At 52.3% G+C, this 42,096-nt stretch carries 53 protein-coding genes and 1 pseudogene; 37 read left to right on the plus strand and 17 right to left on the minus strand.

What is annotated here, in order from left to right; all coding sequences use genetic code 11:
* Nucleotides 1-37 precede the first annotated feature (37 nt).
* The 10 genes from ACOTYN_RS20680 to ACOTYN_RS20725 all read right to left on the minus strand — a co-directional run bounded on the left by ACOTYN_RS20680 (nt 38) and on the right by ACOTYN_RS20725 (nt 6,486).
* Nucleotides 38-760 carry a hypothetical protein gene (locus ACOTYN_RS20680; RefSeq protein ID WP_421634772.1) on the minus strand — a complete coding sequence of 241 codons (723 nt, stop codon included), beginning with the start codon at nt 758-760 and terminating at the stop codon, nt 38-40.
* A gap of 41 nt (nt 761-801) precedes the next feature.
* Nucleotides 802-1,977, minus strand: a complete 1,176-nt coding sequence (locus tag ACOTYN_RS20685; RefSeq protein WP_068794933.1) for a site-specific integrase — start codon at nt 1,975-1,977, stop codon at nt 802-804.
* Nucleotides 1,938-2,144 (minus strand): excisionase, encoded by a 207-nt coding sequence (locus ACOTYN_RS20690; protein WP_071882644.1) that lies wholly within the window; start codon nt 2,142-2,144, stop codon nt 1,938-1,940. Before ACOTYN_RS20690 ends, ACOTYN_RS20685 begins: the two co-directional genes overlap by 40 nt.
* Nucleotides 2,145-2,178: 34 nt before the next feature.
* Entirely contained in the window at nt 2,179-2,751 is a 573-nt protein-coding gene (locus tag ACOTYN_RS20695) for a 3'-5' exonuclease (RefSeq protein WP_045892054.1), read from the minus strand.
* 34 nt (nt 2,752-2,785) lie between these two features.
* Nucleotides 2,786-3,037 (minus strand): hypothetical protein, encoded by a 252-nt coding sequence (locus ACOTYN_RS20700; protein WP_332958886.1) that lies wholly within the window; start codon nt 3,035-3,037, stop codon nt 2,786-2,788.
* Nucleotides 3,034-3,231: a hypothetical protein gene (locus ACOTYN_RS20705; protein ID WP_016247400.1), complete on the minus strand. Its 198-nt coding sequence runs from the start codon at nt 3,229-3,231 to the stop codon at nt 3,034-3,036. Before ACOTYN_RS20705 ends, ACOTYN_RS20700 begins: the two co-directional genes overlap by 4 nt.
* Nucleotides 3,219-3,758 carry an HD family hydrolase gene (locus ACOTYN_RS20710; RefSeq protein WP_332958883.1) on the minus strand — a complete coding sequence of 180 codons (540 nt, stop codon included), beginning with the start codon at nt 3,756-3,758 and terminating at the stop codon, nt 3,219-3,221. Before ACOTYN_RS20710 ends, ACOTYN_RS20705 begins: the two co-directional genes overlap by 13 nt.
* A 135-nt stretch (nt 3,759-3,893) precedes the next feature.
* Nucleotides 3,894-4,724 (minus strand): YfdQ family protein, encoded by an 831-nt coding sequence (locus ACOTYN_RS20715; RefSeq protein WP_332958881.1) that lies wholly within the window; start codon nt 4,722-4,724, stop codon nt 3,894-3,896.
* Nucleotides 4,725-4,777: 53 nt separating this feature from the next.
* Nucleotides 4,778-5,149: a hypothetical protein gene (locus ACOTYN_RS20720; RefSeq protein ID WP_016247397.1), complete on the minus strand. Its 372-nt coding sequence runs from the start codon at nt 5,147-5,149 to the stop codon at nt 4,778-4,780.
* A 677-nt stretch (nt 5,150-5,826) separates the two neighbouring features.
* The gene (locus ACOTYN_RS20725) at nt 5,827-6,486 is read right to left on the minus strand and encodes a LexA family protein (protein ID WP_180245432.1); all 660 of its coding nucleotides are present in this window, start codon (nt 6,484-6,486) and stop codon (nt 5,827-5,829) included.
* Between the two features lie 92 nt (nt 6,487-6,578).
* Between ACOTYN_RS20725 and ACOTYN_RS20730 the strand changes: the two genes are divergently transcribed.
* The 10 genes from ACOTYN_RS20730 (at nt 6,579) to ACOTYN_RS20775 (ending at nt 14,696) form a co-directional block, all read left to right on the plus strand.
* Nucleotides 6,579-6,767 carry a Cro/CI family transcriptional regulator gene (locus tag ACOTYN_RS20730; protein ID WP_058662304.1) on the plus strand — a complete coding sequence of 63 codons (189 nt, stop codon included), beginning with the start codon at nt 6,579-6,581 and terminating at the stop codon, nt 6,765-6,767.
* A gap of 37 nt (nt 6,768-6,804) precedes the next feature.
* The gene (locus ACOTYN_RS20735) at nt 6,805-7,353 is read left to right on the plus strand and encodes a YmfL family putative regulatory protein (RefSeq protein ID WP_320701211.1); all 549 of its coding nucleotides are present in this window, start codon (nt 6,805-6,807) and stop codon (nt 7,351-7,353) included.
* Between the two features lie 172 nt (nt 7,354-7,525).
* On the plus strand, nt 7,526-7,705 hold the full coding sequence (locus ACOTYN_RS20740) for a DUF4222 domain-containing protein (protein WP_020690687.1): 180 nt from the start codon (nt 7,526-7,528) through the stop codon (nt 7,703-7,705).
* Nucleotides 7,695-8,558, plus strand: coding sequence for a conserved phage C-terminal domain-containing protein (locus ACOTYN_RS20745; RefSeq protein ID WP_332958871.1), 864 nt, complete (start codon nt 7,695-7,697; stop codon nt 8,556-8,558). Before ACOTYN_RS20740 ends, ACOTYN_RS20745 begins: the two co-directional genes overlap by 11 nt.
* Nucleotides 8,555-9,454 (plus strand): phage N-6-adenine-methyltransferase, encoded by a 900-nt coding sequence (locus tag ACOTYN_RS20750; protein WP_369700816.1) that lies wholly within the window; start codon nt 8,555-8,557, stop codon nt 9,452-9,454. The genes ACOTYN_RS20745 and ACOTYN_RS20750 overlap by 4 nt, the downstream gene beginning before the upstream one ends.
* Nucleotides 9,447-11,384 carry a DNA cytosine methyltransferase gene (locus tag ACOTYN_RS20755; RefSeq protein ID WP_332958868.1) on the plus strand — a complete coding sequence of 646 codons (1,938 nt, stop codon included), beginning with the start codon at nt 9,447-9,449 and terminating at the stop codon, nt 11,382-11,384. The genes ACOTYN_RS20750 and ACOTYN_RS20755 overlap by 8 nt, the downstream gene beginning before the upstream one ends.
* Nucleotides 11,385-11,398: 14 nt before the next feature.
* A complete protein-coding gene (locus ACOTYN_RS20760; RefSeq protein ID WP_332958866.1) occupies nt 11,399-12,091 on the plus strand; it encodes a phage antirepressor KilAC domain-containing protein in 693 nt (230 codons plus the stop codon).
* Nucleotides 12,088-13,149, plus strand: coding sequence for a DUF968 domain-containing protein (locus tag ACOTYN_RS20765; RefSeq protein WP_320701214.1), 1,062 nt, complete (start codon nt 12,088-12,090; stop codon nt 13,147-13,149). The genes ACOTYN_RS20760 and ACOTYN_RS20765 overlap by 4 nt, the downstream gene beginning before the upstream one ends.
* A 17-nt stretch (nt 13,150-13,166) precedes the next feature.
* The gene (locus ACOTYN_RS20770; RefSeq protein ID WP_320701215.1) at nt 13,167-13,553 is read left to right on the plus strand and encodes an antiterminator Q family protein; all 387 of its coding nucleotides are present in this window, start codon (nt 13,167-13,169) and stop codon (nt 13,551-13,553) included.
* 147 nt (nt 13,554-13,700) lie between these two features.
* On the plus strand, nt 13,701-14,696 hold the full coding sequence (locus tag ACOTYN_RS20775) for a pesticin C-terminus-like muramidase (protein ID WP_320701216.1): 996 nt from the start codon (nt 13,701-13,703) through the stop codon (nt 14,694-14,696).
* Nucleotides 14,697-14,720: 24 nt separating this feature from the next.
* Here the strand turns inward: ACOTYN_RS20775 and ACOTYN_RS20780 are convergent, their stop codons facing one another.
* A complete protein-coding gene (locus tag ACOTYN_RS20780) occupies nt 14,721-15,131 on the minus strand; it encodes a hypothetical protein (RefSeq protein WP_320701217.1) in 411 nt (136 codons plus the stop codon).
* A 149-nt stretch (nt 15,132-15,280) separates the two neighbouring features.
* Here ACOTYN_RS20780 and ACOTYN_RS20785 point away from each other — a divergent pair, with 149 nt between their 5' ends.
* The 25 genes from ACOTYN_RS20785 to ACOTYN_RS20905 all read left to right on the plus strand — a co-directional run bounded on the left by ACOTYN_RS20785 (nt 15,281) and on the right by ACOTYN_RS20905 (nt 36,088).
* Nucleotides 15,281-15,496 (plus strand): class II holin family protein, encoded by a 216-nt coding sequence (locus ACOTYN_RS20785; protein ID WP_332958859.1) that lies wholly within the window; start codon nt 15,281-15,283, stop codon nt 15,494-15,496.
* Nucleotides 15,496-16,029 (plus strand): lysozyme, encoded by a 534-nt coding sequence (locus ACOTYN_RS20790; protein WP_320701242.1) that lies wholly within the window; start codon nt 15,496-15,498, stop codon nt 16,027-16,029. The genes ACOTYN_RS20785 and ACOTYN_RS20790 overlap by 1 nt, the downstream gene beginning before the upstream one ends.
* Nucleotides 16,029-16,544, plus strand: a complete 516-nt coding sequence (locus ACOTYN_RS20795; protein ID WP_332958855.1) for a hypothetical protein — start codon at nt 16,029-16,031, stop codon at nt 16,542-16,544. The genes ACOTYN_RS20790 and ACOTYN_RS20795 overlap by 1 nt, the downstream gene beginning before the upstream one ends.
* Before the next feature lie 209 nt (nt 16,545-16,753).
* Nucleotides 16,754-17,257, plus strand: a complete 504-nt coding sequence (locus ACOTYN_RS20800) for a DUF1441 family protein (RefSeq protein WP_332958853.1) — start codon at nt 16,754-16,756, stop codon at nt 17,255-17,257.
* Between the two features lie 3 nt (nt 17,258-17,260).
* Nucleotides 17,261-19,378, plus strand: a complete 2,118-nt coding sequence (locus tag ACOTYN_RS20805) for a phage terminase large subunit family protein (RefSeq protein ID WP_332958851.1) — start codon at nt 17,261-17,263, stop codon at nt 19,376-19,378.
* Complete coding sequence (locus ACOTYN_RS20810) at nt 19,375-19,590, plus strand: hypothetical protein (RefSeq protein ID WP_332958849.1); 216 nt, start codon at nt 19,375-19,377, stop codon at nt 19,588-19,590. The genes ACOTYN_RS20805 and ACOTYN_RS20810 overlap by 4 nt, the downstream gene beginning before the upstream one ends.
* An 8-nt stretch (nt 19,591-19,598) precedes the next feature.
* The gene (locus tag ACOTYN_RS20815; RefSeq protein ID WP_227160075.1) at nt 19,599-21,119 is read left to right on the plus strand and encodes a phage portal protein; all 1,521 of its coding nucleotides are present in this window, start codon (nt 19,599-19,601) and stop codon (nt 21,117-21,119) included.
* Complete coding sequence (locus ACOTYN_RS20820; RefSeq protein ID WP_371886235.1) at nt 21,067-23,187, plus strand: ClpP-like prohead protease/major capsid protein fusion protein; 2,121 nt, start codon at nt 21,067-21,069, stop codon at nt 23,185-23,187. Before ACOTYN_RS20815 ends, ACOTYN_RS20820 begins: the two co-directional genes overlap by 53 nt.
* A gap of 69 nt (nt 23,188-23,256) precedes the next feature.
* A complete protein-coding gene (locus tag ACOTYN_RS20825; RefSeq protein ID WP_332958846.1) occupies nt 23,257-23,592 on the plus strand; it encodes a DUF2190 family protein in 336 nt (111 codons plus the stop codon).
* Nucleotides 23,592-23,948, plus strand: coding sequence for a head-tail joining protein (locus ACOTYN_RS20830; RefSeq protein ID WP_227160073.1), 357 nt, complete (start codon nt 23,592-23,594; stop codon nt 23,946-23,948). Before ACOTYN_RS20825 ends, ACOTYN_RS20830 begins: the two co-directional genes overlap by 1 nt.
* A 1-nt stretch (nt 23,949) precedes the next feature.
* The gene (locus ACOTYN_RS20835) at nt 23,950-24,612 is read left to right on the plus strand and encodes a hypothetical protein (protein ID WP_332958843.1); all 663 of its coding nucleotides are present in this window, start codon (nt 23,950-23,952) and stop codon (nt 24,610-24,612) included.
* An 8-nt stretch (nt 24,613-24,620) separates the two neighbouring features.
* Nucleotides 24,621-25,175, plus strand: a complete 555-nt coding sequence (locus ACOTYN_RS20840; protein WP_332958841.1) for a hypothetical protein — start codon at nt 24,621-24,623, stop codon at nt 25,173-25,175.
* Entirely contained in the window at nt 25,168-25,791 is a 624-nt protein-coding gene (locus tag ACOTYN_RS20845; protein WP_151347492.1) for a phage baseplate assembly protein V, read from the plus strand. The genes ACOTYN_RS20840 and ACOTYN_RS20845 overlap by 8 nt, the downstream gene beginning before the upstream one ends.
* A gap of 38 nt (nt 25,792-25,829) precedes the next feature.
* Complete coding sequence (locus ACOTYN_RS20850) at nt 25,830-27,299, plus strand: phage tail sheath C-terminal domain-containing protein (RefSeq protein WP_332958838.1); 1,470 nt, start codon at nt 25,830-25,832, stop codon at nt 27,297-27,299.
* A complete protein-coding gene (locus ACOTYN_RS20855) occupies nt 27,296-27,802 on the plus strand; it encodes a phage major tail tube protein (RefSeq protein WP_218664754.1) in 507 nt (168 codons plus the stop codon). The genes ACOTYN_RS20850 and ACOTYN_RS20855 overlap by 4 nt, the downstream gene beginning before the upstream one ends.
* Nucleotides 27,803-27,857: 55 nt before the next feature.
* Complete coding sequence (locus ACOTYN_RS20860; RefSeq protein ID WP_227160069.1) at nt 27,858-28,145, plus strand: phage tail assembly protein; 288 nt, start codon at nt 27,858-27,860, stop codon at nt 28,143-28,145.
* A 114-nt stretch (nt 28,146-28,259) separates the two neighbouring features.
* Nucleotides 28,260-30,119 (plus strand): hypothetical protein, encoded by a 1,860-nt coding sequence (locus ACOTYN_RS20865; protein ID WP_332958833.1) that lies wholly within the window; start codon nt 28,260-28,262, stop codon nt 30,117-30,119.
* A gap of 5 nt (nt 30,120-30,124) precedes the next feature.
* Nucleotides 30,125-30,586, plus strand: a complete 462-nt coding sequence (locus ACOTYN_RS20870) for a phage tail protein (protein WP_369700818.1) — start codon at nt 30,125-30,127, stop codon at nt 30,584-30,586.
* Nucleotides 30,561-30,776, plus strand: a complete 216-nt coding sequence (locus ACOTYN_RS20875) for a tail protein X (protein WP_048701713.1) — start codon at nt 30,561-30,563, stop codon at nt 30,774-30,776. The genes ACOTYN_RS20870 and ACOTYN_RS20875 overlap by 26 nt, the downstream gene beginning before the upstream one ends.
* A 1-nt stretch (nt 30,777) precedes the next feature.
* On the plus strand, nt 30,778-31,896 hold the full coding sequence (locus tag ACOTYN_RS20880; protein WP_332958827.1) for a contractile injection system protein, VgrG/Pvc8 family: 1,119 nt from the start codon (nt 30,778-30,780) through the stop codon (nt 31,894-31,896).
* A 38-nt stretch (nt 31,897-31,934) separates the two neighbouring features.
* Nucleotides 31,935-32,282, plus strand: a complete 348-nt coding sequence (locus ACOTYN_RS20885; RefSeq protein ID WP_218664757.1) for a GPW/gp25 family protein — start codon at nt 31,935-31,937, stop codon at nt 32,280-32,282.
* On the plus strand, nt 32,272-33,186 hold the full coding sequence (locus tag ACOTYN_RS20890; RefSeq protein ID WP_332958823.1) for a baseplate assembly protein: 915 nt from the start codon (nt 32,272-32,274) through the stop codon (nt 33,184-33,186). Before ACOTYN_RS20885 ends, ACOTYN_RS20890 begins: the two co-directional genes overlap by 11 nt.
* Nucleotides 33,179-33,730: a phage tail protein I gene (locus ACOTYN_RS20895; RefSeq protein WP_151347498.1), complete on the plus strand. Its 552-nt coding sequence runs from the start codon at nt 33,179-33,181 to the stop codon at nt 33,728-33,730. Before ACOTYN_RS20890 ends, ACOTYN_RS20895 begins: the two co-directional genes overlap by 8 nt.
* A gap of 2 nt (nt 33,731-33,732) precedes the next feature.
* Complete coding sequence (locus ACOTYN_RS20900; RefSeq protein WP_332958817.1) at nt 33,733-35,493, plus strand: phage tail protein; 1,761 nt, start codon at nt 33,733-33,735, stop codon at nt 35,491-35,493.
* A complete protein-coding gene (locus tag ACOTYN_RS20905; protein ID WP_316370328.1) occupies nt 35,465-36,088 on the plus strand; it encodes a tail fiber assembly protein in 624 nt (207 codons plus the stop codon). Before ACOTYN_RS20900 ends, ACOTYN_RS20905 begins: the two co-directional genes overlap by 29 nt.
* Before the next feature lie 6 nt (nt 36,089-36,094).
* Here ACOTYN_RS20905 and ACOTYN_RS20910 read toward each other — a convergent pair whose 3' ends face one another.
* Nucleotides 36,095-37,198: a glycosyltransferase family 9 protein gene (locus ACOTYN_RS20910; protein ID WP_332958813.1), complete on the minus strand. Its 1,104-nt coding sequence runs from the start codon at nt 37,196-37,198 to the stop codon at nt 36,095-36,097.
* 498 nt (nt 37,199-37,696) lie between these two features.
* Here ACOTYN_RS20910 and ACOTYN_RS20915 point away from each other — a divergent pair, with 498 nt between their 5' ends.
* The gene (locus tag ACOTYN_RS20915; RefSeq protein ID WP_042719076.1) at nt 37,697-38,116 is read left to right on the plus strand and encodes a translesion error-prone DNA polymerase V autoproteolytic subunit; all 420 of its coding nucleotides are present in this window, start codon (nt 37,697-37,699) and stop codon (nt 38,114-38,116) included.
* A gap of 2 nt (nt 38,117-38,118) precedes the next feature.
* On the plus strand, nt 38,119-39,387 hold the full coding sequence (locus ACOTYN_RS20920; protein WP_332958811.1) for a Y-family DNA polymerase: 1,269 nt from the start codon (nt 38,119-38,121) through the stop codon (nt 39,385-39,387).
* A gap of 91 nt (nt 39,388-39,478) precedes the next feature.
* On the opposite strand, the gene ACOTYN_RS20925 is transcribed toward ACOTYN_RS20920, so the two are convergent.
* The 5 genes and pseudogenes from ACOTYN_RS20925 to ACOTYN_RS20945 form a co-directional block, all read right to left on the minus strand.
* Entirely contained in the window at nt 39,479-39,835 is a 357-nt protein-coding gene (locus tag ACOTYN_RS20925; protein ID WP_063434898.1) for a hypothetical protein, read from the minus strand.
* A gap of 9 nt (nt 39,836-39,844) precedes the next feature.
* The gene (locus tag ACOTYN_RS20930) at nt 39,845-40,135 is read right to left on the minus strand and encodes a hypothetical protein (RefSeq protein ID WP_063434900.1); all 291 of its coding nucleotides are present in this window, start codon (nt 40,133-40,135) and stop codon (nt 39,845-39,847) included.
* Nucleotides 40,136-40,455: 320 nt separating this feature from the next.
* Nucleotides 40,456-41,124, minus strand: a complete 669-nt coding sequence (locus ACOTYN_RS20935; RefSeq protein WP_332958807.1) for an SOS response-associated peptidase — start codon at nt 41,122-41,124, stop codon at nt 40,456-40,458.
* Nucleotides 41,125-41,349: 225 nt separating this feature from the next.
* The gene (locus ACOTYN_RS20940) at nt 41,350-41,589 is read right to left on the minus strand and encodes a DinI family protein (RefSeq protein WP_063157299.1); all 240 of its coding nucleotides are present in this window, start codon (nt 41,587-41,589) and stop codon (nt 41,350-41,352) included.
* Nucleotides 41,590-41,857: 268 nt separating this feature from the next.
* Nucleotides 41,858-42,096, minus strand: a pseudogene (locus ACOTYN_RS20945) (hypothetical protein); the annotation flags it as partial.

Consider the following 42,096-nt stretch of genomic DNA (forward strand, 5'->3'; position numbering starts at 1 on the left):
GAATGAAGATTCCGACGTTACTAACTGAGTGTTGTATCTAATCGTGGGGGCAGGTCACACCCCGTATTGTGTATCTATTAATCTGATACTTAGATGAAAAATACTCCTTTTTTGTTGTTCCGGAGATTTCTTCGTATTCAATTGTTAGCTCTGGGCCATCGATTGTAGTTAACATATCTTCATGGGAACGAGTTTTATCTAAAAGATAGTTTGAAAGCAACATAGGTATTAGCATTGGGATGCGTAGATTAACTTCTTCCTTATTAACACTCCAAGGGAGAATATAGACAATATCTGTATATTCTTCTTCTTGTGAATACCACTGAGATTCGCCAAAGCCTAAGATGGATATGTAGCTGTGTCCTTGAACTTCAAATTGATAGCAGTATTCATTTGCGCTTATGGCAGTTTTATAGTCATTGGTTAGATAGTTATGTTCATTATCTAGTTTTCGAATTCCATTTAATTTTAAGTGTTTTTCATAATCAAATATCCATTTGTATTTGAATTTTAATGCAGGTCCAAGGCCTACATTTAACACTGGAAGGAAAGGGGTATAATTCCTCGATAAAGCATTGAAAGCAATATTTCTTTCTATTTTTGTTTTATCGAGTTTTATTTTTACTTCTTTGGTAATTATCTGCGCTTTGTTTGATAATTTTCTTTGGATAACGGTTTGCCTTATAGCCAAATAAGCAGCCACTGCTGATAATGCACTTGCTGTCAAACCACCATATCCGAGCCAAGCGGGGTCTGCCATATCTTTGAATTCCTGCCTTGTATTTAGGCAGGAATTATTTCTCAAATCTTCACATTCTTCAAGGTTGTGATTGAGGTGTTGTTATCATAATCCTTAAGATACCTTCCGTAATGACGAAAGAGCATCTCTGGTCCTTTGTGACCCATCTGTGTTGCCAACCAAAACAAGTTTACTCCACTGCTGATCAGACGCGTAGCGAATGTATGTCGAGTCTGGTAAGGATTACGGTATCTGATACCCGCCTTTCGTAGTGTTGGCACCCAAGCTTTCTTCCTGATGGCATCTGCGCTGGCCCATGGCTTGCTTGTTTTAGGATCCTCAAAGACACAACTATCCTTCATAAAGGTAAAGGATTTTTGCTCCATTAACGCTAACATTGCCTGCTCGGTTAATTCAACCTTACGTTTTCCCGCCTTTGTTTTGGTTCCCTTAGTCACTCCTGAAACGCTCGCGGTTTGGACATGAGCAGTTTTCTCAACGAAGTCAATGTCCCTCCAGCGGAGTGCGCATAGTTCCGAACTGCGTAGACCTGTATGAAGTGCAAATCTAAATAAGTTTTCCCATTGCTTATTCCCCGCTGATGTTAACAGTGCGTTTACCTCTGCTGGAGATAGTGGGTCAACAACATAGGTACTTTCCGCGTCACTCTTGTTGCTTTGATATCTTGATGCTGTTACCTGTGAAACTGGATTAATTTGCAAAACACCATCAGTTACAGCTTCATCAAGGGAGGAGCGTAGAAACGATAACTGGTTACGTATCGTCTTTAAGGTTGTTTTCTGATTCTGAATCCATGTTTTTAATGCTGCCGGTGTTAACTCACTGGCCGGGAAAATGTGAAGTTCAGACAGTGCGCTACGGCATTTTTTATACCCGCCAATGGTGGAGGGGGAAAGATTCCTCGTTTCGCAGATCTTCAAGTATTCATCAAGATACATTTTCACTGTTTTCCCGGTCGCAGCATTTCCGAAAATTTTCAACCTCACCGAACGAGGGAAATACTCAGCATAGATAAATGTTCCACGCTCGATTTTGTTGTGGATTTCGCCGAGCGTACGCTCGGCATATTTAAGGTTTTTGTTGTTCACTTCTAGATTTGAAAGGGGTTCTCTGCATTTCACCCCCTTGTATGTGAACGTTATATTGATGGTTTCACCACTGCTATGCTTCCTGATGGTTACGCCGCGTGGGAGTTTAGGCGATTCTTTCGTGCCCATTTTGCAACCTCACTAAGATCTATCCATCTCTCCTTAACGCCTTCAACTTTAAGCACTTGCACCCCTTCTCGCCAAACACCGCGTTGTACACGCTTATTGATTGCATCAGGGGTCTCGCCAGTCTCTTTGCAATAAGTTGAGATGGGAACACAATCGAGGCTCAGCATATACTTCTCCATTAACCCGGCTGCACCCGAGTAATTAAAATTTGTCGCTGGTGGTAGGGTTCAGTTTCTGCCAAATTGCTGACACATATTTTGCCTGGTGTCGCGCATCAGCCAGGGCATTGTGCACATCGCCAATAAAAGGCATGTCACGCTTCGGATCGAAACCGACACTGCGACCGAGCGTAACAATAGTGCGCACATCGTGATCGTTCCAAAAGGCCCAGGGGCAAATGCGGCCGGCGCGTTCGTAAGCTCCACGCAGAATCACATTGTCAAAGGTGGCACCGTTACCCCAGACCTTCATGTATTTTGGATTATCTGCGTGCCGGTGAATGAAATGGCTCAGTTCCGACAGTGCATCAGTGATATGCAGCACATCATCAACACAAATAGCTGAGCGCGCTTCCGAGCTTTGTTTGAGCCACCAAAGAATAGTATCTCCGTCCGGTACCGCACCCTGATCCATTGCGCTTTCAAGCGAGACGGCCGTATAGAATTCTTGGCCAAGTTCACCTGTATGAGGGTTAAAAAAGACGGCACCAATTGAGACGATCGGCGCGTTTGGCTTTTTTCCCATTGATTCGAGGTCAATCATTAAGTCGTTCAATTTCTTTCTCCATTGTTACATCTTGGCTTTTGATTCACTGGTGGCTGTAGCGCGAGTCGGCGTTGTCGCTGATGTGGCAATAATGAGCCCCGTCAGGACGAGTACAAATTGTCCCGCACCTATCACATGGCAATATGGCTTCCAGCTCCGCGATCCGCTCCTCTGCTTTTGACAACTGCTCGAGAAGTTCTTCTGCTAACGTCACGCGCATCACGACTTTCTGACAGTCGTGGCGTTTGGCTCTGGCGATTGTGCCGTGCAGAGTCGCATATTTGTTGGTGGTCATTGGACGGACTCCTGACGAAGATGGTTAATTTCGGCGTCAAGGCTCATTCGCTGGTCCATCGATTCCGTCAAGGCTGCAAATGTAACGTCAAGGCGAGTGGCTACCTCACGCATCAGAGAGGCTTCTGCTGGTGGCAGTTTCCCCGCCGCAGCATGGGCTGCGGCAACAAGTTCTTTTATCTTCATGCGAGGCATGCGCGTGATTCCGTAAGCTCATTGAAACGGTTAATGAACAAGCCATATGCCTGGCCTGGGCGAAGAGGAACGATCTGGATAATGTCGCTGGCCGCAATACCTTCGAGGCAAGGCCAGAGTGAGCCGTCGTCGATATCCAGATCGCGGCGTTCCGTGGCAAGCATCACCAGATCGGCGTATTTCACTACCGCTGACATATCAGGGGTGATGCTGAATTTGGCCCGGATCAGCTGTTCTACCCGTTCTTCAATGCGACGGTAATCTGGAAGCAATGCTTTCAGGGGGGCAGGGATGTCCTGGCAATAGGCTTCAGCTGCGTCATGCATCAGGGCTTCAAAGGCAAACTCTGGCGGCACAATTTGGCTGCACAGTACTGAGTGCTGGGCCACGCTGTAAAATTCAGGCAGATGACCACTGAAGCGGAAGATGTGGGAAAGTGCGGTCGCAATATCCTCGATCTCTGCGTCGTCAGTGGTTGAATTGAGGTAATCGAATTTCTTACCTGAAAGTGTCTGGATATAACTCATCGTATTTTCTTCTCTATATTTGGCAGCTGCACCTGCGCCAGTTTTTGGTTGTACGAATCCCTCGCCATTGGCGATTCATAAAGGGAATTACGCTTCAATAAATCCCCGCGGCGCCGGGGATTTAATGCAGAGAAATTACGCTTTAAAGTTACCGATAAAGGTTTCAACCGGCTTGTCGGTGAACTTCTCGATCAGCAGGTCACGGAACTCGTTGGCGATAGCTTCTTCCTGGGCTTCCAGTTGAACGATGCGGAGTACAAACACCGGTTCCCCGCTTTTAAGCAGGCTGTTACGCAGGCTAAAGCGGCGTTCGCCCAGGCCTTCATATGGCACGCATTTGAACTCGAAGGCGACAGGCATCACGTCTTTACTGCTGGCTTCAACGCTCTGCATCAGGGACTTTCTGCCGCCAAAATCTTCGTCTTCATGAGCTGCTTCCGAGACTTGTTTGATATTGACGCGACGAACGGCACCAGCTGCCTGCGCGATGGACAACACATTCCCGTCGGCATCAAATGCGCTCAGGAAGTCGGCCCAGTCCTCCAGCCATTCAGCAATTTCTTTCTGGCCCAGACGATCCCCGTTTACCTGAAGCAAGGCTCGGAATGGTGCTGTCTTTTTGAGGGTGATAGAGGCGACGTTATCAGCATGGCCAGGATTAGCCAGCGTACCGATATTGAACACGGAGCGTGCGGTCATGTTGTCAGCATCGATAAAGCATCGCGCTGGTTCGGCTTCGTTGGCATAACCAGCTGCATAACGCACAAAGTCAGGAATGCTGGTTGTGGTCATGGCGCCACGGAAGCGAAAACGCTCCAGTCCGAAACGCTCGAGGCTTTCTACATTAACACCTTGAGGAAGCAGGGCAGTCGGGCATGCCGTAACTTTTGCTGCATCCAGGTGATAACCGGACAGAACAAGGTCTTTCACCTGCTGCAGGGCATTGCCGTCTAAAATCTGGGACATAAAATTTCCTTAATATGTGGTCAAAGGGATGTCAGTGATTTGTCTGCTGCGGATCACTGTGCCGCTTTAAGCTTTCCGTCAACGCCGCCGTTGATCCCGAACAGCTGCCCCTGATCTTCCTGCAGAATGGTCAGCTTGCCGCCTTTGTTAACCCACATTGGTGTTTCGGTGGTGTCTTCTTCGGAGGCTTTACCGCGCGGGGTTGGGGTGACGTAGTTCAGCTTGTGCTTGATCTTTACGCGCTTCTCTTCGACGGAGTTACCCATACGCTCAATATCAAAGGTGAGGACTACTTTGCCTTTGGTACCGTTGTTCAGAACGCCAAGCGCGGTAGTGTTTAAAGCTGCCGCGATCTTGTTCATGAACACGCCGGCATCCAGTTCGCCCAGGAAATCGGGCACTACGGTCATGCGGTCATTACTCATGGTTTAACCCTCTGTGAGGCGGCTGCCACCGCCAGTGGAACTTCTCCATACACAACAGAAAAGGGCACCTGCGTAGCACTGACGGCTGCAACCACCATTTCTGCGCCTGGGGGGATTGGGGAATGAGCCCGTCGCCCGGTGATGCCCTTTTCTCTTGTGTAAAAAAGGTGCCCACCGATGTGATGGGCAAAGACTACACACAGCAATGATTTTGTTGTGGCGGTGGTGCCTCCACCTGCCGGACCGGCCAGAACCGGCGACGCTACACCACAAGAAACGTATTCATTTCAAAAGTTGAAATAAAAACTTGTTGGCCTCGTCACGTGCGCAGAGCCGCATTACCACAACTGGAAGCGCACTCTTTCGGTAACAAACCTGCCCCCGCAGTGAAAGAGAGAAGGAGTGCGCTTTCACGTTGTGCCCTTAAAAAGCTGGCTGTCACCCTCAAGGGGAAAGTGAGCAGCCAGAACAGGGATCACTTCTTATTGCTTTGGCCTGCTTTTAACCACATCAGGCGCGGTGGTTCTGCTTTATTACCGCAAAAGTAATAGTAGGTACCCATTGTGTAAATTAAATGTACCTTTAGTTACCTTTTCGGTCAAGCGCGAAATGTACTTTTTGTTACCAGGTGGGGTAAAAAAATGCCAGATGAGCATCCGGCATTAGAAATGAATAACTTAAATATTCTGGGTTATCTGAACAACTTTACCAACAATCCGGCAATTGCCATCTATCGGTATAGGTTTGAAGGAAGGGTTAAGCGGCATCAGATACGCGAAAGGGCTATCCCAGACGAGTTTTTTCACTGTTGCTTCTGCGGAGCCATCAAGTATTGCCACGACTATTTTTCCGTAAAGGTCATCCAGTTGGCCATAGTGTGGTTCAACGATTACGATCGACCCTTCGGGAATAGATGGTAGACCATGTGGGTTAGTCATCGATTCCCCACGAACAACTAAGCCGAATACTTCATCAGAAACGTTTGCAGTGGTTTGCGTCCATGAAATCACATCAGAAAGCCTTGAGCATGCGTAAGTATCAGTCCACGTCCCTGCCTGGACAGCAGAGATAATTGGAACTGCCGTAGGGGGTTTGAGAAAGGGAATAACTTTAGTGTCATCCTGCGCTACATCTCCTTTCCCGTAGAGAATCCATTCAGGCGTGGTTTGCAACGCCATCGCCAGTTGGTGGAGGTTCTCACCATCAGGCTTCGTTGTACCGCTCTCCCATTTAGTAACAGACACGCGGCTAACCCCCAGGCGTTTAGCCAGGGTCTGCTGCGTTATATCGAGCTGGACTCGACGGGATCTTATTCGGTCTTTCATCTCTGTTTTCATGTAACCAATGTTACATTGATTCCTTGTAACTGTTGTTTGCTATTTAATGTACCTTTTGTTACCTTTAAGGCGTGAGCTAACTAGGAGGAACCATGCGTAAATCAGAAGTTATTGAGCACTTTGGCGGTGTATCAAAAACCGCCAGTGTTCTTGGGATCTCCCACCCGGCAGTATGCCGATGGGGAGAGGTTATTCCTCAGAAGCAAGCGTTCGTTATCGAACGAATTACTGAAGGCAAACTTAAGTACGACGCCAGCCTTTATCAGAAGCCTACAGATTAGACATCTGGGAAGAAACCACAGTTATAAGGGGTTAGCCGTGGGTATAGAACCTGAATGGAAAGTAGATAAGCAACCAGCCTGGCTGGTGGCCGCAATCAAGAAAACGATCACCGAGCTTCCGGGCGGGTATTTCGAAGCTGCTGAGTGGTTGGGTGTGACGGAGAACGCGCTGTTTAACCGGCTGCGTACCGATGGTGATCAGATCTTCCCGCTCGGTTGGGCGATGGTGCTTCAACGTGCTGGTGGTTCAAACCACATAGCGAACGCCATTGCACGTCACTCGAACGGTGTTTTCGTGCCATTGGCCGATGTTGAAGAAATTGAGAACGGTGATATCAACCAGCGTCTTATGGAGTCAGTGGAGTGGATCGGCAGGCATTCCCAATACGTTCGTAAAGCTACCGCAGACGGCGTTATTGATGCTCAAGAACGCGCCCAGATTGAAGAGAACAGCTATCAGGTGATGGCTAAGTGGCAGGAACATTTGACGCTGCTTTTCCGTGTGTTTTGCACGCCGGAAAAGAGTGACGCCCGCGAGTGTGCAGCTCCGGGCGTCGTGGCAGACAAATCTTGTATGGAGAAGTAATCCGCATGACCAGTTTAACGGCTTTTAACCGTTTACCGCAACTGAGGATGATCCCGGTACCGGGCGCTCCGTTGTTTCGGTATGAACGCAGAATAGCAAACCGCTGGGTGCCATGTAACCACAGTCGGGCGGTCGCAATTGTGGGGGTTTACTACAGGAAGGCGAAACGCTTATGCGCGAAGTTAACCGAAGGTTCAAAGACCACAGAGGGATCCCCGTTCGGGTTATCCGGTGGGAGCCAGAGACTCAACGAGTTATCTACCTGCGGGATGGTTATAACCACGAATGTTTCAGCCCGCTCGAACAATTCAAGCGCAAGTTTACAGAGTTAAAGGACGACCATGAGCACTAAATTAACGGGTTACGTTTGGGACGCTTGTGCCGCTTCTGGCATGAAGCTGTCCAGCGTTGCCATCATGGCGCGTCTGGCAGACTTCAGCAGTGATGAAGGGGTTAGCTGGCCTTCCATCGCTACCATCGCGCGCCAGATTGGTGCCGGTGAGAGCACGGTTCGAACAGCCATATCTCAACTGGAAAAAGACGGGTGGTTAACCCGCCAGCAGCGCCGGAAAGGCAACCGCAATGCATCGAACGTTTACCAGCTCAATGTTGCGAAATTACAGGCTGCTGCCTTTTCTCACCTGTCAGATTCTGACGCATCAAAATCTGATGCCTCAAAAACCGACGCGTCAAAATCTGAGGCATCAAAAAACGATGAAAAAGACGGTTTTCACCCGTCAGAATCTGGGGGGGATCCGTCAGTAAATACAACTACTGATCCATCAGATAAAAAACATTCTTGTCCGGTTGCTGCGCAACCCGACCCTGTGGTGGTTATCACCGATCAGGCGAAGCAGGTTTTATCACATCTGAACAAGACCACCGGATCACGGTATCAGGTCTGCAAATCATCCTTGGAAAACATCCGGGCTCGCCTGGCTGACGGGTTTACGCCCGATGAGCTGCTGTTGGTGGTGGATTACAGCGTCGAGAAGTGGGGCGAAGATCTGAAAATGGCCGAATATCTGCGCCCAACAACGTTGTTTTTGCCATCTAAATTCCCAGGTTACCTGCAATCCGCAAATAAGTGGAACGCAGCAGGACGCCCAGAACGACATTACTGGGGCTCAATTCGTAAGCATGATCCGATGAAATTTGGTGGGCCAGATAAAGCCATCCCAGCTGGCTTCAGGGGAGCGAAATGATGAGCATGAATGCTGATAACAAATATTGCCGCGCGCTGGCTGAACTGCGCTCAAAGCCAGCGCATGAATTGAAAGAGGTTGGCGATCAGTGGCGCACTCCGGATTTGTTGTTTTGGGGTATCAATTCGATATTTGGGCCGATGGTTCTGGATCTGTTTGCAGACGATAGCAATGCTAAATGCCCTGCATGGTATACCGCCGAAGATAACGCGCTGACGCAGGACTGGTCAGAGCGTCTGGCAGAACTCGGTGGCGCCGCGTTTGCAAATCCGCCATATAGCCGTTCTCAGTACCATGAAAAGCAGGCCATCACTGGCATGACCCACATCATGAATCACACAATGGCGATGCGTGATAAAGGTGGTCGTTACATATACCTCGTGAAGTCAGCCACAAGTGAAACATGGTGGCCGGAAGATGCCGATCACATCATGTTTATTCGTGGTCGTATTGGGTTCGATCTTCCTGTTTGGTTTGTTCCCGCTGACGAGAAGCAGCAACCCACCAGCGCATTTTTTGCCGGGGCAATCGCTGTCTTCGACAAAACCTGGCGTGGTGAAAGCTTCAGCTATATCAATCGCACCGAACTGGAAGAAAAAGGGCGTGCAGCATTGTCATTGGCTCAATTCGCCGCGGCAAAAATGGCCCTTTCGTCGGTGCCGGAAAAAGCAATGCCTACTCCCATTGCAACGGCTGATGCAGAGTCGCGCATCTGGCCGCTGGAGGTTGGTCTGGTATTCAATCAGGTCGAGGGGGCGGATTCTCTGGGGGTGAACCAACAGAACAAGTTGAAGGCCAACATCAACCAACTCTGGCTGGAGCGTGTGCCTACCAGCGAAATAATTAGCGTGGCCGGTGGTCTGGTTAGCAGCATGCAGGGGGCCGTCAATGCGTGAAATCATCGTTGATAACTTTGCCGGTGGTGGCGGCGCGAGTACCGGCATTGAACTGGCCATCGGGCGTAGCGTGGATATCGCTATCAACCACGACGAAAACGCTATTGCGATGCATAAGACGAATCACCCGGACACGCTGCATTATTGCGAGTCGGTGTTTGAAGTTGACCCAAGCGCAGCCACCAGTGGTAAACCTGTCGGTCTGGCCTGGTTTAGCCCTGACTGTCGCCACTTTTCCAAAGCGAAGGGCGCTAAGCCAGTTAAGAAAGAGATTCGCGGGCTGGCGTGGATTGTCTTGCGCTGGGCGCTGGCTGTACGTCCCCGCGTCATGATGCTGGAGAACGTAGAAGAATTTAAGACATGGGGCCCGCTGCTGGATGAAGAATTACGCCCGGATCCTGAGCGTGCTGGTGAAACATTCGAGGCATTTGTCGGCATGCTGTCGACGGGGATCGCGGCGAATCACCCTGCGCTGGCTGAGGTTTGTGAATTCCTTGCCATTGAGCCGCACGGCCAGCAGGCGCAGCAGCTGATCGCCGGGCTTGGTTATGAGGTTGATTATCGGGAGCTGCGCGCATGTGACTACGGCGCGCCGACGATCAGAAAGCGTTTCTTCATGGTCATGCGCTGTGACGGCCGCAAGATTCATTGGCCTGAAGCGACTCATGGTGATCCAAAATCACTGGAAGTACAAAGCGGCAAGCTGGCGCCATGGCGTACAGCGGCGGAGTGCATTGACTGGAATATCCTGGCCCGGTCCATCTTCGACCGCAAAAAGCCGCTGGCGGAAAATACGCTCAAACGTATCGCGCGCGGCATCCAGCGCTTTGTTATCGAAAGCGCATCGCCTTTCATCGTGAAGTGTAACCACACCTCGACGAAAGGAGGTTATGACTGTTTCCGCGGGCAATCGTTGTTAGAGCCATTGCAGACCATCACTAAAAAGCATGGCTACGCGCTGGCGGTACCGCATCTTACTAAATTCCGCACCGGGGCCACCGGGCAGCCAGTGACCGAGCCGGTTCCAACTGTCACCGCTGGTACGTCGGCGCGCCCGGGCGGGAATGGGCATGCGCTTGGCGTAGTTGAGGCCGCCCTGACACCGTTCCTGGCTGGCAATGGCGGCAGTGAGTACCAGGCAAAGCCACGCCCGCTGGATAAACCCGCTCATACAATCCTCAGGCAGTCCCGCGCGTGCGTGGTTGCGCCGGTCATCGCCCGCCAGTTTGGCGCCAGTGTTGGGCACAGGGCTGACGAACCGAGCGCGACGATTACTGCAGGTGGTGGCGGTAAGTCGCAGTTGGTAACCCCAACACTGATCCAGATGGGGTACGGCGAACGCCCAGGGCAAGAACCGCGTGTTCTTCAACTGAATAACCCGCTCGGTACGGTCACTGCTGGTGGTAATAAGTTTGCAACAGTGAGCGCGTTCCTGGCGAAGCACTATGTTGGGAATTACACGGGGCCGGGTGTTGGCATGGATGAGCCTGCCCACTCAGTCACTACTGTTGATCATCACGCGGTAGTTGCGTCGCACCTGGTGAAGCTGCGCGGAACCTGCCGCGACGGTCAGACCATGGATACACCTATGCCGACGATTACCGCTGGTGGCCAGCACGTTGGCGAGGTCCGGACATTCCTCGAAACCTACTGCGGTGATAGCGAGGATGAATGGCTGGTGACGATCGAGGGGGTTAAGTACCAGATCGTCGATATCGGAATGCGCATGCTGCAACCGCATGAGCTTTATAAGGCGCAGGGCTTCCCTGACGGCTACGTTATCGATCAGGACTATCGCGGCAATCGTTACGCCAAAGACAAGCAGGTAGCGCGCTGCGGTAACGCAGTACCGCCGCCGTTCGCTCGTGCGCTGGTAGAAGCAAATCTTCCTGAATTATGTGCAAATCAAAAGGCGGGTGCAGCCGCCTGATATGGAGAAATAGCATGAATCAGTTAACCGCAAAGGGTGTTGTGACAATGTCCAGCCGTGAAATTGCCAGGCTGGTGCAGAGCAAACATGGTGATGTGAAGCGCTCAGCTGAGCGCCTTGCATCTGCTGGTATTTTAACCGCGCCGTTGGCGCACACCCCCTACACACACCCGCAAAACGGGCAAACCTACGAGGAATATTGGTTCAACAAACGTGATTCTCTGGTGATCGTCGCCAGGCTGTCGCCAGAATTTACCGCCGCTGTTGTCGATCGCTGGCAAGAGCTGGAGAACAGCCAGGCCGTAAGTGTCCCGCAAACATTGCCGGAGGCATTACGTCTCGCCGCGGATCTGGCCGAGCAGAAAGAACAACTCAGCCAGCAGTTAGCCGCTGCCGCGCCGAAAATTGAGTTTGTCGAACGGTATTGTACTGCCAAAGGCTCAATGTCTTTCCGACAGGTGGCAAAGCTGTTGCAGGCCAAAGAGACCGATTTCCGCTTGTTCCTCATTGAGAGCGACATTATGTACCGGCTCGGCGGAGTGCTGACACCGCGGCACCAGCACATTGCAGCCGGGCGGTTTGAAGTTAAAACTGGCACTTCGAGCGAAACTAACTACGCCTTTAGCCAGGCACGTTTTACACCCAAAGGCATCGAGTGGATCGGCGGCCTGTGGACGGCACACATCGCTAAGGGGCATGCCGCGTGAGAGGACTGTTTACAGCCGAGACTGTTCCGCGCCTGGGGCTTGTGGTGTTAAAGCCGGGTAGCGAACTGATGTCTCTGTTTCAACAGGGGCGTGTGCTGGTGGAGCCTCAGCCAAAAAGCATGGCTGGGCTTCCGTCGGGGCTCGTCCCTGATGCCAGCCAGCCGCTGGCAGAAGATAAGTCCCTCGAGGAATTCTTCACCGACGAGAGAGTTATCCGTGCAGCAGGCGGTTTGTCCGGGTTGGAATCCTGGTTAGAGCGTAACGTGAAGGAATGCCAGTACCCACACACTGATTATCACCATCATGAGCTGGTATCGATGCGACATCCCCCTGGATCAATGATGCTCTGTTGGCATTGCGATAACCAGCTGCGCGAGCAAACCACCGCGGCGCTGGCAGAACTGGCCCGGCGTAATCTCATTAACTGGCTGATCAGTTCCATCCTGTCTTCGCTTGGCTACAACAACGAGCGTGAACTATCCCTCGGTGAATTGTGCTGGTGGGCCGTTTATTCAGGCATTGCTGATGCAATCACGGAAAGGATGGCCCAGCATGCGCTTCGCTTACCGGATGAGCCGTTTTTATCCGTATATCGAGAAAGTGACATTGTGCCGATGCCCCCGGCAAAAAGCATTTTGCAGAAGAAGGTCACCCCTGCGATCACGGCTGCGAAATTAAAGCATGGAGCAAATCAGGAAGTGGCCTATGACCAGCCAAAGGTTCTGGCTCTGCATGCGGATCCTGAATCCCCTGAATCATTCATGTTGCGCCCAAAACACCGCAGGTGGGTGAATGAGGACTATACCCGGTGGGTTAAAACCCAGCCCTGTGAAGGTTGCCGGCGGCCAGCGGATGATCCGCACCATGTCATTGGTCACGGCATGGGCGGTACCGCCACTAAAGCCCACGATTTGTTCGTGATCCCTCTGTGCAGAGAGTGTCACGACAAACTACATGCTGATGTTACAGCGTTCGAGAAAAAACACGGTACCCAGCTGGAGCTGCTATTCCGGTTTATGAATCGAGCGCTGGCGATCGGCGTAATAACAAAAGCGTAATTGTATGGAGAAAATTTATGCGTGATATTCAGATGGTGCTTGAACGCTACGGTTCTTGGGCTTCAAGTCCGGGGAATGAAATTTACTATTCATCTATCGCTGCTGGATTTAAAGGCTTGCTTCCATCCACAAAGAAAAGTAGACCTTCATGTTGTGATAATGATGGCCTTATCATTAATACTGCCATGTCTCATTTAAAAAAACATGATCCTCATTTATGCATGTTGATCGAGTGGTATTACATACTTTGTATACCTGTAAGGATGATTGGGAAAAAGCTAGGTGTTTCTCATACGCATGTTTTAAAAAGACTTCAAGCTGCAGAAGGTTTTGTTGATGGATGTCTATCAGGTCTTGGAGAGCGGCTTGAGATAGAACGCGAATGTCAGAAAGAAGTAGCGTGAAATAAATTAAAAAAAAGTTGTGGAATTCCAAAAACAGTTCTAATGTGTCCATGGTGGTTATTTCCACTGTTCAAACATACCCTGCCTTTGGCGGGGTTTTTTTGTTTGTGCTCTTTATGAATTTAATTTTTATATTAAGGATGTTTTATGTCTGAAGATACTATGGTTGTTAATGCTTATCCTGTAACACCGGGCTGGACAGGAAGTACATATCCTGGTGGAGTATCTATACCCAATTGGCGCCCACCTGTTCCGCATGTGGCTAACATTGGTCATTACGGTAATTTTAACGTAGTGTCGATCGGTACGGATATTTTTGATACAACTCCTCGTAAGGATAGTAAGATTGATCCTGTAACCGGTGAAATTGCATATGATGATATTGTGTCCATCGAACGAGGTGATCAGCGAGTTCTCATCGTTGAAGTCAAAATGACGGAAGCCCTAGAGGAGTTAAAAAAACTGGGCACTGTCTGGAAAAAAGGTTCTATGTACCTGATTATTGGTAACGGTGATCGTCTAAAATTCAAAGATGTTGGTCAAATGATTGACTTTATTAATAATTCAAATCGTATTGCCAATGAGACATTTATCAGAGCAAAAGAAGGATTTTCTGCCACGGGCTATGTCCCTAAAAACGCCGCAAAACAACCTGATGTTAATTCAGGTGTTACGATTGGAATTGGTGTTGATTTAGGCGGCAAAACAAAAGATTCAATGCTGAATGATGGAGTATCAAAAGAGTTTGTTAAGCTGCTAGAACCTTATCTTGGCCTAAAAGGTAAGGCTGCTCAGGATAAATTGACAAAATCACCACTTGTTATTACTGAAACTCAGGCAATGGATTTGTCTAAAAACTATATCAATAGATTTTCTTCTGGAGTAGCTAGTAAATATCAGACAGCAACTGGAAGCAATTTTTCAAAGTTACCGTTGGGAACTCGGACTGCAATTGTTAGTGTGAGTTATCAATATGGGCAGAATTTGGCTGCTGCAACCCCTGAATTCTGGAAGCAAGTCACTTCAGGTCGGTGGGCAGATGCCGTAAAAAATCTTAATAACTTTAAAGATAACTTCCCAACTCGTAGGCAATCAGAGGCAGCACTTATCCAGGCTGATATTACCGCTGGGAAGTTAAAATAATGAATAAGGAGGGGGTCCCCTCCTTTATTTACATTGAGTATTGTCAGGTGACTCGGAAATTACTGAATATTTTCCAGTATTATTTTTTACAAGTGTTAATAGTGTGACTGATTTATAACTTGCTTGAGTTGGGTTTGCATAGTCGTAGAAACAAGCACTTATTTTACTTCCGTTAACTTTCAGATTTGATAGTGAAAAAGTCCAAGTGTTTTCTTTATTGGTCAACCCATAAATAGTCTGGTCTTCATATTTTACAGGAACGTCGAATCCCATAGCAGGTAATGTCTCGCCTTTCTGAGGGGAACGAGGGGAAAGAGAATTCCTAAAGGTTGAAATGTCAATGTTTTCAATAATTTGATTTGGGTTAACAGTTGCATGTGCACTGTTTTGAAAGAGTGCCATAAAACTTAGTAACGCAAAATATTTTTTTCTCATTACCGGACCTCAGTGAACTAGATGTGTTATCAGGTATATAGGTTAATGATAATCATTCTAAATGATGTAGTCACTTCAGTCATCCTTGTATTGACATTTTTAGCGATTGAAATTCATCAAAAAACACCCGCATGCAGCGAGGTGAGAGCATGTCTCAAATGGACAAAATAACTACTGGCATTTCCTACGGCACCTCGGGAGGCAGTGCCATTTACTGGGTTAGAAGGCTTCTCGACGGCTACACACCTGAACAGTGGGCAGCGATAGGAGTGATCGGTAGTTTACTGTTCGGTTTTCTTACCTTTCTTACCAACCTCTATTTCCAAATCAAAGCGGATCGCCGAAAAGCTGCGCGGGGTGAATGATGTCGAACAAATCAAAGCTCAGCGCAGCAGTGCTGGCGCTAATTGCGTCTGGGGCATCTGCTCCACTCATTTTCGACCAATTCATCAGCGAGAAAGAAGGCAATGCGCTGGTGGCCGTTGTTGATCCGGGTGGGGTCTGGTCTTTATGTCACGGCGTGACCGTTATCGATGGTAGGCGTGTTGTTAAAGGCATGACGGCCACTGAGGAACAATGCCGGAAGGTTAACGCTATTGAACGCGATAAGGCATTAGCCTGGGTTGACCGCACTATCAAAGTGCCTCTGACAGACCCGCAGAAGGTAGGCATCGCATCTTTCTGCCCGTACAACATCGGGCCTGGTAAATGCTTCCCTTCGACGTTCTATAAGCGCATCAACGCTGGTGACCGTAAAGGGGCATGCGAAGCAATCCGCTGGTGGATTAAAGACGGTGGCCGTGATTGTCGACTAACTAAAGGTCAGAAGAATGGCTGCTATGGTCAGGTTGAGCGACGAGACCAGGAAAGCGCGCTGGCGTGCTGGGGGTTGGACTGATGAAAATTAATCCGTCTCTTATCTTCGTAGTCGTTGTTGCTGTCCTTTCTGTCGCCCTCGTTAAGAGTTGCTCGGACGCAAGTAACCTTCAGCGCGATAACGACGTTCTGCGAAGTGACAATTCTTTGCAGGGGCAGGTGATCGCCACGCAGGCATTCAACTTCAATCGATTCAATCAGGTTGCAGAACATGCCAACAGGCTTAACTCCCTGATCGACACCAGCACCGATGAAACCGTAATCGAATACCGGGAGATTCTCCGCCGTGAAAAAACCTGTGATCTGCCTGTTCCTGCTGGCATTGCTGGTGGGCTGCTCGAATACGCGCACCGTTTACGTTCCAGCGCAATGCACGCCGATACCGACGGACCTGACGCAGCCGATGATCGTACCGCTGCCACCAGCTCAATAACGTACTGCCAGGCTGTGCTCTGGATTAAGCCACTGCTGGCCGTTATTGAAAAGGGCAACAACAATTTCGCTGGGATTCGTCAAATCGAACAAGAGCGAAGATGAGAATTATCCCCACTAGGGGGTATTTATTCGAGATTGATTCTCATTTGAAAAGGTACTCCTGACGATTCTGAACACCGAGGGGGCCAGGACGCGCGGAAAACGGCTAGTTTTTTGCATTTTATGGGTTTCATCATCATCCGTTTAACGTATTGATATTTCAGTCCTGATAATTTTCAGGATGTCGAAATGCCTATTTTTTGTTCACCATCATGGATAATGAACTGAAAAATTTCCGGCTGAACATTAATCAGCTGGCAGCCATCACCGATCTGCACCGCCAGACAGTCGCGAGCAAGCTCGCAAATGTTCAGCCGGCACCAGGCAGCAATCCGAAACTCAAGCTTTATGCTGTGACCGATATTCTCCGGGAACTGCTGACGCGCTCCACAACACCGGATCTGGTGGACGTCGACAAAATGCTTCCACCGGATCGTAAAGCGTGGTTTCAGTCTGAGCGAGAACGGCTCAAGTTTCAGCAGGAAACAGGTGAGCTTATCCCTGCGTCAGAAGTGACCAGAGAGTTTTCCTCCATGGCAAAAGCAATGGTTCAGGTGCTGGAGACGTTACCGGATATCCTTGAACGAGATTGCGCAATGACGCCCTCTGCGGTTGTCAGGGTGCAGCAGGTTATTGACGATCTGCGCGATCAGATAGCCCTCAAAGTTGAGCAGGCCGACTCACCGGAACAGGAGGATACGCCAGAAGAGGAGTAAGTCATGCGACAGGCCACGGCAGCGGAAGTCAGGCGTAACGCTTCCGCTATTCTCAAAGCCCCGCGCCGTATGCCTGTGGCTGAGGCGGTTCAAAAATTTATGCGCGTTCCAATGGGCGCCGGTAACTCAGTACCCTGGGATCCTGCTGTAGCACCCTATGTAATCGAGCCGATGAACTGCCTCGCGATGCGTGAATACGATGCGGTGGTGTTCGTTGGCCCGGCCCGAACGGGGAAAACCATCGGCCTGGTGGATGGCTGGGTTGTGTACAACATTGTCTGTGACCCGTCCGATATGTTGGTTGTTCAGATGACGGAAGAGAAAGCCCGGGAGCACTCAAAAAAGCGTCTGGCGCGAACCTTCCGTGTCAGTCCTGAAGTGGCAAAGCGTCTGAGCCCGTTACGTAATGACAACAACGTCCATGATCGTACTTTTCTGGCGGGTAACTATCTCAAGATCGGCTGGCCATCCATCAACATTATGTCGTCGTCAGATTTTAAGTGTGTAGCGCTGACGGATTACGACCGATTTCCTGAAGATATCGACGGTGAGGGGGACGGCTTTACCCTGGCCTCCAAACGTACCACGACCTTTATGTCCGCCGGGATGACGCTGGTGGAGTGCTCTCCGGGGCGTGATATTCGCGACAGCAAATGGCGTCGCAAGTCACCCCATGAAGCACCTCCGACGACAGGCGCACTTTCACTATACAACCGTGGCGATCGCCGTCGCTGGTACTGGCCATGCCCACACTGCGGTGAATATTTTCAGCCAGCCATGGAGGCCATGACCGGCTACCGGGATGAAGCGGATCCGGTTAAAGCCAGTGAGGCGGCACACCTGCTTTGCCCGCACTGCAGCAGCATTATCACTGCGGATAAAAAGCGCGAGCTTAACGGTGCTGGAGTCTGGTTGCGTGAAGGTCAGAGCATTGATCGTGACGGCAACATTTCCGGTGAGCCCCGACGTTCGCGCATAGCGTCGTTTTGGATGGAAGGCCCTGCAGCTGCGTATCAGACGTGGGCACAGCTGGTCTACAAGCTGCTGACCGCTGAGCAGGAGTACGAGGCCACCGGCAGCGAAGAAACCCTCAAGGCGGTTATCAATACCGACTGGGGGCTGCCGTACCTGCCGCGTTCGGCCTGCGAACAGCGACGCGCTGATGCGCTGATGCAGCGGGCGGAGGATTACGGTAAACGCCTGGTCCCGCCTAAGGTGCGTTTTCTGCTGGCGGCCGTTGACGTCCAGGGCGGCAAAAAGCGCCGCTTCGTCGTGCAGATTATCGGCTATGGCGAAAACGGCGAGCGCTGGCTGGTGGACCGCTACAACATCCGCCAGTCGCTACGCTGCAATGAGCACGGCGAGGCGGAGCCTGTTCACCCCGGTGCCTATCCGGAGGACTGGCAACTGCTGGTCTCCGATGTGCTGGAAAAAACCTATGCGCTGCAGTCTGACCCGGCGCGGCGTATGCCGGTGCTGGCGATGGCCGTCGACAGCGGCGGTGAAGAAGGCGTGACCGACAACGCCTATAAATTCTGGAGACAGTGCCGTTGTGATGGCCTGGGTAAACGCGTTTACCTGGTCAAGGGCGACAGTACAAAGCGCCAGAAAATCATCACCAAAACCCACCCGAACAATACCGAACGCAGCGACCGTCGTGCTGATGCGCGTGGAGAGGTGCCGGTGTATCTGCTTCAGACCGACCTGCTCAAGGACCAGCTCAGCAACAATCTGGACCGCGAAACCCCAGGTGGCGGATACATCCATTTTCCTGACTGGCTGGGAGAGTGGTTCTACGAGGAGCTGACCTACGAAGAGCGCGGTGTTGACGGCAAATGGCGAAAACCCGGTAAGGGCGCCAACGAAGCCTTTGACCTGTTCTGCTATGCCCACGCCGTGGCGGTCCTGCGCGGTTACGAAAAAATCCGTGACTGGGAAAAACCGCCGGCATGGGCGGAGCTGCAGGATCTCAATCCAAATATTTTTGAAGGGGAACGCCCCCGGGAGATAACCGTGAAAAAAACAAAACCCGTTCAAACGCCTGTTAAGGCTGAGCCTGAAAAGGACACAGATCTTTCCGGCAGCTGGCTCGGGTCTTCCGGTAAGGGAGGCTGGTTGTGACGAAAGATGACATCTGGAAAACGCTGCTGATGGTGCGCCAGGCCTACCAGGATTCACTCGACGGCAAGAGCATTTCGTTCACCGGCGTGAACGGTCGCGCCATCACCAACCACGATCCGAAAGCGTTGCGCGAAGAGCTTGACTACTGGGAGCGGCGCTGGCGAACGGTTAACTACCGCGGCGGTTCGTACAAACTCGCTAACTTTCTGTAAGGCGTTCTATGGGCATTTTTGAAAAAACACTGGGTGCGCTGGCACCGGGGTGGGCGGCGGCACGCGCGCGGGATCGCCTCCGGCTCAATGCCTATGAAGCGGCAAGCCCGTCGCGCCTGCACAAAGCGAAAAAACAAAGCCAGTCAGCGGACACCTCGGTATTTGCAGCGGGTCAGTCCCTGCGGGAGCAGGCCCGGTGGCTCGACGAAAACCACGATCTGGTGATCGGCCTGTTCGACAAAATGGAAGACCGGGTTATCGGTGCCCACGGTATCCATGTTGAGCCCCAGCCCCTCGATCTGGAGGGAAACCTCCATTCCGATTTCGCCGGACAACTCTCGGCGCTCTGGGCGGAGTGGTCAGTGCGTCCTGAGGTGACCGGCATGTTTACCCGGCCGGAGGCTGAACGTCTGCTGTTACGTTCTGCACTGCGCGACGGGGAAGTGTTCACGCAGCTGGTCAGGGGAAACGTACCCGGCCTGCAGCATGCCACGTCTGTTCCGTTTTCTCTGGAAATGCTGGAGGCGGATTTTGTGCCGTTCAACCTGAACAGCACCGCCGGTCAGCAGGTTCGTCAGGGCATCATTGTGAACGACTGGGGGCGTCCCGTCGGGTACCGGGTTTACAAATACCATCCGGCAAACATGACGCGGTTCAGTGCTGAGCTAAAAACCGTCTCAGCAGAGAACATGCTTCACCTGGCGCAGCGCAAGCGCCTGCACCAGCTCCGGGGTATCAGTCTGATCCACGGGGTGATTACCCGCCTGTCCGACATCAAAGATTATGAAGAGAGTGAGCGCGTGGCCGCCCGTATTGCTGCTGCGCTGGGTTTCTACATCAAGCGCGGCGATGCGCAATCTCTTGGTGATGACGGTGAGTTTTCAACGCCTGGTGGCCAGCGTCACTACGATATAGCGCCGGGCATGATTTACGACGAACTCCGCCCCGGTGAAGACCTGGGCATGGTGGAGTCAAACCGCCCGAACGTTCACCTCTATGAATTTCGCAACGGGCAGATGCGGGCCGTGGCCGCCGGTACACGCGGCAGCTATTCCAGCATTGCCCGGGACTATAACGGCACCTACAGCTCCCAGCGACAGGAACTGGTGGAAAGCTTCGAAGGGTACAACGTCCTGCAGCAGTGGTTTGTTGGTCAGCACAGCCGTCCTGTGTACCGGGCATGGCTGGCGATGGCGCTGCTGAGCGGCGTTGAAGTCCCGCAGGATGTGGATCCGAATTCTCTCTATAACGCGCTGTATCTCGGGCCGGTGATGCCCTGGATTGATCCGGGGAAAGAGGCTAACGCCTGGAAGGCCATTGTGCGCGGTGGTGCCGGCACTGAAGCGGAATGGGCGCGGGCCAGGGGAAAAAATCCGCAGGAGGTTAAGCGCCAGCGACTGCGTGAAACCGAATTTAACCGTAAACACGGGCTGGTGTTTGATTCCGACGCCGCCAATGACAAAGGAGCGATGCCAGATGCAACGGCAAAACCAGACGATACCCGGCGTGAGCCGGACGATGATGATTAACCCCCGCGCCAGTCTGGCGGGTGTCGATGCGGCAAACGGCCAGTGCTGGTATGAAATCCGTGCGCTGGCCGCAGGTCGCGTCGAAATCTTCCTTTATGACGTGATCGGCGGCTGGGGCATCACTGCCCAGCAGTTCGTTACTGACTGTAAGGAAGCGGGGGTGTTTGAGGCCAGCGCGGTGGATTTGCATATCCACAGCCCGGGCGGCGATGTCATGCAGGGTTTTGCCATCTACAACACCCTGTCGCGGCTGAAAGCGAAGGTGGATATCTGGGTGGACGGCGTGGCGGCCAGCATGGCCTCGATGATTGTCTGCCTGCCCGGTGCCACGGTGCACATGCCGGAGAACGCCTGGATTATGGTCCACAAACCGTGGGGCGGCATTGCCGGTGACTCTGACGATATGCGCGACTATGCCGCCTGGCTTGACCGGAATGAAGCCCTGATGCTCAGCGCCTACATGAACAAAACCGGACTGGGGCAGGAGGAGCTGGAGGCGATGCTGAAAGCGGAGACCTGGCTTAACGGTGCCGAAGCGGTGGAAAAAGGTTTCGCCGACACGCTTGAACCTGAACTGCAGGCCGCGGCCTGTGTGAATGAAAATAAACTGAAGGATTACCAGAACATGCCAGAACAGATTAAATCCCTTTTTGCGCCGCGTGCCGAAACTCCGGTGAATCAGCCACAGCAGCCTGCCCCCGTACAGCAGCCCGCGCCGGTACAGGCGAACCTGAACCCGCCAGCGCCACAACAGCCTGTGCAGCAAATGGCAAACATCGATATAACCGCACTGGCCCAGCAGTTGCAGCAGCAGATGCAGACGGCGAACGTGGAGCGCGTGAATTCCGTGTCGGCCGTGTTTGAGGCGTTCCCGACCTTCGCGACGCTGAAAGCGGAATGCCTGGCCGATTTCTCCTGCAACGCCGAAAAGGCCCGCGACAAACTTCTGCAGGCGCTGGCAGCGGGTACCACCCCGAGCGCCGGTCCGGGTGCCATTCACCTTTATGCTGGCAACGGCAATCTGGTGGGTGATTCAATTCGCGCTGCGGTAATGACCCGTGCGGGCTATGCGCAGGCCGAGAAGGATAACGCCTATAACGGTTACACCCTGCGCGAACTTGCGCGCGCTTCCCTGATCGATCGCGGCATTGGTATCTCCGGTGCTGGTACGGCGCAGTCGATGGTCGGGCTGGCGTTCACCCACAGCAGCAGCGATTTCGGCAATATACTGATGGATGTGGCGCACAAGGCGGCGCTGATGGGCTGGGATGAGGCCACAGAGACGTTCGAACAGTGGACCCGCAAGGGCACGCTGACCGATTTCAAAACCGCGCACCGCGTCGGTCTGGAATCACTCGCATCGCTTCGCAAGGTTCGCGCCGGGGCGGAATATAAATATGTCACCATCAAGGATCGCGGCGAGCCAATTGCCCTGGCGACCTACGGCGAACTGTTCAGCATTGACCGCCAGACCATCATTAACGACGACCTAGACATGCTGACCCGTATCCCGCAGGCAATGGGGCTTGCTGCGCGTGCCACCGTGGGCGATCTGGTGTGGGCGGTGCTGACCAGCAACCCGAAAATGTCCGATGGTAAGCCGCTGTTCCACGCCGATCATGGCAACCTTGTCTCCGCCGATTTGAGTATCGAAGGCCTGGATACGGCACGTAAGGCGATGCTGCTGCAAAAATCTGGCGATCGCCGTCTGAATATTCGTCCGGCCTACATGCTGACGCCAGTGGCTATCGAGTCACGCGCTAACCAGCTCATCAAGTCTGCAAGCGTGCCGGGTGCGGATGCGAACAGCGGTATCGTTAACCCGATCCAGAACTTTGTGACGGTGGCCTCTGAGGCGCGTCTGGATGACAGCAGCCCGACGGATTACTACCTGACCGCTGCGCAGGGACGCGACACTATCGAAGTGGCGTATCTGGACGGTATTGATACGCCGTATCTGGAGCAGCAGCAGGGCTTCACCGTTGACGGTGCCGCCTTCAAGGTGCGTATCGATGCCGGGGTGGCTCCGCTTGACTGGCGTGGCATGGTTAAAGTCACCAAAAAATAACAACCGTCTTCTGACGGTTTTTTTATAACGGAGTGGCGAATGCTGCTCCTTTTTTGTCTGGAGAGAAAAATGGCGAAAAATTATCAGCAGGATGGCAACACCCTTGATTTTCAGAATACCGGTGCGACCGATATTCATTCGGGTGACGCCGTGATTTCAGGTTCCCTGGTTGGCGTCGCTCACGATGACATCCCGGCAGGGCTGTGGGGCGTGCTGCACACCACGGGCGTGTTCGTTCTGCCAAAGGCGGCGGAAGCAGTCACTGTCGGTCAGAAGCTCTATCTGGCCGACGGTAAACTGACCGTTGAGGCGGGAGAAGCGGCCGCACCTAATCCTCTGGCCGGAACGGCCTGGGCAGACGCGGCGGCTGATGTCGGAACTGTTCCGGTCCGGCTTGGCTACTGATGAACCGCTTCCGTCAACGCCTGTTAAAAGCAGATGCCCGGATCTCCCGGGCATTTGCCGAAGAGGTGCCTGCAGTCCTGTCCATTGACAGTGAACTGCGTCCTGTCACCGTGATTTTTGAGACGCCGGATGCGCCGGTTGATGTGCAGGGCGGGGGGCAGATTCAGGACCGGGCCCCGGCATTCAGCGCGATGACCGCCGATATCGCGGGGCTTGAGAAGCACCACGAGGTGGAAATTAACGGTACCGCTTACCGCGTAACGCACGTTGGTGCTGATGAAGAAGGGCGGACCCGCGTCACCCTGGCTTATGGTGCACCGGGCAAACCGCAGCCGGAAATCAACAAGTGGAGCTGATATGGCGCGTGAATCCAGACTGCGACGGGATTTACCCGTCGATATCGATGTGGATGCCATCTGGCGCATTGCAGAGCACATCGGAGCCACCCATAAACAGTTTCGGGCGGCGTATTCCCGTGCGCTGAAACGCACCGCCGCCACGCTGCGTAAGAAAGCGGTTGCTGACATGAAGGACGGTCTGGCGCCGCGCAGTCTGGATCTGGTCCGCCGGCGTCTGCTTTCCTTTCGCCTTGATCGCAGTTCTCAGTCGAAACTGGATAATTTGCGTCTCTGGTTTGGCCTGAATGCCATCAAGGTCAAAGACCTGAAAGGCCGGATTAACGGGCGGGTAAGACCTCACCATACCCGACGGGATAACTCCACCGGGCGGTTTATTAAGGCGCGGCGCCAGGCGGAGAACGCCGGTTTTACCCCAAAAGGGAGTCTGCTTTCACCGCGCACGTATGAAAACGGTGAAGTGGCACGCTCCCGTCGGGAAAACAGGCGGACAGTGGTCATTCGCGATCCTGACACCCGGCGGACCCGCGAAGCGGAAATTGATATTTATGAGCCGATGCTGAACTACATCGAAGATAACGCCTTTGCCGAGGCGATGGAGATTTTCATGCATCACTTTGAAACCGATCTGCGCGGGCGCGTGAAAGCCCGTATTTCTGTCTGAGGTTAACCATGGCCGAGCCATTGCTGCTGGGGCAGTACCACGATGCTGTCACCGGCGCCCTGAAAAAAATCGACTGGGTGCGCGACGCCGATGCCTATCCGGAAAAAAATGTCCCCCGCTTTACCGGGCTGACAACGCCGGCGGTGTATTTCTCCATTAACGGCTGGGAGCAGGGCGGCGGCAACGAGGGGCAGCTCAACGTTAATCTGTCCTGTGATTTGTTCGTGGTGGTGGATGCGGCCGGCGCGGGAGTCAGCCGGCCGGAAATTTTCCTGCGCACGGCGGCCGCAGATATCACCCAGTGGATTGATGGCCAGCTGTTCGGCCTGACCAGTCCGGAGCCAGCCGTGTTTATCGATGCGTCACGCGATGAGTTTGATCCGCGCATGGATGATTATCTGGTCTGGAGGATTTCCTTCACACAGTCAGCGGCCTTTGGTGCGGATCCGTTTGCGCAGATCAATGCCCCGCTGAATGCCGTCTGGCTCGGTAAAGCACCGGATATCGGGCGGGCACATGTGGACGATTATCAGCTGATTTACGAGGCGAAACTCGATGAGTGATATTGAGGGCGATTTACAGCGCCGCCTGGCAAACATTGTCCGGCGCGGGGTTATTCATTCCGTTAAGCATGACGGTATTCCGAAATGCCGGGTGGATCTGGGCGACATCACCACCACCTGGCTGCCGCTCTGCCAGGGCTTTTCGGGTACTAACCGGGCTGACTCCAATCCGTATGCGGTCGGGGATGCAGTCACGGTACTGTCGGAGGCGGGCGAGCTGAATAATGGCCGGGTGTTTCCCGGCTGGAATACCGGCGGTCTGCCGGTGCCGGAGGGCAGCGACAGCGAGCATATCACCCGTTACGGCGACGGTACCGAGATCCGCTATGACCGTGCCGCGCATGCCCTGACCATCACTCTGGCGGAGGGTGGGTCCTACAAAATCATCGGAAAAGGTACGCTTGACGGTCCGGTGGAAATTACCGATACCCTGACCGTACAGGGGAAAACGCAGATAAACGCCGACACGAACGTGGCCGGGAATATCGGTGCAACCCAGGAGATTTCAGACGGTGCCGGGAAAATGAGCGGGATCCGCGAAACCTATAACCGCCATGACCACAAAGAAAATGGTGACGGCGGCGGAACCACAAATCCCCCCAATCAAAAAATGTGACCTGCCGCGGCTGGTTTTTTTATGCCTGGAGAAAATGAATGGCGAATTTACATGGTGTGGAAACGATCGAACTGACATCCGGTACGGTCGCGGTCACGACGATCCAGACGGCCATTATCGGTCTGGTGGGTACCGCGCCGGATGCCTCAGCCGGAACGCCGGCAGCGGGTACCGTCGGGACGCCTATTCTGGATAACGTTGTGGAGTTTGCCGCGACGATCGCAGGCAGGGCGGGCAATGTCCTGTCGGTTGAGGCGGTTGCCGGTGTTCCTGATGCAGCAAATCCCGCTGAGGTGGAGACGACGGCTGTGTGGGACGCAACGGCATTAACGTTGACCATCACGCTGGGTTGTGACGACACCGGAAAGCTGACGGCAACCCCGGCAGACGTTACTGCTGCCGTCGGCACGGTGGCGGATGTTAAGATGACGGCTAAGGGGAGCGGCAGCGGTATTGTCACACCGTTCAGCCTGCAGCTGTCCGGTGGCGAGGATGAGCCGTTCCCGCTGAATACGCCGGTGGCGATTGTCGGTACCACGATGCTCTCCCGTCTCGGTGATAAGGGCACGCTGAAACAGGCACTCACCGAAATCAACGACCAGCGAAATGCACTGACGGTGGTGGTTCGTGTGTCGGAAGAAACTGACGAAGCGAAACAGCGTGCGGCGGTGCTGACCGGGATTGGTACGCTGTCGTCTGCAAAATCGGTTACGACGTACCAGCCCCGTATCGTGATAGCTCCGGGTTTCAGTGAAGATGATGCCGTGGGTAAGGCGCTGGAGACCGTTGCCGGCAAACTGCGTGCAGTGGCATATGTTGACTGTGAATCCGGCACCACCCTGCAGGAAGTGGTTCAGCGTCGTCAGTCCTACGGCATGCGTACTGAACTGCTGCGCCCGCGCGTTCAGGTCAGCAACGCCGACGGTCAGCTGGTCTACCGCCCGTATTCTGCCTTTGCGGCGGGGTTGCGTGCCCGTATCGACTTTGAGAAGGGCTGGTGGTGGAGTAAATCCAACCAGGACATTAACAATATCCTCGGCGTGGAGCAGATAGACGAGTTCATTCTCGGCGATGAAAACTGTGATGCCAACCTGCTTAACATGCAGAACGTCTCCACCATCATCCGCCGGGCCGGGTTTAAGCACTGGGGCAACCGTCTGTGTGGCACCAACCCACAGTGGCGCTTCGAATCGGTTCGCCGTACCGCTGACGTCATCGAGGACAGCATTCAGGAAACGATGCTGGAATACGTTGACCGTCCGCTTGACCGTGAAAACGCTGACGACATTATCGGCACCATCAACGCCTATATGCGCCAGCTGGTCGGGCTCGGTGCCATTTTTGGTGGCCGCGCCTGGCTGGATGAGGAGCTTAATACCGCAGAGAGCATGGCGGCGGGCGTGCTGTACATCAACTATGACTTCGGTCCGAAATCGCCGACTGAGCTTATCAGCCTGCGCGTCCGGGTGAATAACAACTATGCGCTTGAGGAGATGCTGGCAGCATGAGCGAGAAAAACACGTTACGCGTCTGGACCTTCTTCCGGCAGGGGATCCGTATTCAGGGCGCGCATGAATTTACACCGCCGGCTCTGTCCATTGTCAAAACCGATCTGCGCACCGGCGCGCAGGATGCACCTTCTCCCGTGGATGATGGCATGGAGGCCCTGACCTGCCAGCTGAAATTTTACGGTATGGACGTGGACATGCTGACCGCTTTCGGTTTTGTCAGCGGCAGCCGTCCGCGCTTTACGGCGTATCAGGGCTATCTGGCGAACGGTACCGCGCTGGGCACCATCGAGGAGATCGAGGGCTTTGTGCAGACCGTCACTCCGGATGCGCGGGGCAAGGACAGCCTGTCGGAAAACGCTGTCACGGTGGATATCGCCGTGAGCTATTACCGCCAGACCAAAGACGGCCGCGAACTTTTTGCCATTGATACTGAGCGCTTCGCGCGACGCGTAAATGGTGTGGATGTGTTATCCGGCCTGGCGGCTAAAGTCCGCCTCTGAGTCTGTCTTCCTTCTATAGCGGCCTGCGGGCCGTTTTTACTTTACGGAGAGTGTTATGAATTTTCCCGGTGAAACCCGCGTCATCAAACTGTATTCCCCCATTTCTTTCGAGAACGGTGGCCTCCTCGAACAGGTGACGCTGCGCGAGCCGCTGGTCCGTGACCGTATTGCTTTTTCTAAAGACCACGGCAGCGAAGAAGAAAAAGAAGCGCGCATGATTGCGCTGCTGTGCAACCTCAGTGAACAGGATATCTGGCAACTGACGGCGGCGGATTATGCGCAGCTGCTGGATGCGTTTAATGTTTTTATGCTCCCGCCCGCGGAGCGACCGAAAAAAGCCTGATCCGGGCGATACGTTTTCTCGGGCGGCGCCTGCATTTTCCCATGACGGAATATCTGGATATGCCGTTCAGCGTGTTTTCTGATTTTCTCACCGACGAAGTGGAGGCGGTAAATCGTGGCCGGATTAAGCCAGAACCTTAAGGCCGTTATTACCTTTGGCGGCAATATCGACAGTTCATGGAGCCGTTCAGCGAACGGCCTGCAAAAGAGCCTGAAGGATGTCGGTAAGCAGTCAGAAAAGCTGACGAAAGACCAGGCGAAGCTGGCAGCGGAAATCAAGCGGGCAAAGCTCGCCGGGCAGAGTCTTGGCGATCTTAAACGGCGTTACAGCGACGTATCCCGCGAAATCCGCAAAACTGAAGCCGAGCAGCAGAAACTGAACCAGCAGATGCAGAAGGCACAGCGGCTGGCGGCATTCAAGGGAGCCGGTAAAGGTCTCTTTCGCCGCGGGCTGGGTATCGCCGGTCAACTGGGCGGCATGGTGGCGCCGGGGCTGGCGATCGGCGGCGGCGGGGTGGTGGCTTCCGCACTGGGCACCCTGATTGCCCCGGCTGCCACCAACGCGGAGACGGCCCGGCGAGCCGGCGTGGCGAAAAGCTATGGCGTGGATATTCCGACGTTTGATGCCTGGGACACGCTCGCAAAACAGTACGACATGAACGGGGAGAACATCGGCGATCTGTTCGAGGAGTATCTGCATAAGGCGGGGGAGTACAAGCAGAACGGCAAGCAGGGGGCGCTGCAGGACGCGTTTGAAACGCTGGGATTTAAGGCGGGCGATTTTGCCGGGCTCAGCGATATGGCGCAGTTTGAGAAAATCGTTGAGCGTGCGCTCAGCCTGCAGGATGAATCGAAAGCCTCGTTTGCGCTGGATTCCCTGTTTGGTGGAGAGGCCAGCAAACTGCTGATGCTGCTGAAGCAGTCCGGGAAGAGTTATCGTGATCTGATGGACGAGCAGCGCCGGTATAACCTGGTCACGAAAGAGGGCGCAGAAGGTGCAATGGAAGGCAACCGCGCCATTACCAACCTGCAGACTGTGTTCTCTTCTGCGGTCGCGGAAATCGCCGGCCAGCTGGGTAATGAACTGGCGCCGGATGTACGCCGTCTTACTGATGATCTGGCGGAGTGGTTTAAAGGCGGCGGGATCAAACGCATCGTCAGTTTCCTGCGCAATGATCTCTATCCGGGGGTGCTGACGTTCGGGCAGGGAATTGTTTTTGTCGGGAAGGTGGCGTACGCGCTGGCAAAAAAAATGTCCTGGCTGCTGCCGGATGAGCGAAGCGATCAGCGGGATGTCCTTAAATCGCTGGCCATGACCGGCTCGGTCGATATCGCCCGGATGACGGCGCAGCGAAACGGCCAGGGAGAATGGTTTGAACAACAACTGAAGGAAAAGCCGGACCTGCCTGACGATGTGAAAAAATCTTACCGGGATACGCGGGGCTTTTTCCGTGATGACGAGGAGACATTCAACACCACCCTCGATAAGTATCTGACACCGGAGAACAGCGGCGGACTGTTCGGGCCGGATGGGTTAATGAAGCCGGTACAGCAGCCTGTCACGCCCGGTACCGGCCCGACGGTATGGAATAATTATCCCCGTACCCTGCTGGCGCCATTACCGCCAGAAACATCCCCGCAGGTGGTACCGGGCATAACGGAGCAGGGCACACCCGGGCAGACTGCCGTACCGCGCACCGTACCGCTTTCAGGTAATGCTGACGACGGCCGGGGGAATGCCGGCACGGATGCGGAAGGCCGCTGGGATATGTTGTTGCAGAAACTGGATGCAGCAGACGCCGCACCCGCCCCCCGGCAACTGACCGACAACCGCCGGTTCGAATACCGGTTTGAAATTCACGGCGCACCGGGGCAGGACGAGCGGGGGATTGCTGACGAGGTGGAGGCTGTGACGAAAAGCAGCCCGGCTTTTACGGGTGACAGCAGCATGCTGGACGGAGGGCAAATCTGGTGAGTGAAATCATTCCTGTCTTTGAAGACTTCGGGCAGGCAGGGGCCAGCGCGGCGCGTGGTGCACAGGCCGCCCGGGTGATGATGATGCTGGGCGATTTCGCCTTTTCCATCGATACCACGGCCTATAACCAGCTGACCCGTGAGGCCAGCTGGCGATGGAGCGAGCAGGAACGAATCGGCAAACAGGACCTGCTGCAGTACACCGGCAAGCCAGGGCGAACCGTCCGGCTTGAAGGTGAATCGCATGCCTTCTTCCGTAAGGGGGTGGATGCCGTTAACGATCTCTACGATCTCGCCGACCAGAACAAGCCACAGCAACTGGTCAGCGGTGAAGGGGATGTGCTGGGCTGGTGGGTGGTGATCGACTTCTCCGACACAACAAACCGTTTCCTGCCCGGTGGCGGCCACCGAAATAAAAACTGGACGATGACGCTGAAACATTATGCCGACGACATATCAAACCCGTGACGGTGACGTGCTGGATGCCGTCTGCGCTTTGCATTACGGCACGGAAAATCTGTCTTATATCGTGACACAGGTGCTTGAAGCGAATCCGGGACTGGCTGATGCCGGCGCGGTTTATCCGTCTGGTCTCTTCATCACCCTGCCGGATCTGGCACCGCCGGTGCAGGACTCCGCCTTCAGCCTGTGGGATTAATATGACTGAACAGATTTTTAAACCGGAATACGCGCCGGCGTTCAGCGTCAGCGCGGAAGGAAAGGATATCACCCGCGCGCTGCAGCAGAGCCTGGCAGAGATGACGCTGACCGATTACGGCGGCGCCACGGCAAAAGCGGATGAGCTAAAAATCACGTTACTATCAGAAACCCTCCCTTTACCGACCAAAGGCGCGCGGCTGCGCGTGGCGCTGGGCTTCAATGACCAGCTGGTGGATAAGGGCCGGTTCGTGGTATCCGGCGTCGGCAGCAGTGGTCCGCCACGACGCGTGGAAATTTATGCCACGGCCGCGCCCATGAACGCGCAGAAACATCCCGGTGATGTGCTGAGCCAGAAGACCCGAAGCTGGGATAATCTGCGACTGGCGGATCTGGTTAAAACCGTGGCCACCGAAAACGGTCTGGTACCGAAAGTGGCCACGGAGCTTGCGAATATTCATATTGACCATGTTGATCAGGTGGCGGAGTCTGACGCCAACCTGCTGACCCGACTGGCCCGAACCTGGAACGCCGTCAGCAAACCCTCTGGCGGGTACTGGCTTTTTCTCCGGCAGGGCGCAACGGCTAACGCCTCAGGTGAGCAGACCGGGGAACTGGTTATCACTCCGGAGGAAGTCTCAAACTGGTCATACAGTGAGGGCGAGCGGGGGAGTTCGACGGGGAAAGCGACCGGCAGCAGCGGTAAGTCATCGGGCAAAATCGGGGTTCGCTATTATGATGAAGCGGACGGGAAGACCAAAACCACCACGGTTGACCATGACGGTCCCTCGATGGCGAATCCCTATACCCAGCCCGCAAAGGCCACTGCTGACCAGCAGGCTAAATCGAAAAAAACGCAGGCCCGGCGCAATGAGCAGAAAATGACGGTGACAGGACCGTGCCGCCCGAAGCATGTCCCGCTCACAGCAGAATCCGGCGTCTCCACGTCCGGCTTTGGCGAACGGGAAGATCGTGCCTGGGTGGTGGAATCGCTGGTGTATTCTCTGACGCCTGCCGGTTTCAGCTACACGTACAACCTGGTGGTTGATATCCGCAAGCCTGCGAAATCCTCAAAAAAATCCGGCAGCAAGGATAACACCGGCCCGGATTATTTCGGTTAACTCTCCGCCACCTGGCGATCCTCATACGGAAAAACATTATGAACGGTGTAAACAGCCGGACCGGTAAACGCCTGTCCGGCAGCGATCATTTGCGCCAGTCCGTCAGCGATATCCTCTCCACACCGCTCGGCAGCCGCGTGCTGGTGCGCGATTACGGCAGTGACCTGTTTTCGCTGGTGGACAATCCTCGCGACGATCTCACCCGGTTGCGGATTATCGCGGCCACGGCCTCAGCCCTGGCACGCTGGGAGCCCCGGTTGCGGGTTAGGCGTGTGATGGTTACTTTCCCGGCCGATGAAACAGGGTGTGTCGTCGATATCGAGGGGATCAACAAAGAGAATAATCTTCCCGTCAGCACCGGAGGCATACAGATTTATGGCAAGTAGTTACGACGTAATTAACCTGTCCGCACTGGCGGTACCGGATGCCATTGTGGTACCGGATTCCGCCGATATTTTTACCCGCTGGCTGGCGCGCTTGCGCGAACTGGATCCAGAGTTCGACGCCCTGGTCGAATCTGACCCGGCGTATAAACAGGGGGAGATCAACGCCTATCAGCTGACGCTGGCGTTTCAGCGTGTCAACGACGCGGTAAGGGCTGTTTTCCTTGCCAGCGCCAGAGGGGCCGATCTCGACCAGCTGGGGGCGGCCTTCAACGTTTCCCGCCTGGTGATTGTCCCCGGCGATCCGGATGCGGTACCACCCGTCGAACCTGTCTATGAAAGTGATGACGCTTTTCGTGAGCGCATCCAGCTGTCGTGGGCACAACTGAACACTGCCGGCGCGCGCAACGCGTACCGTTTTCATGCCAAATCGGCAGATAACGATGTGCTGGATGCGGATGCCTACGGCCCGGAGACCCATAACCGACCCGGTGAAGTGGATGTGTATGTGCTGTCGCGAACGGGCAATGGTGAGGCCGGGATTATCCTGATCGAAACCGTGATAAACAAACTGAGTGCCGATGAAGTCAGGCCGCTGACCGATTTTGTGAGCGTGAAAAGTGCCACTGTTGTCAGCTATGCCGTCACGGCTGAACTCGATATTCCTGATGGGCCGGATGCGCAGACGGTGCTGGAGAATGCCATCAGCACGCTGACGAGCTATACCCAGCTTTCCCATCGTATTAACGCCATCGTACCGCTCTCTGCGTTATACGCTTCCCTGCAGCAGCCTGGCGTATCCCGGGTCAAATTGATCAGCCCGACGGCCGATCTGGAAGCGGCTGCCGGGCAGGCCCCGTGGTGCAGCGCGATAAACGTCACGCGTAAAGGAGGCGTCAGTGGATAAATTTAGAACCCTCCTTCCCCCTTCAGCCATTCATCCGGAGCGGGCGCTGGAGCAGGTCAGCACGGAGCAGATCACCGGGCTGGATACGGACATGGTCCGGAAGGTGAAAAATCCTGATACCTGCCCCGCACATCTGCTGCCCTGGCTCGCCTGGGAGTTTGCGGTGGATTCATGGGAAGACGCCTGGACGGAGGAAGAAAAACGGCAGGTAATTAAGGATGCTGCGTACGTCCATCAGCACCGCGGTACCGCCGGCGCGGTCAGGCGGTCACTGAGTGCCCTCAGTCTGCCTACGACCGTCGTGGAATGGTGGGAAGATGAACCCCGCAAGCCCCCGTATACCTTCCGGGTGGAGGTCTTCAGCCTCCAGGCCATTGATGAGGCGCTGTATCAGCGCATACGTCGTCAGGTGGATAAAGCCAAGAACCTGCGTAGTCTGCTGACCACCATTGACGTGATCGCCGATCTGGGCGCGAAGGGAACCTATTACACGGGGGGTGCTGTCACCGCCTGGATTGATGTTGATATTGAGGCAGGAGTTTAGCCATGGCTGAGAAGTATTACAGCATTCTGACCAACCGGGGCAAGGAGCTGGAGGCGCTGTCCTCTGCGACCGGGAAGCCCGTCATTATTAAAGATTTTGTGGTGGGTGACGGGAACGGCCAGCCCGTTAAGCCTGATCCGGCACAGACGAAACTGGTCCGTGAAGTCTATCGCAACGCGATATCCGCGCTGCAGGTTTCGCCAGACCAGGCGAACCAGTTTATTGCTCAGCTGGTGTTAGCGACAGGTGTGGGTGGGTTCGTGGTGAGGGAAGTTGGCCTGCTGACCGATGCAGGAGAGCTGTATTCCGTTGCGAACTGTGCCGCCATAGAGAAGCCAGAAAACGGTGTCAGCGTGAACCTGCAATACCGCCTGGCGGTATCCGAAACTGCGAGCATTGAACTGAAGGTGGCAACGGGCGACGGGTTATTTTTGCGACAGGATGCGAACCTGAGCGATGTGAAGGATGTCGTTCAGTCACGAAAAAGCCTGGGCCTGAAGGGGGCAGCCGTACTGGACGTGGGGAAAGTTGCCAATACTGTTGCGGCAGGCGATGACACGCGTATCGTTAATGCACTCCAGAAAAGTAACAACCTTTCAGACCTTACCGATAAGGCTAAATCAAGGACTGCCCTGGAACTTAAAACCGCAGCAACAAAAGATGTCACTACACAATATGATGACACTAACGGCGGGCGGTTGATGACGCTGGGATGTCGTGGCATTGGTGGAAGTTCGGGAGATATGCTCCCGGGGGCTGACATAAACACAGCAGCTAAGTATCTCCAGTTTTTAAAGCAATATGGTGGTGGGATTTATCGCCCGATATGGAATTCAGCAGTAACGAATCCTGATGGTTTAACGAAATACTCAGTGAATTTCTTCGGTAACACTGGCGATACTTTCGGCTTAATTTCAATAGATTATAATTCTGGCAAAACTATCGTTGTTGGTGCAAACCAAGCAGGTATTGATGCAGGCAGGGTTTATGTAAATGAATTGTATGGCAAGTTGAATAAACCTACTCCCAGCGAGATTGGGGCGGTTGCCAAAACGGGCGACACGATGACAGGCAGACTCATCGTGAACTTTGATGGTGAGGCTATCAGGTTACAGCCAAAAACTGCGGGTTATGCTAGTTATTTAATTTCTGTTGATTCGGCTAATGTGAATCACTGGTATGTAGGAGCAGGCTCAACAAATAATGCTGATGTCGTTTTCAATAATTACAAGGGCGGAAATAACAGTGTCAATCTGAAAAGTGATGGTTCAATCAATATCACCGCCACAAGCGGAAAAAATGTCAATATTACAGGTCAGGTCATTCCGTCTAGTTACGTAAATTTTGACGCACGATATGTGTTAACAGATGGTGCTACATACGCAGGATTTGTCAGCGGTGATGCAGCGCAGCCTTATCTACGCCACAGAGTAAGTAATAACGTGGTAAAACTTGCAAAAACTGGGGATTCTTATACAAAAACAGAAAGTGACGGTCGTTTCCAGCCAAAAGGCAACTACACCCCAGCAGGGCAGGCTTATACAAAAGCAGAGTCTGATGCACGCTATGTGCAAGGGGTGCAGCTTGGAGCGCAATCACTCAGTCTTTCCGCAGATGCCTCCGGTGGGAGTCTTTATCTTCCAGCTGGTTGTGTTTCTACAGGATACACATCTCCCGGCTCTTCAAATGCTAACGCCGTAAGGTTTTATTACAAACCAATCCAGAGAAATATCAATGGCACTTGGGTTACAATCACAGGGTAAAGAAACGATTATGCAAAATATTAAGAATTTTAAGGTTGTAAAACCAACACATAAACAATTGGAGTTATATACTGCAATGGATGGAACAGTCCCTATTTTCCTACAATCAGAAGACGGCAGAGATTGGTTTGAATGTCACGAATTGTTTTCAGATGAAACAGTGAAAATTATGTACGACAGCAACGGGATTATTTGCTCAGTCGTTGATGAACGAGTCCCTGAGCGAGGAAATATCTATGCGGTGTCGATGTTTTACCCTGAAAATATGAGCGTAGCTGAAGTGGCACTAAGCGATTATCCTGAAGGGGTGAATATTGACGGTTCTTGGATGTATAGTGATGGGAAAATTGTTCAGGTTCCTGTTGACGTGGTTTCGGAAGCAGAAAAAGAGAAAGCGCAGCGATTAAGTGAAGCGGAGGTAGCGATTGCACCACTTCAAAGAGCCGTAAAATACGGGATCGCTACTGATGAAGAAAAAAAATCGCTTGAAAAATGGGAAGTATACACTGTCATGCTAAGTCGTGTTAATGCTTCTCAGGCTCCGGATGTTTTGTGGCCTGAGAAGCCAGGGGGAGAGACAGAAACTACAATGTGAGGGTTCTTACCTTTTGGAACAATCCTCGTTACTATTCAAGCATTCATCAATCAAATCAAGTATAGGACTTACATCAGCATCCATAACGCGACGCTCTTTTAGTCTCACCTGTTTAGCTAATTTATAGTTTGGCCCCCACACATCCGCATTATCTGCTGATGCGCCGAGTATTTTAAATGGGTAAACACAGATTAATTTTTTCTGAAATGCTCTGGATACATGTACAAAAGAAGTGTCTGGGGAAATCACCAGAGCACTATCTTTGATTATTTGTGCTGCAGAGAAGAATGACGGTGTCGTATTTTTAGTGACATTTTCTGAATCGGGGATATGTGCAATCTTATGCTGTTCCCCGAGGATGATCATATGATACGAATTGGCGTATTTTGCCATGTGATTTGTTATGGTCCCAATTTGGGAGGCTGAGAAAAAACGCTCGCTGACGCTACCGTAGGGGATAAATGAAACTATTTTTTTATCCGTGGTCTTTTTTATAAAACTTCGTGCCGCTTCAGTGTCTTCTTTAGGAATGATAACAGAATAATCATAATCTGTGACACTGAGCCCTAATCTTTCAAGCAAGTCAATATATCGAGAGCTGATATGCGCTTGAGGATTTTTGATTTTAATAACTTCATCATATATCCGATATTCGCTTGTGAATCCAATGGTTTTGTAAGGCTTGGAGAGTCTAATTAAATTAAACGTATCAATATTAGAGTGGGTTACTTCATGTGAATCAATGAAAATAAATGGACTGATCTGACTTAGCGCAGTAAGTAGCGGTTTTTTATTTTTAGGTTCATATAAATATAACCCGTCTAGATTATCCCACTCATTAAATAAAAAATAAGTCCTTTTGTCTGCAATTACAGATACTCGGTAATTGTGTTTCACCAGAATGTTAATTACCCCACCAATAACAACAGCATCGCCAATACCTTTAGCAATGAAAGGTATGACTAAGTGGTTGGTGACCAACTCACGTTCAGGCCGGGAAGGACGAGTCAGGGCGGTTACTGCGCTCAAAAGGTTAAGCTTTAACCTTAGCTTTACTTTTTTCAGATAATAATTTTTAGACCTGTTTGCTTTCCTAAGCCATTTGAACACGGGTTCTCCTTATTCTTAATAAAATAATTTATCTCAATGCTAACTGAGCAGCCTCACTGCATGCAATAGCTGGCTGCTCTGCGTGCTTAAGGTTGGACCCACCGATCCCGTGCTCGCCGTGCTATGGCGATCATTTTCTGTATCTCTCCGAGAGTGAATTTTTCTGCTTCATCGCATGGCATAACCACATAGCCGGACCGGATCACATGTTCCAGGCATGAATCTGGGTTCATAACTACTTCACCAGGCATAAGAGGGTGGCAAGCCACCGAAAGGCCATTATCGAAATAGATGTTTATCAGATGGGAAAATGAAAACCGGCTTAAATCTGCTCACAGAGGGTTACATCTATGAAATTTACAAAACTCATAATTCGAAGCGACATAGAAACTTAGAAACGAAACGGCGAAGCTTTAATCATTCCTGACAGCCCCTCTGTCTTGCATGCATGCTCAAATGAAACTACTGTATATAAAAACAGTTATAGAGATATGCGACATGGAATTTATCAGGCCTGCAGAACTGCGAGAAATTATTGCTCTCCCGCTTTTCAGTGACTTAGTACAGTGTGGTTTCCCAAGCCCCGCGGCTGATTACGTTGAACAGCGCATCGATCTCAATGAGTTGCTTGTCGCTCACCCGAGTTCAACGTATTTCGTCAAAGCCGCGGGTGATTCTATGATCGAAGCCGGGATCAGTGACGGTGACCTGCTGGTGGTGGACAGCTCTAGGACTGCTGAGCATGGTGACATTGTCATCGCTGCGGTGGAAGGGGAGTTCACTGTTAAACGCCTGCAGCTGCGCCCGACCGTGCAACTAAATCCTATGAACAGCGCCTACAGCCCGATTGTTGTTGGCAGCGAAGACACGCTGGACGTTTTCGGCGTCGTAACTTTCATCGTTAAATCTGCGAGCTGAATATGTTTGCTCTCTGTGATGTGAATTCGTTCTACGCATCATGCGAGACTGTATTCAGGCCGGACCTGAGAGGGCGGCCGGTTGTCGTTCTCTCAAATAACGATGGCTGCGTGATCGCGCGCAGCGCAGAGGCAAAAGCCGCAGGGATAGCAATGGGCGAGCCTTTCTTCAAGCAAAAGGAGCTTTTCCGGCGCGCTGGCGTTGTTTGCTTCAGCAGCAATTACGAGCTTTACGCTGATATGTCGAACCGGGTAATGACGACGCTGGAAGAAATGAGCCCCCGCGTCGAAATTTACAGTATCGATGAAGCTTTTTGTGACCTGACGGGCGTTAGGAACTGCAGGGATTTGACTGACTTTGGCAAAGAGATCCGCGCTACGGTTCTGAAGCGTACGCACCTTACCGTTGGCGTTGGCATTGCTCAGACAAAAACACTCGCTAAACTCGCTAATCACGCCGCAAAGAAATGGCAGCGACAGACGGGCGGGGTAGTTGACCTGTCAAATGTCGATCGGCAGCGTCGGCTGTTGGCGATCGTGCCTGTAGAGGATGTTTGGGGCGTTGGTCGCAGAATCAGTAAAAAGCTTAATGCCATGGGCATCAAAACAGCTCTGGACCTCTCTGAGCAGAGTACGTGGATTATTCGAAAGCACTTCAATGTCGTCCTAGAGCGAACGGTTCGGGAGCTGCGCGGCGAACCATGTCTTGATCTGGAGGAGTTTGCGCCGGCAAAGCAGGAAATCGTCTGCAGTCGTTCTTTCGGCGAACGCGTCACAGAATATGAGCAGATGCGTCAGGCCATCTGCAGCTATGCGGCGCGTGGCGCTGAAAAGCTTCGCGGTGAACACCAGTATTGCCGTTTTATCTCTGCGTTCGTGAAGACGTCACCTTTTGCCATGAACGAGCCGTATTACGGTAACAGCGCGTCAATGAAGCTTCTCACCCCCACTCAGGATTCCCGCGACATCATCAACACCGCGGTAAAGTGCCTGGACAAAATCTGGAAGGATGGCCACCGCTATCAAAAGGCTGGAATCATGCTGGGGGATTTTTTCAGCCAAGGGGTGGCGCAGCTGAACCTTTTCGATGAGCACGCGCCGCGCGCTGGAAGCGATAAGTTGATGCAGGTGCTCGATCACTTGAACGCGAAAGACGGAAAAGGAACGCTCTACTTCGCCGGGCAGGGCATTCAGCAGCAGTGGCAAATGAAGCGTGAAATGCTTTCTCCAAGGTATACAACAAGATTTTCCGATCTACTTATTGTCAGGTAGCAGGTTCGGTTTATGCTGATTTTTTTTATTAGATAGATGTTTGGCAAGATCAATGCTTTAAAAATTATAAACCCGCCGAAGCGGGTTTATGTCATGCTACCTTTTTTTGCCTAGTTTCACGCTTGGGTCTTTCCAGTTCTTTAGAATGCACTTCCTGTAGAATGCGCTTCTTCTCACAGTCAGCAAAGCGTGTCAGAACTTGACGAATCAACGGCTGGTAGCCCAAGCCATGAAGGTCTGCAATCATTTTTAGATCTTCTATCAGGGATTTGTTCAACCGGATAGAGATTGGATGCAATTCCAAGGCATCATTGATATCCATTTCTGACAGGTCGTCTGACACTCTGACGTGAGCTTCGCTGGAACCAAGCTCGCGAGAGTCCCATGCATCATCAGTGGATGCAATCAAACCTGCGGAAGCAGTTCTTTTGTCGGCGGATTTGCTCATAAATTGACCTTATTTTCCAAATTTATCATATATACGAATTTCTTCGTCGTTGGGGGAGTAGGCTGTACGGATAAAGATGCCTTTCCCCGGGCGTGCGATGAAAACAATCTTGAGAGGTACACCGTAATCAGTTTCAGCAATGAACCATTTTGTCGGTGGTGAGGTTCGATTGTCCTCTCGATCATCTTCAAGAAGATGTCCTGTCCTGTTAGAAAAACATTGTAGAATGTCGTCTTCATTAACGGGTGGTTGCTTGCTTGCCAGCTTTTGCCGTATAGCTGGTGAGATTATCAGCTTCATCACGACCGTTCCTTGTGCTGCTGAATGATGTTGTATATACAAACATGCGTCTAGTTTAGCTCATTTCAAGTACTGCATAGCACAGAAAATGCCTATTTTTCCCTATCGCGACGCTTATCAGAGGCGCAGCATTGTACAACATAGGTTTTTTTATTGCACTATCTGTATATACAGAATCTTTGCTACAACTAGGTTTATCACAACCATATGAAGAGTCAAATGAAGAATTAAAAAATTTGCATTACAAGATGTTGGATGTACGAAACATACAAAAAAGCTGACGAACTTCATCCTAAAGTTATGAATGGGAGGGGAAAGAGTTATACTGGTTCGATCAACGCTCGCCCCTGATTCTTTGGGTTCCCCACGGCGCGAGACACTGCGTGCCAGATAAACTTTTCGGCGGGCACGGTACCGTTGGCAGCTATCTCTTCAGCTTCTTTGCCGACAACATCCTGACGCATCCACTCGCGTGCTGAATCTGGTGACAGAACCAGTGGTCTGCGGTCGTGAATGTCTACTAGGCCTTTGTCAGCTGTTGACGTCACAATGAGAAAACCTTCTGCTTCGTCTCCACGGTCGAACGGCGTGCTTCCGATCGCCGCCATGAAAATTGGCTGACCGTCTGCTCGGTGAATAAAGTAGGGCTGTTTCTTGTCGCCTTCTTTTTTCCATTCGAACCATCCATCCGCAAAGCAGATTGCTCGGCCGTGCTGCCACAGCGGTTTAAACATTCGGCTTGAAGCCGCCGTTTCGACGCGCGCGTTAATCAGAGGCGGTTTATCCCACCATCCTGGCGCGTATGACCACAGGACCGGATCAAGATGCAACTGCTCGTCGCGTTCGCTCAGCAGCAGAACTTTGGTACCAGGCGCCACGTTGTACCGGCCAATAGGTTCCGGATCATACGCAATGTCACGATCGGCTTCATCAGCCAGGTATGCCAGATATTCTTCACGGGTTTGGGCTTGTGCAAAACGTCCACACATAGAAACCTCCAGTCAGTCAGACTGAAAGTATAGGGCAGGGAGAAAAAGTAGCGCGCGCTGGTTAAGTCTTACAAACGGATTCGGGGTGATTATGCTGATGAGGATGAAATGCGTAAAGCGATACGTTGTGAAACTGGAAGGAGCTACGCAAAGTTGCGAATATGCCAAAAGAGAACGCTAAATTCGGTAGTGGATCCGGGTTCACTGTGATGACAATATGGGTAATCATTCATTAGTAAGCCACATATCAGACTCTTCGAACATATCCTCCAGCATACGGTTCAACTTTTCACGGTCACTTTTGCTGGCATCACTATTCAATCCGTTAGCCTGCATAGGTTTAACCTTCACTTCAGCATCAGGGAATATGCTATGAACTCTCCTTGTCAGCTCAGCCAAAATAATTTCTCTGGCGCCATCCAAGCCCTGAACATTTCGCTTATCGTAAACCAACTCAACAAACATAACAGTCTCCTTAATCTCTGTCAGAGGAGTTTATATTTTTACTGTAAATAAATACAGTGTCAAGCGAGTGATACGATCTACATGATGGGATTTTTTCGTCCGATTGAAGAGATATTATCGGTATTTATTCCCCAGTTATTCCCCAATATTTCCCCACAAGAAAATCACCAATAAAAAACCAGCCATAAGCGGCTGGTTTTCAATATGTTTTTGGTCGGCACGAGAGGATTTGAACCTCCGACCCCCGACACCCCATGTCAGCTATAAGTTAGGCCATTCCCAACGCTTCGGATTCTGTGAGTGAGGTTTGATAGCGCTTAACTGCTTCAGTAAAGGCTTGCGCTGCATCTGTATTTGATACCATATATTCTTCAGTCACCCCTGTTTGAGAATGGAAGGTAATATTGCCATAAACGCAAATAGGGATTTGGTAGTTGCCTTTAAATCTACGGTGATCTTGACCCGCCATTTCCGGACAGCTTTTGTATCTTAAGTTAACGATGCCCG

It is taken from the genome of Enterobacter cloacae complex sp. IR5458, from assembly GCF_049238025.1.
GTDB classification, from domain to species: Bacteria; Pseudomonadota; Gammaproteobacteria; order Enterobacterales; family Enterobacteriaceae; genus Enterobacter; species Enterobacter kobei.

Coding starts and splice junctions, on each gene's coding strand:
- ACOTYN_RS20680 (WP_421634772.1), bottom strand. CDS start 760: ATGGCAGACCCCGCTTGGCTCGGATATGGTGGTTTGACAGCAAGTGCA.
- ACOTYN_RS20685 (WP_068794933.1), bottom strand. CDS start 1,977: ATGGGCACGAAAGAATCGCCTAAACTCCCACGCGGCGTAACCATCAGG.
- ACOTYN_RS20690 (WP_071882644.1), bottom strand. CDS start 2,144: ATGCTGAGCCTCGATTGTGTTCCCATCTCAACTTATTGCAAAGAGACT.
- ACOTYN_RS20700 (WP_332958886.1), bottom strand. CDS start 3,037: ATGACCACCAACAAATATGCGACTCTGCACGGCACAATCGCCAGAGCC.
- ACOTYN_RS20705 (WP_016247400.1), bottom strand. CDS start 3,231: ATGCCTCGCATGAAGATAAAAGAACTTGTTGCCGCAGCCCATGCTGCG.
- ACOTYN_RS20710 (WP_332958883.1), bottom strand. CDS start 3,758: ATGAGTTATATCCAGACACTTTCAGGTAAGAAATTCGATTACCTCAAT.
- ACOTYN_RS20715 (WP_332958881.1), bottom strand. CDS start 4,724: ATGTCCCAGATTTTAGACGGCAATGCCCTGCAGCAGGTGAAAGACCTT.
- ACOTYN_RS20720 (WP_016247397.1), bottom strand. CDS start 5,149: ATGAGTAATGACCGCATGACCGTAGTGCCCGATTTCCTGGGCGAACTG.
- ACOTYN_RS20725 (WP_180245432.1), bottom strand. CDS start 6,486: ATGAAAACAGAGATGAAAGACCGAATAAGATCCCGTCGAGTCCAGCTC.
- ACOTYN_RS20730 (WP_058662304.1), top strand. CDS start 6,579: ATGCGTAAATCAGAAGTTATTGAGCACTTTGGCGGTGTATCAAAAACC.
- ACOTYN_RS20740 (WP_020690687.1), top strand. CDS start 7,526: ATGCGCGAAGTTAACCGAAGGTTCAAAGACCACAGAGGGATCCCCGTT.
- ACOTYN_RS20745 (WP_332958871.1), top strand. CDS start 7,695: ATGAGCACTAAATTAACGGGTTACGTTTGGGACGCTTGTGCCGCTTCT.
- ACOTYN_RS20750 (WP_369700816.1), top strand. CDS start 8,555: ATGATGAGCATGAATGCTGATAACAAATATTGCCGCGCGCTGGCTGAA.
- ACOTYN_RS20755 (WP_332958868.1), top strand. CDS start 9,447: ATGCGTGAAATCATCGTTGATAACTTTGCCGGTGGTGGCGGCGCGAGT.
- ACOTYN_RS20760 (WP_332958866.1), top strand. CDS start 11,399: ATGAATCAGTTAACCGCAAAGGGTGTTGTGACAATGTCCAGCCGTGAA.
- ACOTYN_RS20770 (WP_320701215.1), top strand. CDS start 13,167: ATGCGTGATATTCAGATGGTGCTTGAACGCTACGGTTCTTGGGCTTCA.
- ACOTYN_RS20775 (WP_320701216.1), top strand. CDS start 13,701: ATGTCTGAAGATACTATGGTTGTTAATGCTTATCCTGTAACACCGGGC.
- ACOTYN_RS20780 (WP_320701217.1), bottom strand. CDS start 15,131: ATGAGAAAAAAATATTTTGCGTTACTAAGTTTTATGGCACTCTTTCAA.
- ACOTYN_RS20785 (WP_332958859.1), top strand. CDS start 15,281: ATGTCTCAAATGGACAAAATAACTACTGGCATTTCCTACGGCACCTCG.
- ACOTYN_RS20790 (WP_320701242.1), top strand. CDS start 15,496: ATGTCGAACAAATCAAAGCTCAGCGCAGCAGTGCTGGCGCTAATTGCG.
- ACOTYN_RS20795 (WP_332958855.1), top strand. CDS start 16,029: ATGAAAATTAATCCGTCTCTTATCTTCGTAGTCGTTGTTGCTGTCCTT.
- ACOTYN_RS20800 (WP_332958853.1), top strand. CDS start 16,754: ATGGATAATGAACTGAAAAATTTCCGGCTGAACATTAATCAGCTGGCA.
- ACOTYN_RS20805 (WP_332958851.1), top strand. CDS start 17,261: ATGCGACAGGCCACGGCAGCGGAAGTCAGGCGTAACGCTTCCGCTATT.
- ACOTYN_RS20815 (WP_227160075.1), top strand. CDS start 19,599: ATGGGCATTTTTGAAAAAACACTGGGTGCGCTGGCACCGGGGTGGGCG.
- ACOTYN_RS20820 (WP_371886235.1), top strand. CDS start 21,067: ATGCAACGGCAAAACCAGACGATACCCGGCGTGAGCCGGACGATGATG.
- ACOTYN_RS20825 (WP_332958846.1), top strand. CDS start 23,257: ATGGCGAAAAATTATCAGCAGGATGGCAACACCCTTGATTTTCAGAAT.
- ACOTYN_RS20830 (WP_227160073.1), top strand. CDS start 23,592: ATGAACCGCTTCCGTCAACGCCTGTTAAAAGCAGATGCCCGGATCTCC.
- ACOTYN_RS20835 (WP_332958843.1), top strand. CDS start 23,950: ATGGCGCGTGAATCCAGACTGCGACGGGATTTACCCGTCGATATCGAT.
- ACOTYN_RS20840 (WP_332958841.1), top strand. CDS start 24,621: ATGGCCGAGCCATTGCTGCTGGGGCAGTACCACGATGCTGTCACCGGC.
- ACOTYN_RS20845 (WP_151347492.1), top strand. CDS start 25,168: ATGAGTGATATTGAGGGCGATTTACAGCGCCGCCTGGCAAACATTGTC.
- ACOTYN_RS20850 (WP_332958838.1), top strand. CDS start 25,830: ATGGCGAATTTACATGGTGTGGAAACGATCGAACTGACATCCGGTACG.
- ACOTYN_RS20855 (WP_218664754.1), top strand. CDS start 27,296: ATGAGCGAGAAAAACACGTTACGCGTCTGGACCTTCTTCCGGCAGGGG.
- ACOTYN_RS20860 (WP_227160069.1), top strand. CDS start 27,858: ATGAATTTTCCCGGTGAAACCCGCGTCATCAAACTGTATTCCCCCATT.
- ACOTYN_RS20875 (WP_048701713.1), top strand. CDS start 30,561: ATGCCGACGACATATCAAACCCGTGACGGTGACGTGCTGGATGCCGTC.
- ACOTYN_RS20880 (WP_332958827.1), top strand. CDS start 30,778: ATGACTGAACAGATTTTTAAACCGGAATACGCGCCGGCGTTCAGCGTC.
- ACOTYN_RS20885 (WP_218664757.1), top strand. CDS start 31,935: ATGAACGGTGTAAACAGCCGGACCGGTAAACGCCTGTCCGGCAGCGAT.
- ACOTYN_RS20890 (WP_332958823.1), top strand. CDS start 32,272: ATGGCAAGTAGTTACGACGTAATTAACCTGTCCGCACTGGCGGTACCG.
- ACOTYN_RS20900 (WP_332958817.1), top strand. CDS start 33,733: ATGGCTGAGAAGTATTACAGCATTCTGACCAACCGGGGCAAGGAGCTG.
- ACOTYN_RS20905 (WP_316370328.1), top strand. CDS start 35,465: ATGGCACTTGGGTTACAATCACAGGGTAAAGAAACGATTATGCAAAAT.
- ACOTYN_RS20915 (WP_042719076.1), top strand. CDS start 37,697: ATGGAATTTATCAGGCCTGCAGAACTGCGAGAAATTATTGCTCTCCCG.
- ACOTYN_RS20920 (WP_332958811.1), top strand. CDS start 38,119: ATGTTTGCTCTCTGTGATGTGAATTCGTTCTACGCATCATGCGAGACT.
- ACOTYN_RS20925 (WP_063434898.1), bottom strand. CDS start 39,835: ATGAGCAAATCCGCCGACAAAAGAACTGCTTCCGCAGGTTTGATTGCA.
- ACOTYN_RS20930 (WP_063434900.1), bottom strand. CDS start 40,135: ATGAAGCTGATAATCTCACCAGCTATACGGCAAAAGCTGGCAAGCAAG.
- ACOTYN_RS20935 (WP_332958807.1), bottom strand. CDS start 41,124: ATGTGTGGACGTTTTGCACAAGCCCAAACCCGTGAAGAATATCTGGCA.
- ACOTYN_RS20940 (WP_063157299.1), bottom strand. CDS start 41,589: ATGTTTGTTGAGTTGGTTTACGATAAGCGAAATGTTCAGGGCTTGGAT.